50 protein-coding genes and 4 tRNA genes (2 of these 54 running past the window's edge) are annotated in these 57,671 nt (G+C 38.7%); 9 read left to right on the top strand and 45 right to left on the bottom strand.

Annotated elements, in window-relative coordinates:
• A protein-coding gene (locus tag QVL57_RS05095; protein WP_290076245.1) for a ComEC/Rec2 family competence protein crosses the window boundary here: on the bottom strand, positions 1-802 show its beginning. It extends 1,568 nt beyond the left edge of the window; the window shows 802 of its 2,370 coding nt (coding positions 1-802); its start codon is at positions 800-802; the stop codon falls past the left edge of the window.
• A gap of 61 nt (positions 803-863) precedes the next feature.
• Between QVL57_RS05095 and gltX the strand changes: the two genes are divergently transcribed.
• A complete protein-coding gene (gene gltX, locus QVL57_RS05090; protein ID WP_290076243.1) occupies positions 864-2,279 on the top strand; it encodes a glutamate--tRNA ligase in 1,416 nt (471 codons plus the stop codon).
• 75 nt (positions 2,280-2,354) lie between these two features.
• The gene (gene gltA, locus QVL57_RS05085; RefSeq protein WP_290076241.1) at positions 2,355-3,644 is read left to right on the top strand and encodes a citrate synthase; all 1,290 of its coding nucleotides are present in this window, start codon (positions 2,355-2,357) and stop codon (positions 3,642-3,644) included.
• A 15-nt stretch (positions 3,645-3,659) separates the two neighbouring features.
• Here the strand turns inward: gltA and lpxB are convergent, their stop codons facing one another.
• From lpxB to rpsB, 12 genes are all read right to left on the bottom strand, one after another.
• A complete protein-coding gene (gene lpxB, locus QVL57_RS05080; RefSeq protein ID WP_290076239.1) occupies positions 3,660-4,856 on the bottom strand; it encodes a lipid-A-disaccharide synthase in 1,197 nt (398 codons plus the stop codon).
• A gap of 8 nt (positions 4,857-4,864) precedes the next feature.
• Entirely contained in the window at positions 4,865-5,722 is an 858-nt protein-coding gene (gene lpxI / locus QVL57_RS05075; RefSeq protein WP_290076237.1) for a UDP-2,3-diacylglucosamine diphosphatase LpxI, read from the bottom strand.
• A gap of 8 nt (positions 5,723-5,730) precedes the next feature.
• The gene (lpxA, locus tag QVL57_RS05070) at positions 5,731-6,525 is read right to left on the bottom strand and encodes an acyl-ACP--UDP-N-acetylglucosamine O-acyltransferase (protein ID WP_290076235.1); all 795 of its coding nucleotides are present in this window, start codon (positions 6,523-6,525) and stop codon (positions 5,731-5,733) included.
• 41 nt (positions 6,526-6,566) lie between these two features.
• Positions 6,567-7,034 carry a 3-hydroxyacyl-ACP dehydratase FabZ gene (fabZ, locus tag QVL57_RS05065; RefSeq protein WP_290076233.1) on the bottom strand — a complete coding sequence of 156 codons (468 nt, stop codon included), beginning with the start codon at positions 7,032-7,034 and terminating at the stop codon, positions 6,567-6,569.
• 11 nt (positions 7,035-7,045) lie between these two features.
• Positions 7,046-8,080: a UDP-3-O-(3-hydroxymyristoyl)glucosamine N-acyltransferase gene (gene lpxD, locus QVL57_RS05060; protein ID WP_290076231.1), complete on the bottom strand. Its 1,035-nt coding sequence runs from the start codon at positions 8,078-8,080 to the stop codon at positions 7,046-7,048.
• A gap of 8 nt (positions 8,081-8,088) precedes the next feature.
• A complete protein-coding gene (gene bamA, locus QVL57_RS05055) occupies positions 8,089-10,497 on the bottom strand; it encodes an outer membrane protein assembly factor BamA (RefSeq protein ID WP_290076229.1) in 2,409 nt (802 codons plus the stop codon).
• A 142-nt stretch (positions 10,498-10,639) separates the two neighbouring features.
• Complete coding sequence (locus QVL57_RS05050) at positions 10,640-11,470, bottom strand: phosphatidate cytidylyltransferase (RefSeq protein WP_290076228.1); 831 nt, start codon at positions 11,468-11,470, stop codon at positions 10,640-10,642.
• Positions 11,471-11,497: 27 nt separating this feature from the next.
• Positions 11,498-12,190, bottom strand: coding sequence for a polyprenyl diphosphate synthase (gene uppS, locus QVL57_RS05045; protein WP_290076226.1), 693 nt, complete (start codon positions 12,188-12,190; stop codon positions 11,498-11,500).
• 22 nt (positions 12,191-12,212) lie between these two features.
• Positions 12,213-12,773: a ribosome recycling factor gene (gene frr, locus QVL57_RS05040; RefSeq protein WP_290076225.1), complete on the bottom strand. Its 561-nt coding sequence runs from the start codon at positions 12,771-12,773 to the stop codon at positions 12,213-12,215.
• Positions 12,774-12,811: 38 nt separating this feature from the next.
• Positions 12,812-13,528, bottom strand: a complete 717-nt coding sequence (gene pyrH, locus QVL57_RS05035; RefSeq protein WP_290076223.1) for a UMP kinase — start codon at positions 13,526-13,528, stop codon at positions 12,812-12,814.
• A 24-nt stretch (positions 13,529-13,552) separates the two neighbouring features.
• Entirely contained in the window at positions 13,553-14,476 is a 924-nt protein-coding gene (tsf, locus tag QVL57_RS05030; protein WP_290077405.1) for a translation elongation factor Ts, read from the bottom strand.
• Positions 14,477-14,536: 60 nt separating this feature from the next.
• On the bottom strand, positions 14,537-15,340 hold the full coding sequence (gene rpsB / locus QVL57_RS05025; protein ID WP_290076221.1) for a 30S ribosomal protein S2: 804 nt from the start codon (positions 15,338-15,340) through the stop codon (positions 14,537-14,539).
• 217 nt (positions 15,341-15,557) lie between these two features.
• On the opposite strand from rpsB, the gene QVL57_RS05020 reads away from it, so the two are divergent.
• From QVL57_RS05020 to QVL57_RS05010, 3 genes are all read left to right on the top strand, one after another.
• Positions 15,558-16,022 carry a RidA family protein gene (locus QVL57_RS05020; RefSeq protein ID WP_290076220.1) on the top strand — a complete coding sequence of 155 codons (465 nt, stop codon included), beginning with the start codon at positions 15,558-15,560 and terminating at the stop codon, positions 16,020-16,022.
• Between the two features lie 3 nt (positions 16,023-16,025).
• Entirely contained in the window at positions 16,026-16,457 is a 432-nt protein-coding gene (locus QVL57_RS05015) for an HIT domain-containing protein (RefSeq protein WP_290076218.1), read from the top strand.
• Between the two features lie 126 nt (positions 16,458-16,583).
• Entirely contained in the window at positions 16,584-17,822 is a 1,239-nt protein-coding gene (locus QVL57_RS05010; RefSeq protein WP_290076216.1) for a D-alanyl-D-alanine carboxypeptidase, read from the top strand.
• 315 nt (positions 17,823-18,137) lie between these two features.
• On the opposite strand, the gene QVL57_RS05005 is transcribed toward QVL57_RS05010, so the two are convergent.
• A complete protein-coding gene (locus QVL57_RS05005; protein ID WP_290076215.1) occupies positions 18,138-19,538 on the bottom strand; it encodes an L-serine ammonia-lyase in 1,401 nt (466 codons plus the stop codon).
• Between the two features lie 78 nt (positions 19,539-19,616).
• Between QVL57_RS05005 and QVL57_RS05000 the strand changes: the two genes are divergently transcribed.
• On the top strand, positions 19,617-20,531 hold the full coding sequence (locus QVL57_RS05000) for a heparan-alpha-glucosaminide N-acetyltransferase (RefSeq protein WP_290076213.1): 915 nt from the start codon (positions 19,617-19,619) through the stop codon (positions 20,529-20,531).
• A 102-nt stretch (positions 20,532-20,633) separates the two neighbouring features.
• Here the strand turns inward: QVL57_RS05000 and rpoC are convergent, their stop codons facing one another.
• The 12 genes from rpoC to QVL57_RS04940 form a co-directional block, all read right to left on the bottom strand.
• Positions 20,634-24,836 (bottom strand): DNA-directed RNA polymerase subunit beta', encoded by a 4,203-nt coding sequence (gene rpoC / locus QVL57_RS04995; RefSeq protein ID WP_290076212.1) that lies wholly within the window; start codon positions 24,834-24,836, stop codon positions 20,634-20,636.
• A 44-nt stretch (positions 24,837-24,880) separates the two neighbouring features.
• Positions 24,881-29,017 (bottom strand): DNA-directed RNA polymerase subunit beta, encoded by a 4,137-nt coding sequence (gene rpoB / locus QVL57_RS04990; RefSeq protein ID WP_290076210.1) that lies wholly within the window; start codon positions 29,015-29,017, stop codon positions 24,881-24,883.
• Between the two features lie 139 nt (positions 29,018-29,156).
• Positions 29,157-29,528, bottom strand: coding sequence for a 50S ribosomal protein L7/L12 (rplL, locus tag QVL57_RS04985; RefSeq protein WP_290076208.1), 372 nt, complete (start codon positions 29,526-29,528; stop codon positions 29,157-29,159).
• 57 nt (positions 29,529-29,585) lie between these two features.
• The gene (gene rplJ, locus QVL57_RS04980; RefSeq protein ID WP_290076207.1) at positions 29,586-30,098 is read right to left on the bottom strand and encodes a 50S ribosomal protein L10; all 513 of its coding nucleotides are present in this window, start codon (positions 30,096-30,098) and stop codon (positions 29,586-29,588) included.
• Positions 30,099-30,357: 259 nt separating this feature from the next.
• Positions 30,358-31,062, bottom strand: a complete 705-nt coding sequence (gene rplA, locus QVL57_RS04975) for a 50S ribosomal protein L1 (RefSeq protein WP_290076206.1) — start codon at positions 31,060-31,062, stop codon at positions 30,358-30,360.
• Position 31,063: 1 nt separating this feature from the next.
• Positions 31,064-31,495, bottom strand: coding sequence for a 50S ribosomal protein L11 (gene rplK / locus QVL57_RS04970; protein WP_290076204.1), 432 nt, complete (start codon positions 31,493-31,495; stop codon positions 31,064-31,066).
• Positions 31,496-31,697: 202 nt separating this feature from the next.
• Complete coding sequence (gene nusG / locus QVL57_RS04965; protein WP_290076195.1) at positions 31,698-32,228, bottom strand: transcription termination/antitermination protein NusG; 531 nt, start codon at positions 32,226-32,228, stop codon at positions 31,698-31,700.
• Between the two features lie 17 nt (positions 32,229-32,245).
• Positions 32,246-32,458, bottom strand: coding sequence for a preprotein translocase subunit SecE (secE, locus tag QVL57_RS04960; protein ID WP_290076193.1), 213 nt, complete (start codon positions 32,456-32,458; stop codon positions 32,246-32,248).
• A gap of 36 nt (positions 32,459-32,494) precedes the next feature.
• A tRNA-Trp gene (locus tag QVL57_RS04955) sits at positions 32,495-32,570 on the bottom strand.
• A 53-nt stretch (positions 32,571-32,623) separates the two neighbouring features.
• Positions 32,624-33,799: an elongation factor Tu gene (gene tuf, locus QVL57_RS04950; RefSeq protein ID WP_290076107.1), complete on the bottom strand. Its 1,176-nt coding sequence runs from the start codon at positions 33,797-33,799 to the stop codon at positions 32,624-32,626.
• 136 nt (positions 33,800-33,935) lie between these two features.
• Positions 33,936-34,009, bottom strand: a tRNA-Gly gene (locus QVL57_RS04945).
• A gap of 20 nt (positions 34,010-34,029) precedes the next feature.
• Positions 34,030-34,113, bottom strand: a tRNA-Tyr gene (locus QVL57_RS04940).
• Between the two features lie 137 nt (positions 34,114-34,250).
• Between QVL57_RS04940 and QVL57_RS04935 the strand changes: the two genes are divergently transcribed.
• On the top strand, positions 34,251-35,123 hold the full coding sequence (locus QVL57_RS04935; protein ID WP_290076191.1) for an RNA methyltransferase: 873 nt from the start codon (positions 34,251-34,253) through the stop codon (positions 35,121-35,123).
• On the opposite strand, the gene QVL57_RS04930 is transcribed toward QVL57_RS04935, so the two are convergent.
• The 17 genes from QVL57_RS04930 to ssb all read right to left on the bottom strand — a co-directional run bounded on the left by QVL57_RS04930 (position 35,090) and on the right by ssb (position 52,831).
• Entirely contained in the window at positions 35,090-35,488 is a 399-nt protein-coding gene (locus tag QVL57_RS04930; RefSeq protein WP_290076190.1) for a DUF2155 domain-containing protein, read from the bottom strand. The genes QVL57_RS04935 and QVL57_RS04930 overlap by 34 nt on opposite strands.
• Positions 35,489-35,497: 9 nt before the next feature.
• A complete protein-coding gene (locus tag QVL57_RS04925; protein ID WP_290076188.1) occupies positions 35,498-35,893 on the bottom strand; it encodes an NADH:ubiquinone oxidoreductase subunit NDUFA12 in 396 nt (131 codons plus the stop codon).
• 33 nt (positions 35,894-35,926) lie between these two features.
• Positions 35,927-37,426, bottom strand: a complete 1,500-nt coding sequence (gene gatB / locus QVL57_RS04920) for an Asp-tRNA(Asn)/Glu-tRNA(Gln) amidotransferase subunit GatB (RefSeq protein WP_290076186.1) — start codon at positions 37,424-37,426, stop codon at positions 35,927-35,929.
• Between the two features lie 37 nt (positions 37,427-37,463).
• Entirely contained in the window at positions 37,464-38,894 is a 1,431-nt protein-coding gene (gene tig / locus QVL57_RS04915) for a trigger factor (RefSeq protein ID WP_290076184.1), read from the bottom strand.
• Positions 38,895-39,046: 152 nt separating this feature from the next.
• Positions 39,047-39,129: transfer RNA gene (locus tag QVL57_RS04910), tRNA-Leu, on the bottom strand.
• A gap of 121 nt (positions 39,130-39,250) precedes the next feature.
• Positions 39,251-39,526, bottom strand: coding sequence for an HU family DNA-binding protein (locus QVL57_RS04905; RefSeq protein WP_290076183.1), 276 nt, complete (start codon positions 39,524-39,526; stop codon positions 39,251-39,253).
• Positions 39,527-39,625: 99 nt separating this feature from the next.
• Positions 39,626-42,052, bottom strand: a complete 2,427-nt coding sequence (gene lon / locus QVL57_RS04900; protein ID WP_290076182.1) for an endopeptidase La — start codon at positions 42,050-42,052, stop codon at positions 39,626-39,628.
• Between the two features lie 99 nt (positions 42,053-42,151).
• Entirely contained in the window at positions 42,152-43,456 is a 1,305-nt protein-coding gene (gene clpX / locus QVL57_RS04895) for an ATP-dependent Clp protease ATP-binding subunit ClpX (protein ID WP_290076181.1), read from the bottom strand.
• 88 nt (positions 43,457-43,544) lie between these two features.
• Entirely contained in the window at positions 43,545-44,171 is a 627-nt protein-coding gene (clpP, locus tag QVL57_RS04890; RefSeq protein ID WP_290076180.1) for an ATP-dependent Clp endopeptidase proteolytic subunit ClpP, read from the bottom strand.
• 128 nt (positions 44,172-44,299) lie between these two features.
• Positions 44,300-45,460, bottom strand: a complete 1,161-nt coding sequence (locus tag QVL57_RS04885) for an MFS transporter (protein WP_290076179.1) — start codon at positions 45,458-45,460, stop codon at positions 44,300-44,302.
• Between the two features lie 261 nt (positions 45,461-45,721).
• Entirely contained in the window at positions 45,722-46,852 is a 1,131-nt protein-coding gene (gene tgt / locus QVL57_RS04880; protein WP_290076177.1) for a tRNA guanosine(34) transglycosylase Tgt, read from the bottom strand.
• A complete protein-coding gene (gene queA / locus QVL57_RS04875; protein WP_290076175.1) occupies positions 46,845-47,897 on the bottom strand; it encodes a tRNA preQ1(34) S-adenosylmethionine ribosyltransferase-isomerase QueA in 1,053 nt (350 codons plus the stop codon). The genes tgt and queA overlap by 8 nt, the downstream gene beginning before the upstream one ends.
• A gap of 148 nt (positions 47,898-48,045) precedes the next feature.
• A complete protein-coding gene (locus QVL57_RS04870) occupies positions 48,046-48,534 on the bottom strand; it encodes a peptidylprolyl isomerase (RefSeq protein WP_290076173.1) in 489 nt (162 codons plus the stop codon).
• A gap of 13 nt (positions 48,535-48,547) precedes the next feature.
• Positions 48,548-49,132, bottom strand: coding sequence for a peptidylprolyl isomerase (locus tag QVL57_RS04865; RefSeq protein ID WP_290076171.1), 585 nt, complete (start codon positions 49,130-49,132; stop codon positions 48,548-48,550).
• A 2-nt stretch (positions 49,133-49,134) separates the two neighbouring features.
• The gene (coaD, locus tag QVL57_RS04860) at positions 49,135-49,638 is read right to left on the bottom strand and encodes a pantetheine-phosphate adenylyltransferase (RefSeq protein WP_290076170.1); all 504 of its coding nucleotides are present in this window, start codon (positions 49,636-49,638) and stop codon (positions 49,135-49,137) included.
• Positions 49,635-52,346 (bottom strand): DNA gyrase subunit A, encoded by a 2,712-nt coding sequence (gene gyrA / locus QVL57_RS04855; protein WP_290076168.1) that lies wholly within the window; start codon positions 52,344-52,346, stop codon positions 49,635-49,637. Before gyrA ends, coaD begins: the two co-directional genes overlap by 4 nt.
• A 26-nt stretch (positions 52,347-52,372) precedes the next feature.
• Entirely contained in the window at positions 52,373-52,831 is a 459-nt protein-coding gene (gene ssb, locus QVL57_RS04850) for a single-stranded DNA-binding protein (protein ID WP_290076167.1), read from the bottom strand.
• Positions 52,832-52,997: 166 nt separating this feature from the next.
• Here ssb and uvrA point away from each other — a divergent pair, with 166 nt between their 5' ends.
• Complete coding sequence (gene uvrA, locus QVL57_RS04845) at positions 52,998-55,856, top strand: excinuclease ABC subunit UvrA (protein ID WP_290076166.1); 2,859 nt, start codon at positions 52,998-53,000, stop codon at positions 55,854-55,856.
• Here uvrA and QVL57_RS04840 read toward each other — a convergent pair.
• Together QVL57_RS04840 and QVL57_RS04835 are read right to left on the bottom strand one after the other, a co-directional pair.
• A complete protein-coding gene (locus QVL57_RS04840) occupies positions 55,839-56,531 on the bottom strand; it encodes an ATP12 family protein (protein WP_290076164.1) in 693 nt (230 codons plus the stop codon). The two genes, uvrA and QVL57_RS04840, sit on opposite strands and share 18 nt — an antisense overlap.
• A 2-nt stretch (positions 56,532-56,533) precedes the next feature.
• On the bottom strand, positions 56,534-57,505 hold the full coding sequence (locus tag QVL57_RS04835) for an RluA family pseudouridine synthase (RefSeq protein WP_290076162.1): 972 nt from the start codon (positions 57,503-57,505) through the stop codon (positions 56,534-56,536).
• A gap of 62 nt (positions 57,506-57,567) precedes the next feature.
• Between QVL57_RS04835 and QVL57_RS04830 the strand changes: the two genes are divergently transcribed.
• Positions 57,568-57,671: the beginning of a glucan ABC transporter ATP-binding protein/ permease gene (locus tag QVL57_RS04830; RefSeq protein ID WP_290076161.1), read on the top strand. 1,672 nt of this gene lie beyond the right edge of the window; only the first 104 of its 1,776 coding nucleotides appear in the window; its start codon is at positions 57,568-57,570; its stop codon lies beyond the right edge, outside the window.

The raw sequence follows: 57,671 nt of genomic DNA, 5'->3' as shown, positions 1-57,671 counted from the left end.
AAAGCTGAGGCGCACGTAAAAAGAAGCCTTGCGCACCAATGCCTTGAAAATAATTATAAAACGCAAAATCATAATTATCTGGCCGTACTGGCCCAGACAAAGCACGCAAAAATACTCGACCCTCTATATTATCTCCAACACCCAAATCATTAGGTATTATACGCGCTGATAGCCTAATTATATCAGGAGCGCCGTCCAAATGCGGATGCTGTGTATCTAATAGTTTTAGCAACAAGCGATATTTATGTGCTTTTTGCTGCTCAAGGAATAAAACTTTTGCTTTTATGTAAGTTACAGTATCTTTTGGTAACATCTTAGTACTATAGCGCAAATCTTCCAATTTAGCAGCAGCTACCCCAGTCAACAAAGCTAATAATAGTAAAAATATAGAAGCAACTGGCTTTAAACGGCGAGATAAATAGGCTAAAGATAATGCTATGCCTGCTACAGCTAATATTGATTTAATAGCTATTTCGTAATCAAGCCAAAAATATATTACTGCTCCTACTACCGACAACAAGGAAGCGATTAAGAAAAATGCCCCATATCGCTTTTCTTCTTTTATGGCATTTATAAAGCTTTCTAAAAAACTATATCGCTTTAACAATACTTCGAGAAACGAAGCATATTTAGTTTTAGAATGAGCAACAGCATTTTTAATGCGCACAACGTTATAAATAGCTTCAGCTGGTGAAGTATAGGTTTTGGGAGGCAATTTTATAGGAACATAAACAACCGGACGTAGATTTTGCAGTGTTGCTTTTGGTTTAGCTTTGATAAACTTAAAGAATTTTCTTTGCATTTTATAATATGTTTATATATCCTGACACTAAATCGCTCTAAATTAAAAGATAGGAATAACCATGTCCAAACCTATTATAACACGTTTTGCGCCCTCACCTACTGGATTTCTACATATTGGCGGTGCACGCACAGCATTATTCAACTGGGCCTACGCAAAACACATGGGCGGCAAGATGCTATTACGTATTGAAGATACAGACTTAAAGAGGTCTACACAAGAAGCGGTGGATGCTATTATTTCTGGACTTAAGTGGTTAGGCATAGATTGGAGTGGCGAGCCGATTTCACAATTTTCAAGAAAATCAAGGCATCAAGAAATAGCAATAGAACTCGTAAAACAAGGTAGAGCTTATTATTGCTATGCAAGCAAAGAAGAAATTGCTGCTGTCAGGGCAGATACTACCACAAATCGCTATGCTAGCCCATGGCGCAATGAAACTAAGGCCCCAACACAGACAGATATTAAGCCAGTTATACGGATTAAAGCACCGCTTAGTGGCACTACTATAATCAAAGATTTAGTGCAAGGGGAAATTGCCTTTCAAAATAAAGACCTTGATGATTTTATAATTTTAAGATCAGACGGCACACCAACCTATATGCATGCTGTAGTTGTCGACGATCATGATATGGGGATTACGCATATCATAAGGGGTGATGATCATTTAACAAATACAGCCAGGCAAGCAATTATATATCAAGCTATGAAATGGGAAATGCCCCAAACAGCCCACATACCATTAATACACGGAGCAGACGGAGCAAAACTTTCAAAACGCCATGGAGCCTTAGGCGTAAATAATTATAAAGATATGGGTTATTTAGCGCCAGCCTTAATAAACTACCTAATGCGACTAGGCTGGAGCCATGGCGATGACGAAATTATGTCGTTAGAACAAATCGTAAAGTGGTTTGACATAGTAGATGTTAATAAAAGCGCTGCAAAATTTGATTTTCAAAAACTCAATCATATTAATGGTTATTACATAAAGCATAGCGAAAATGAACAACTACTGAAACTATTAATAGAAAATTTCCCAAGCCTCTTACCGCAGATCGGATTAGAGGCGACACATCAAATTAGCGAGCAACAAAAAACACAGCTTAAACAGGCCCTGCCTGTATTAAAGGATCGCGCAAAAACATTACTCGATTTACTACAAGATGCAGCGTTTATTCTTAAACAAAGACCTATAATTTTAGATGCACAAAGTTTATGCATATTAAACGCTGAAAACAAGCAATTACTTAAAAGCTTTTTGCCAATTTTGATAAGCTGCAATGATTGGTCAAAGGAAAATTTAAACAATCTAGTAAAAAATTTTGCTAAAGATAATAATGTCAAATTGCCAACCATCGCACAACCAATCAGAGCAGCGTTAACTGGCCAAGAAAAAGCGTTAGGCATCGGCGATCTTTTAACGATACTAACGAAAGAAGAAGCTATAGCACGCATCAAAGACCAATTAGAATAAAACAAATTTGACTTGCAAAAGCTATAAATTTGTTTTTTAATATGCTCATACTAATATCACAAAGGAAGGGATATAATGTCACAAGATACTGCAAAAATTAGCGTAGGGAACAAGACTGCTGAATTTGCTATAAAACAAGGCACTATTGGACCAGCTGTGATAGAAATAGCACCGCTTAATAAAGAGTTAGGTATGTTTACCTACGATCCAGGCTTTACTTCTACGGCCTCCTGCGAATCTAAGATAACATATATAGATGGCGAAGCAGGGATTTTACTTTATCGCGGCTATCCAATTGATGAGCTTGCCGAAGGTGGAGATTTTCTTGAATGCTGCTATCTATTATTGCATGGCGAGCTACCTAATAAAGCACAAAAAGCCGATTTTGATCAAAGAGTGCGTGAGCATACCATGGTACACGAACAATTTGCTAGGTTTTTTCATGGATTTCGAAGGGATTCACACCCAATGGCGGTGATGATAGGTTGCCTGGGAGCAATGTCTGCTTTCTACCATGACTCTATTGATATCACAGATCCACGTCAACGCATGATAGCTTCTATGCGCTTGATCGCCAAGGTGCCAACTTTAGCAGCAATGGCTTACAAATATAGTATTGGTCAACCATTTGTTTATCCACGAAATGATTTGGACTACGCTTCTAATTTTCTACACATGTGTTTTTCTGTTCCAACAGAAGAATATAAAATTAAACCAAAATTAGCTAGAGCTATGGATCGTATTTTTACGCTACACGCAGATCATGAACAAAATGCATCTACTTCTACGGTAAGATTAGCCGGATCTTCAGGGGCGAATCCTTTTGCTGCAATTGCTGCAGGCGTAGCCTGCCTATGGGGGCCTGCCCATGGCGGTGCAAATGAAGCATGCCTAAAAATGCTAGAAGAAATAGGTTCCGTAGAAAATATACCCACTTATATAGCTAAAGCAAAAGACAAAAACGATCCGTTCCGTTTAATGGGCTTTGGACATAGAGTATACAAAAATTATGATCCACGTGCTAAAATAATGCAAAAAACCTGCCATGAAGTACTAAGTGAGTTAGGGATTAAAGACGATCCACTACTCGATATAGCAATAGAACTTGAGCATATAGCCCTACATGATGAATATTTTGTTGAGAAAAAACTATATCCAAATGTAGACTTTTACTCAGGAATTACTTTAAAAGCACTGGGCTTTCCTACAGAAATGTTTACAGTGCTATTTGCATTGGCTAGAACCGTTGGCTGGGTAGCTCAATGGAAAGAAATGATAGAAGATCCAGCACAGAAAATTGGCCGACCTCGTCAGCTTTACACAGGGTCAACCAAGCGTAACTATGTTGATATAGAAAAACGTTAATTAACCAAGAGTAGCCTACGTTTTTTTAACAAGGCTACTCTCCAAGTTTTCACCACATATTTTTAAAAGAGCCTTGGCACCGGACACGCCAGCTGGTTCTGGTGTTTGCATAATTGTACGCATATCAGCAAAGCTGGCTAATTGAGCTTTTCTGGCATATTTATTTTCTAATAAATACTGCACTTGATGGGCCAAATTCTCCGCTCTAGCATAATCATTATAAAATTCTGGAATTATTGGTTTACCAGCAATGATATTTGGCAAAGCAGCGCTCCAAATCTTAATCTGCGGCTTAATAATCACCTTAGCAACTAAATCCATTTTATAAACAGAAATAGAGGGTACATCGCACAAAGCTAATTCAAGTAAAGCGGTCCCACTAGCTGCCAAAGCTATATCTGCCTGAGCTAGTGTTTTCCATTTTTCTGCCTCCGTATACTCTATAATAGGCTTAACTTGCCAATTTTTTGCTAATTTAGATATTTCTTCATATAAACGAGGTAAGGTTACAATCTTAATTTGAAGCAGAGGTACTTGGGTTAAAAGATTATCAATCATTTTCCCAAATAAAGGCATAAGCCTTTTTATCTCAAAGCGCCGCGACCCTGGTAATAACAGCAACGTCGGAAATGACAAAACGTCATAATGTTCCCTTGCGCCCCTACTTATAAGTACTTTTTTTATATCTTCGCTATAGAGTAATTTATGCCCTACATAAGTTGAATCTGGACCGTTAAGCTTTTTCATACATTCTACTTCGAAGGGCAAAATAACCAAGAGATGATCTATAAAGAATCGCATTTTTTGCGCTCTTTTTGCTCGCCAAGCCCAAACTGAAGGTGCAATATATTGGATTATCGGTAAAGTAGGGAGGATTCTTTTTATCTTTTTAGCAACACGATGAGTAAAATCTGGACTGTCTATTATTAATAAACAATCTAATTCTTGCTTAAGAAGATATTTTGTTAAGCGATTAATATAATATAACAGCTTAGGTAATTTAACTAATACTTCACCTATTCCCATCAAAGAAATCTCAGAAATGGGAAAAAAACTTTGTAAACCTTGTTTGGCTAAATGCTCTCCTCCAATACCAATCAATCGCAGCTCTAAATGTGGTGCTATTTTTTTTAAACAAGCAACTAAATCAGCGCCTAATAAATCTCCAGATTCTTCCCCTGCAATTATAGCTAAATTAAAAACTTTTCGCAAAGCTACTCCTAAAAACTGCTGATAAACATACCATATTCATTAGCCTGTTGGATAACTTGTGCTTTGTCTAAAATAAAACTACATCCAGCCTCTACGCCTATACCCTTTAAACCAGCTTGATAAGCGTTATATAGAGTATTCAGCCCGATAGTCGGCAAATCTATGCGCAATTCTTGATTTGGCTTAGCAGCTTTTACTAATACCCCACCATAATTTTCAATGCGTTTTTCACACCGTATTTGTTTGATACGTAATAGCATATTATCAGTCCCCTCAGCTCCCTCTACGGCTACAACACGTCCGCCAACAGCTACAACAGCCTGACCTATATCCAAAGCGCCTAGCACTTTTGCAGCTTCTATCGCTTTTGATAAATTACGTTTTTCATTTGTATTTGGGCAAGTTTTTGTTAAAGTAGCAGCTGGGGGAGCTAACAAATCCGGAACAATTTGTTGCGGCCCTAATATTGTAAAACCAAATTTTTCTAAAAATCTAATAAAACTACGTAATAAAGCATCATCACCGCTTTTAAAAGCTGGTAATAACTCTTTCAGAGCTAGTAAGTTAATCCAATCAAGTTTTATATCTTTAGCTCTCGGACGCGAGCTCACCCCACCAACTAATACTACCTTAAAGACATCGTGTTTTCGTAACGTATTTACGAACACAGAAAGTTCAGAGATTGATATCTCAACTACAGCGCAATGCTTAAGTATATATGGCTCATACAAGCTTTTATCTACATTACCACGCAGTAATACTATCAAGGGCTTATGCCCGTAACTCAATAAAGCCCGTATGACTGTTAACGGTAACAATCCATTACCACAGACAACAGCTATATTTTCAAATCCCGTTAATGTCATTTAAAAGGTCACACTAACGGAGTACAATAAGATCTTTTTGTTTTTATATTAAGAAAAGCTAGTAAATCTTGTACTGCAGGCGATCCCTCATAAAGACAACCCACATCAATAACTCGGTCACTTAACGTTTTTGTCCTATCAAATAACATCTCAACTGCATGCCGCACATTATGTATTTCGCTACGGGGCATATTTGCCCGCCTCATACCTATTAAATTAAGCCCCCCTAAATGTGCATTTACACCAATAGCTGAACCATATGGAATTAAATCGTTAACTAAAGCGGCCAGCCCGCCAACAAACGCATGATGGCCAACCCTTACAAATTGATGAACTGCACCACCGCCGCCTATAATTACACGATCACCAATTTCTACATGTCCACCTACCATAACATTATTAGCAAAAGTAACATTATTACCAATTATACAATCATGGGCCACATGAGCATAAGCTAAAAATAAGCAATTATCACCTATTACCGTAATACCTTTACTATCATCAGAGCCCCTATGCATGGTCACCCCTTCACGTATCGTACAATTACGACCAATTACCAAAGCAGTCTTACCCCCTCTATGGCGATTATTTTGTGGCTCACATCCCAGAACAGCATGCGGATATATCTTTGCACCAGCCCCTATTTTAACCGTACCAGTTATAACTACATGGCTCATTATTTCGCAATCGTCGCCAATTTCAACCTCTGGTCCAATATCAGTAAACGGACCAATTTTTACATTGCTTCCTAACCTTGCAGCAGGAGCGACAAAAGCCGTGCTATGTATATTTTGCGCGCACATAGAAATATCCTTTTTACCAGCTATACGCTTTGCCCCAAAGTTTAATTTTCTTCGCTTAAGCCTATCATTGCAGAAACCTCAGCTTCAGCAACTTTTTGGCCATCAACTTGAGCTATACATGCGTACTTTGAAACGCCAGCCCTATATTTTATTTTATGTACATGCAGCTCCAGCTGATCTCCTGGAACAACTGGTTTTCTAAATTTTGCTTTATCGATAGTTAGAAAATAAACGGTTCCCGGTTTGCTTTGCTCAAAATTTGCTAATAAAGAAATAGTCCCTGCCGTTTGAGCCATAGCCTCAATAATCAGCACACCAGGCATTATTGGCATCCCCGGAAAATGTCCTAAGAAATATGGCTCGTTAAAAGTAACATTTTTTATTCCTATAGCACTATTGTCCCCATCAATTGCTGTTATTTTATCAATCAATAAGAAAGGATAACGGTGCGGCAACACCGATAAAATTTTTAAAATATCTGCATGAGAAAGACGAGTTTTATCACTCATAAAAAAACCTATTATTTTCCTGAAATTCCCAAATTTCGTAAGGTGATAACTTCACGAAACCATTGTTTAACGGGTCTAGCTGGCACCCCGCCCCAAGTTTCACCGTCGGGGATATCATTCATTACGCCGCTCGCAGCAGCTATAGCCACTCTTGAACCAATTTTAATATGATCTTTTATACCTACATGTCCACCTAATAAAGTCTGATCGCCAACAGTAACACTACCAGAAATACCGCAATGGCCAGCAATAACACAAAACCTACCTAAACGAACATTATGTGCAATTTGCACTAAATTATCAATCTTTGTTCCTTCTCCAATTATCGTATCATCAAGACTACCGCGATCAATAGTAGAATTGGCACCAATTTCTACATTATCTTGTATAATTACACGACCCAATTGAGGTATTTTCGTAATACCATCGCTAGCTGGTAAATAACCAAACCCATCCTGCCCAACACGAGCTCCAGGATGCAGAATTACCTTATCCCCTAACATAGCAAATTGCAAGGTGACCCCATATCCTATTAAACAATCTCTTCCTACAGTGCAATTAGGACCAATAGTAGCCAAAGCTTTGATTATAGTATTCTTACCTATTTGAACATGCGCGCCAATATGTGCACCAGCTTCAATTATCACATTTTCTTCTAGAATCGCCGTTTTATCGACATAGCTATTAGGAAAATTGCTATCTAAGTGGCTGTTGTCGCTAGTTAATGGAACTTGGTACAAGAAATTTGCTATAATACAAAAACTATAATAAGGTCGCTTTGCTACTAAAACAGCTATATGAGAAGGTATCGCCTCAGCTATTTCAGCAGTACACAACACAGCCGCAACACTAAGATTTTTAATATTTAAAAGATATTTTTTATTCTCAATAAATATCAAAGAATCTTTCGAGGCCTTTTCACAGGAAGAAAGATTCTTTATAAGCCGCTCGCTATAACCTTCATTCAACAGCTTAGCGCCGCTAAGCTCAACAGCTTCACCCAAAGTTATGGGTGAAGCTAAATTATAAAAGCGGGGAGAGCTCACAAGGCACCTCAGAATTTACTCGAAACACCAAAGTTAAAGGCCTCAATCAAATCTCCCTTATCTTTTCTAATTGGAACGGCGTAGTCAAACCGCAACGGCCCTATAGGAGAAGCCCACATCAAACTTACACCAACGGAAGAGCGTAAAAACATTTTATTATTCGTTACACCAGGCTCGCAGCTCTTAGGGGTGTTTGGAGCACTACAAGGAGTGGTAGGCAAGTAAGGATTGTCGTATACAGTACCAGCATCAGCAAACACAGCTCCCCTCATTCCTAAACTATCCGTTAACACAGGAATAGCATATTGTAACTCCGCTGTAGCGTTCATATATTTAGAACCACCGATAAAATAAGTAGAGCCACCAAGTGATTTCTGTCTTGGGCCCATACCATTATATTTAAATCCACGTACCATATCATTATCATTCTTAAACATATCAAATACACGAGCCCCACCTGCATCGCTTTGATGCATAAAGCCCGCTCCAGCAGAAAGAAGTCCGATAATATCATGCTGGTCAGACAAAGTAGTATAAGACATCACCTTACCATAAGTCTTCAAATATTTGGCCTCACCGCCCAAGCCAGCAAATTCTTGAGCAACTTTAATATACAAACCGCTTCTAGGAATGCGCATGTTATCTAAGCTATTATAGACTAAACCATACGCTAATGATGAGCGTAACCAAGGTTTCTCAGCCGCTTTGGCAATGGCACCAGCATACTGTTGCTTAAGAGCTTCTGGTTTTATTCCAGCGCCCAAACTATAGCGCTCCTTTACTAGATTATAAGATAGATTAGCAGCTAAATTTTCTGATAGAGGAATAACAATCCTAGGACTTCCCCCCATTTCCATAACACCATAATCATTATCCATACGATAAGTAGTACGAAACAAGTCTATACCTACTGGCAAGCGATGGCCAAAAAAGTAAGGCTCAGTAAAAGAAAAATTGAAGTTACGAGCAGAATCACGGCCTGCGCCTGCGCCCACACGGATATATTGACCTCTACCTAAAAAGTTATTTTCAGCAACAGACAAATCCAATGAAGCCCCTGGGCTAACACCACCAGTGGTATAACCACCACCTACGGAAAACTCTCCGGTAGCGTTTTCTACCACATTTACTACTAGCACTACCTGATCTGGAGCATCCCCAGGTTTAGTCGTTATATCAACAGATTGGAAAAACCCTAATGCTTCCAATCTACGCTTTGCCCGCCTGATTAGAGTAGCGTTAAGTGCATCACCTTCACTTAAATCAAATTCTCTACGAACAACATAATCTTTAGTTTTACTATTCCCGGAAACTTCTATTCTCTCAATATAAGCCCTTTCACCACGATTAATACTATATATCATAGAAATAGTCTTGTTATTAAAATCATGATCTGTATGAGCATCGACTTTTGCAAAAGCATAACCAGAATTAACAATGGCATCGTTTATAGCACTCAGGCTGTCCTCTACTTTATCGCTATTATATTCGTGCCCTGTACGAGTTTTTACGACATTATACAGTGGCTTAACGGCGACTTGATCTACCGTACTTTCAATTTTTATATTACCAAATTTATATTTAGGGCCTTCTGAAAGCACAAAAGTAACAGTATAACTATTAGTTTGAGGATCCAAAACGGCCTTTGCAGAAACTACATTAAAATCAGCATAACCATGCGTAAAATAAAAATGCCTGAGCGCTTCCTCATCAACTGCTAATCTATCTTGATTATACACATCGGCATGCGTTAACCAAGTAAACAATCCTGTAGACTGCATATGTATAACTTCACCCAAGCGCCTTGGCGAAAACTTATTATTACCTACAAAGATAATTTTTTTAATTTTTAGTTCTTTTGTCTCATCTATATGAAACACTACATTAACACTACCACCACCTACATTCATAGTGCGCGTAGTTACATTCACATTATCAAGACCAGCTGCTTTATAAGCATCCTTTATAGTCTTTACATCCGCCGCCAAGTTTGACGAATTAAAAGACTGCCTAGGCTTAATTAACAAGAGTGACTGTAAATTCTTAGAAGGAATTTTTTTATTACCTTCAAAAAAAACTCCGTTAACTAAATTATATTCTTTAACTGAAACTATAAGTCTGTCGCCAACTTGATTAACATGTACATCCGAAAAAAAGCCAAGAGCAAATAAATTCTTCACAGCAGTATCAATAGCGGTACTAGAAAAATCTTGATTAATACTAATTCCTAAATGATCTATAATTTCTTGCTGGCTTATTTTATTATTCCCATGCACAAAAATATTATGCACAACAGCAGCATTAGAAGAAACTGAAGCAGAAAAATATACAGCGCCTGCGAGTAATGCTATCCTTGAGATAACAGCCAGATCACATCTAGCTTTTTTACCTGTAATACTAGTTCTCTTTGCAAGCATATTCTAGCTCCTACCCCTACTATATTTATTTAATCACAAGCGTGATTTGCATCAAATCCATTATCTAGATAACCTAAATATGCTTATTATGCAAGAAATTTTTTCTATAAGTTTAATACCTACTCAGGCCTTGGTTAGCAAACTAAAATAGCTCCATTAGGTCCTTAGTAAATAAAAGGAGCACCGACCAAGCAACAACAGCAAATAACAACCCGTCTACTCTGTCTAAAACTCCACCATGACCAGGCAAAATGCTACCAGAATCCTTTACAGAAAATCTTCGTTTGATCATAGATTCAAATAAATCGCCTAACTGTGCAAAGCTGGCCAGCAATAAAGCAGGCCAAATAAAAGTAAAGCTAAGTTTTTTTATAAAAATCCCTAATAGTCCTACAAAAATTATAGCAAAAAAACCACCAAAAAATGCTCCAGCCCAGGTTTTATTTGGCGATATACTGGGGGCTAATTTAACGCCGCCTATTAATTTGCCTCCAACATACCCACCTATATCACTACCCCATACAGCAGCAAATAAATAGAAAACAATAACATCACCAAAAACAACGGTTGTTCTTAAATAACTTAAACACAACAAAGGTAGAACAGTATATAAAAAACCAAAAAATGGCCAAAAAATATTTTCAATACTTATTTTTTTTCTTACCGCTATAAAAAAAGAATCATAATAAGCTAAAATCCCAGTCAAAACAGACAAAAACGCTATCAATTGTAGCACAACATATATTGAAATATTTGCTAATATTAAAATTGCAACTATTGCATAAAAAAACCAAGCACATGACTTTAATAAAAGCGAATAATAAGTATTAGCTATAGTTTGATATTCAAAATAAACTAATCCACATAACAAGATTATAAAAAGATTAAACCATACTCCACCAAAGTAGGTCAATAAACCCGCAAAAAAAGCTAAAATAAACCCCGTAACTAGGCGTAATAATAAATTATGCATAATTAATCCAAATAAATAAAATAAGTACTAGTTAGAATTACTAAGCCGCCCAAAAGTACGCTTTCGTTTTTTATATTCTTTTATCGCCGCATCGAAATGCTTTACACCAAAGTCAGGCCAATAACAATCGCAAAAATATAGTTCAGAATAAGCCGCTTGCCAAAGCAAAAAATTTGATAAACGCATTTCACCACTAGTCCGAATTATAAGGTCAGGGTCACCAAATATTGAAGTATCCAAGTAGGTTGCAAATTTTTCCTCTGTTACTTCCAAATCATCGGCTAGAATCAATTTATTTACAGCACGTATAATATCATCACGCCCACTATAATTAAAAGCTATATTCAACATAAGACCAGTATTTTCACTCGTTTTAGATTCAGCCTGGTCAAACAAAGCTACCAACGAATCATCAAGATTATCTCTTCTACCAAGAATCTTTAACCTAACATTTTTTTCGTGCAGAGTTTGTAGATCATGTGAAATAAAGCGCTTTATTAATTCTAGAATATTCGACACTTCATCTTCTGGCCGCGTCCAATTCTCACACGAAAAAGCAAAAAGAGTTAAGCAAGGCAAACCAATTTTCAAGGCTCGCTCAATTATACGTGGAACGATTTTGACACCTTCCGCGTGACCTAGCTTGCGTGAAGAAAATTTACGCTCTGCCCATCTGCCATTACCGTCCATTATAATAGCTATATGGCGTAACTCTGTCATAAAAAATCCTTATGCAGCCAAATTATACCTGCATTATTTCCGCTTCTTTTTTTTCTAATAATACATCCACTTGCTTTACCATATTATCTGTTAAAGATTGCACTTGCTCAGAAAAAATGCGGCTATCGTCTTTGCTAATTGCACTATCCTTTTCTAATTTTTTAATATGCTCCATCCCATCCCTACGCACATGCCGTATAGCTATACGCGCTTGCTCTGCATATTGTTGTGCAATCTTTACTAATTCTCTACGTCGTTCCTCATTCAAATCAGCCAGAGGGATACGCAATAAGGTACCATCTATGATAGGATTCAAATTAAGCCTAGACTCTCTAATAGCACGATCTACGGCCGAAACTTGCGTTTTATCCCAAACAGCAACACAAATCATACGGGGTTCAGGCACGGTAATATTTGCTACTTGATTAAGCGAAACTTGCGATCCATAGGATTCAACTTTTATAGGGTCTAGTAAATTTGCCGAGGCACGCCCTGTACGCAAACCAGATAGCTCGTGTGAAAGCGCCGAAAGGGCACCCTCCATACGGCGTTTTAAATCTACAGTAGTAAAAACATCACTCATTGTTAATCTCTCTTTGTCTTAAATGGCAAAATTTAATGTTAACTAATTATGGAAAAATTACCCGAGCCAGATAATATTTTTTCTAATCCACCCACCTCTATTATAGAATATATAATTATTGGAATGCTATTTTCTTTAGCCAACGATATAGCCGTCATATCCATTACAGAAAAATTATGCTTTAACACTTCATCATAGCTTACAGCAGCAATTTTTTTAGCATCCTTATATAATTTGGGATCAGCATCATAAATACCGTCCACCTGTGTTGCCTTAATAAGCACATCAGCACCTATCTCTGCCGCTCGCAAAGCAGCAGCAGTATCTGTGGTAAAAAACGGGTTTCCAGTGCCAGCAGCGAATATCACTACTTTGCCAGCATCTAAATTTTTTAAAACTCGCTGTTGGCTAAATGCCTCACAAATTTGAGGCATAGATATAGCAGATAAAATCATCGCATCAACCTGCAAGCGCATCAATGCACTGCGTAAAGCTAAAGCATTTATAACAGTTGCAAGCATCCCCATATGATCGCCAGTAACGCGCTCTTGTTTATTTGCGGCCAAAGTTACACCGCGAGCTATATTGCCACCACCAATTACGATAGCAATACAAACTCCCATCGCTCGCATTTTAGCTATATCTGCAGCTATACGGTCAACAACGTCAACATCAATACCAAATCCCTTTTCGCCCATAAGAGCTTCGCCAGAAACTTTAAGTAACACACGTTTATAGGTTGTATCTATTGACACAGCGAGGTCTCCAAAAATAATAGACTAAGCTTTTGCTGCGGCAGCGACCTCTTCGGCAAAATCCGTCTCTACTTTTTCAATACCCTCACCTAAAGCAAAACGAACAAAAGATTTAATAACCATTGGAGCCCCAACAGTTTTCTCAGCTTCTTTTAAAGCTTCGCTCACAGTTAAATCAGGATTAACCACAAAAGGTTGTGAAAGCAAAACCACTTCTTCATAAAATTTACGAATACGACCTTCGACCATTTTTTCAATAATATTTTCTGGTTTGCCAGACGCCCTAGCTTGCTCAGAAAATATAGCTCTTTCTCTGGCTATAACCTCTGCATCTAGCTCATTTTGATTAAGCGCCAACGGATTTATTGCTGCAATATGCATAGCGACTTGGCGCCCAAAATTAACCGCAGCGGCTTTGTCGCCACTTGTTTCAATTGCAACAAGTACTCCAATTTTTCCTAAACCTTCAGCAACACTATTATGCACATAAGTCGCCACAAGCCCTTTATCTACTTGCAAGCGCACATTACGACGCAAAGAAATCTTTTCACCTATGGTAGCGACAGCATCACGCATAGCCTCATCAACAGTTTTTCCATCAGCATCATATTTAGCCTTGCCCAAATCCTCATATGGCCTATCTGACTGAAGCGCAGCATGCATAACATTCCGAACTAGATTCTGGAAATCCCCATTACGAGCTACAAAATCTGTTTCGGAATTTATTTCAACCATTATAGCTGTATTTTCATGGCTAGCTACTCCAACCAAACCTTCTGCAGCAGTTCTGTCTGCTTTTTTATCCGCCTTAGCTATACCTTTTTTACGCAACCAATCAATTGCAGCTTCTATGTCACCAGCACTTTCTTTCAAAGCAGCTTTGCAATCCATTAAACCAGCACCAGTTAAACTACGCAGTTCTTTAACCTGTTCTGCAGTTATCATTATCTATACCCTTCTAAAATAAGTCATGTGCTATAAAAATACTATCAATCAAATTACAAAATGCTACCCAGCCAAATTGGAATCTGTTTTATTTTCATCCATATTTTCAAGCTTTTCTGCTACAAGAGCCTCTTGCAAAGGCAACTCTTGGGCGCCTAAATCTGTTCCTAAGTTTCTCTGCTGCCGTTCAATTCCATCAATAGCCGCTCTAGCTACAAGCTCGCAATAAAGCGCTATAGATCGAGAAGCGTCATCATTGCCAGGGATAGGATAGTCAATGCCATCAGGATTGGAATTACTATCTATAACCGCTACCACTGGTATCCCAAGTTTTTTAGCCTCTTGCACGGCAATTGCTTCTTTATTAGTATCGATTATAAACATAAGGTCGGGCAAGGAGCCCATATCTTTAATACCACCCAAGGCTCTCGTTAATTTTTCACGCTCTCTTTCTATATTTAAGCGTTCTTTTTTAGTAAAGCCCTGCTGTTCAGACACCAAAAGCTCTTCTAATTTACGCAAACGCTTAATAGAGTTAGAGATAGTGCCCCAGTTAGTTAGCATACCTCCTAACCAACGTGAATTAACATAATACTGAGCACAGTTGGTTGCCGACTCCGCTATAATATCTGATGATTGTCTTTTTGTTCCAACAAATAAAACTCTACCGCCATTAGCAACAGTATCAGACACCTTTTTTAAAGCAGTGTGAAGCAAAGGTACTGTTTGCGATAAATCAATGATATGTAAATTATTTCTAACCCCAAAAAGATAAGGAGCCATTTTAGGATTCCAACGATGTTGTTGGTGACCAAAGTGAATGCCAGCCTCCAAAAGCTGACGCATAGTAAAATCAGGCAATGCCATTTTTAGTAGATCCTTTCCGGTTTTATCCTCCACTTAAAATAGGAGCAAGCTCCACCGGTGGACAGCTAAACTCTTAGCCACCCTGTTTTAAGTGTGCGGTATAGTACAAGCAATTAGCAAATTTTTTACTTAAATACAAGCCTTTTCTAATTTACATACCAAAAAGATTTGGATAACATACGCTAGGCAAAATTATATTAATTAAGGGTTAAATAACATGTTAATCGAAGATAAATTGAAAAACCTAGGCTTAACACTGCCCGTAGCTCCTTCTGCTTTAGCTACTTACGTAGCAGTACAACGCAGTAACAACTTATTATTTGTGTCAGGTCAATTACCATTTGAAGAAGGAAAGCTAAATCCTATAGGAAAAGTTGGCACCGATGTAAGTATCGAAGAAGCTATAATTGGCGCTCAAAACTGCGCCTTAAATAGCATAGCTCAGCTCAAAGAATATATAAAAGATTTAAGCCTGATAGGTGGGGTAGTAAAGCTTACTGTATTTGTTGCAGTAGCCAATAATTTTTATGATATAGCAAAAGTTGCTAACGGCGCTTCAGATTTATTCGTACAGCTTTGGGAAGAAAAAGGAAAGCACGCTAGATCTGCGGTTGGCGTAGCAGCACTGCCATTAAATGCCGCTGTAGAGGTAGAAACAATTTTCAACATAAAGGAAAAATAAATAATGACTGCACATATTTATGACGAGAATAATATTTTTGCTAAAATCTTACGAGGCGAGCTTGATAGCATAAAGTTTTATGAAGACCAACAGGCCTTAGGAATAATGGACATTATGCCAGAATCTAATGGACATTGTTTAATTTTGCCCAAAGCAAAAGCAAGAAATATTTTAGACGTTTCACCAGAAGTGTTACGAACAATAATCCTGTTAATACAAAAAACAAGCCGCGCGTGTATGAAAACCTTTAAAGCTGATGGCATATCTATAATGCAATATAATGAAAAAGCTGGGGGACAAACTATTTTTCATTTGCATTTTCACATTATCCCTCGCTTTAATAATAAAACCTTAAATTTACACAACTCCAAGGCCGTAGATTTAAATTTATTAAACGCACAAGCGAAATCTTTAAAAGCTATATTAGAAGCCTAATAAATTAATTTAAATCATTACTGAGAATATTTTATTAACCAACAGCCTTTAATGATGAAGACTGTAACCTACATAGAATATTAAATAAGCAAATATTATAAAATTTTTAACTCGGTAATGACTTCAATGCAGCTAAATCTCTATCTTCTAAGCAAAATCTATCAGCCTACAAAGCAGCTAAGAAAATTAATAAGCCTATATCTAATTTTCACTCTGCCTCTAATAAATTACGTCACTGCAGCGCCAAAAAGCGCTTTCGCAGACCGATATGCAGAAATAGTTATAGATGCTAATAGTGGTAAAACATTATTTTTTGCTAATGAGAACGCACGCCGTTATCCAGCTTCACTTACTAAAATGATGACGCTTTACTTATTATTTAACGCCTTACAAGCTGGCCGTCTTTCACCAAATACCCCTATCCCAATTTCGCATTTTGCGGCCACCCGCCCACCTACAAAGATTGGATTTACCCCCGGCCAAACTATTACGGTACAAGACGCCGCAGAAGCTATTATCATTAAATCAGCCAATGATGTAGCTGTTGGAGTTGCAGAATATCTAGGTGGAGATGAAAAAAATTTCGCAGAAATGATGACCTCTGAAGCTCATAAATTAGGTATGATGAACACACATTTTAATAACGCATCCGGGTTACCAGACATAAATAATTATACTACAGCGCGCGATTTAGCTACGTTAGCTCTTAGCTTACGTAGGCATTTTCCTAAATTTTATTACTTATTTAAAATAACCAGCTTTGGTATAAAAGGCAAAATAATACATGGACACAACAAATTGATAAAAACTATGCAAGGCGTGGATGGTATTAAAACTGGCTATACACAAATGTCTGGCTATAATTTAGCAACTTCTTACTATGCACATGGAAAAAATGTAGTTGCCGTAATAATGGGCGCTCGTTCTCCCTTATTAAGAGATGCTAGAATGGCCACTTTGCTCCATAAATTTGTTCCACAAGCTAAAACGTTATTATCATCAGAGAATCAGCTGGCAATTGCGGAGCAAATACCAACGCCAAGTTTAAAAAAGGCCCAACCTTTAGCCTTGGTTAGCGCTTTGCAGGCGTCACAAGAATCTGCAGACGCAGCAAAAAGCAATCATACTTATGCTATTCAAATTGGTGCCACAACGAGCTTAGCAAGTGCTAAGGCTATTTATCGCAAGGCCATCAAGCACCATAAAAACTTATTTGCTAACACAAAGCAGCAAATTTCAAGCATAACAAAAAACAAAAGAAAATATTACCGTGTAAGAATAACCAATTTTTCTAGCCAAGATGCTGGGCTATCTGCATGTCAAATATTAAAAAAAGAAAAATTTAATTGTTATGTAATCCAATAAGCTGACCGTATAACCATTCTTTAATAAACTTTTGTTTTAATATAATTATGTTTTACCGTCCAGATAATAACAAAAAGCTCAGCCCAGCTTCGCCGAGAGTGCATAAAAAAATAGCACTCTCGTTTGCGAATGCTATAGCAAAATTAAGCAAGCGCAAAAAAACTATAAATAAACTAAAAGTTCACGATTTATTTGCCTTATTAAGCTGTCAAATAAAAAGAAATAAAAGACGAGCATTCCCAGTATCCAAAATTCATTTACGAATCGGTATGGCAAAAAATTCTTACCCTATAAAGATGCTACAAAAAAAAGCTGCTAACAATTAATAACATTAACAGCCAACCCGCCCTGGCTAGTCTCTTTGTATTTGGTAGACATATCCATGCCCGTTTGCTTCATGGTAGCAATGCAGGCATCTAAAGATACAAAATGATCGCCATTTCCTAATAAAGCCAACGAGGTTGCCGCAACAGCCTTAACAGCACCTATAGCGTTGCGCTCAATGCATGGAACCTGAACTAATCCACCTACAGGATCACAAGTAAGGCCCAAATGGTGCTCTAAAGCAATTTCTGCGGCGTTTTCTATTTGCTGCGGAGTACCGCCTAGTACACAAGCCAGCCCAGCAGCAGCCATAGCAGCAGCGGAGCCAACTTCTCCTTGGCATCCAACCTCAGCTCCAGAGATAGAAGCGTTGTGTTTTAACAACCCGCCTATAGCAGCGGCAGTCAACAAAAACTCTCGTATAGATTCTATCTTAGTAGGCGCATAAAATTTTATATAATATTTTATAACAGCTGGAATTACACCAGCAGCACCATTGGTAGGGGCAGTAACTATGCGCCCTCCCGCTGCATTTTCTTCATTTACTGCGATAGCAAAAAGCGATAAATAATCACTGGCATTAAATGGTCCTTGCTTTTTCTTTGAACGATTATCGAGATGAGATTTTAAAACTTTTGCTCTACGCTTAAGGTTCAACCCGCCCTCCAATACGCCGTCCATCTTTAAGCCGCGTTCAATACAGTCATCCATAGTTTTCCAAATCTTATCTAAACGATCATCTAAATCAGTATCGGGCATAAAGCACTGTTCATTAAGACGCTTCATTTCTGCAATTGTTAAACCACTGCTATTAGCCATTTCTAGCATTTCCGCAGCTGTAGCAAATGGATAAGGCACCTTTAATGATTCTGCCATATCAGCACTGGAGTCTATATTTTCAGTTTCTAAAAGTTCTTCCTCTGTAACTACAAATCCACCGCCTACGGAATAATAGACCTGCGTTATTACTGTTTCATCTTCAGCAGTAAGTCCTTCAAAGCGAAGCCCATTTGGATGTCCTGGTAATTCATTTTTGTAATCAAACATTAAATCTTTTGTCGGATCAAATCTATAAGCTTTATAACCGTCTGGCTCAATAATTTTTTGAATGTATACTCTCTTCAATTGATCAGCGCTTGCATCCAAATCTATAGTTGCGGGATGTTCACCGCATAAGCCCAAAATAACAGCAACGTCTGTAGCATGGCCCTTACCAGTAAAAGCTAAGGAACCATGTAAGGAAACCTTCACAGATACAATAATAGTATTTGTTTCTAAAGCATAAGCTTTAAGTTTATCCAAAAACATATTAGATGCAACCATAGGGCCCATAGTATGAGAGCTAGACGGGCCTATGCCTATCTTAAAAAGATCAAAAACGGATAAGAACATATACACCTCCAACTTTACATTTTTAGACTACAATATATATGATAATATAGGAATTATTTTTTAAGCGCAACTAATAATATGATAAGAGCTAAATCAACTACCAACTGCCATCGCCTATATTGGTTAGATCTTATTCGTGCTGGCCTTGTTTTAGCCATGATTGGCTATCATTTTTATTGGGATCTAGTTTATTTTCAGATAATACATGAAACTGCGCATCAAACATACTTAAGTCGCGTATTTGCGCATACTATTGCAGTAGGTTTTCTATTTGTTGCTGGATTTAGCATTGTTATCTCATCGCAAAAAAATAACTTCGTTAAAAAATTTTTATGGCGATTGGGAAAAATTTTATCTGCAGCATTTGCCATAAGTTACATGACTTATATAATTTTTCCACAAGATTTTATTTATTTTGGCATATTACATGAAATCGCTATATCTTCATTACTCATAGCCTGCCTATTGCGAGCCAATTTTGTAATAGATTTTTTGATAGCTGCAGCAATTATTATCCTCAGCTATAGGCTGCAAGATACGAATCCAGCTAATAACGTCTTACCCTATTTAGGACTCGCGAAAAATGTAAAATCTTCGGTAGATTTTGTTCCAATTTTTCCCTGGTCAGCTTTTGCTGTACTAGGTAGTGCAGTGGCTAAGCTATATTTGAAAAACAATCTAACCAGCACCAATAACCCAAAAAAACGCTATCTTGGAAAAAAAATAATACTAATATTAAGTGAGTACAGCCTACTTATCTATCTTGTGCATCAACCAATATTATTCGGTGCCTTATATTTCAATAAAAATATGATTTACATGCAGAACAAAATCGATTTTATACAAAACTGCATAACGAAATGCAGCGAAAATAATAACCAAAAAATATGTCCAACCTACTGTAAATGCATGCAAAATAAATTAAAAACCACGCAAGCTCTATCTCCGATAGAACAAGCTGTAAAATTATGCAAAAGTAAGTTTAATCAATAAATCAGCCGCGTTTATGCCAAACTTTAAACATGGTTTTAAAAAAAAGGCAGCACCCATGCATATTGCAGAGCCGCTGCCCTTTACTTAAAAAATTATTATCAATTAAACGGCAGTCGCATTACGAAAATCAGTTAATAAAGATGCTTCATCATTAATAGCAGAACCATCCTTAAAGCTATCGACTATAGTCTTATCTCTATTATAAGCAATAGTACGAACTTGCCTCATAGCACCACCAGTACCTGCGGGAATCAATCTACCAACAATAACATTTTCTTTTAGGCCTTGCAAAGCATCAATTTTGCCAGCTACGGCAGCATCAGTTAACACGCGAGTAGTCTCTTGGAAAGAAGCAGCAGAAATAAACGAAGGCGTCTGTAAAGAAGCTTTAGTAATACCCAATAAAACTGGCGTACCAACTGCAATTTTTTTACCCGCTGATAGCAATTTTTCATTTATTTCTTCAAGCTCTATCCGATCAACATGATCCCCTATTATATAACTAGAATCCCCTGTATCTATAATTTCTACTTTTTGCAACATTTGCCGCACAATAACCTCTATGTGCTTGTCGTTAATAAGCACACCCTGTAACCTATATACTTCTTGTATTTCATTTACCAAATAAGAGGCCAATGCTTCAACGCCTTTTATTGCCAAAATATCATGCGGTGCTGGATTACCATCTAGAAGGTAATCGCCACGTTCTATGTAGTCACCATCTTGCCAGTGGAAAGCACGATTTTTAGGTAATAAATATTCAATAGGCTCCAGAGCTTTATCACTAGGTTCTATAAGTATTCTAAGTTTATTTTTATAATCCTTACCGAATCTTATAACCCCATCAATTTCAGCTATTATAGCATGATCCTTTGGCCGCCTAGCTTCAAATAACTCGGCAACCCGAGGCAAGCCTCCCGTAATATCTTTCGTTTTTGCACTTTCTAAGGAACTACGGGCAATTACATCCCCAGCATTCACATAAGATTCTGGCTCAACTGAAAGTATCGTATCAACAGACAGCGGGAAGCGCGCATCAGAACCTTTAGGCAATTTTAAAATATTACCTTCCTTGTCAGTTACTACAATAGCTGGCTTAAGATCGCTACCCCTAGGATTTAAGCGCCAATCAATAATTTGACGCTTAATTATACCTGTAGCTTCATCCGCAATTTCAGAAATTGATACACCAGGAACCAAATCCTCAAAACCAATATATCCATCTATTTCAGTCATAATAGGTCTAGCATATGGATCCCACTCAGCCAGACGTTGCCCTTGCCGAACCGCATCACCATCATCAACGAAAAGTCGCGCGCCATAATTTATTCTCTGTGAGAAACGGTCTTTACCACTCTCATCCTTAATGACCACCACCATATTACGACCCATGACAACATAAATGCCGTCAGAATTTCGAATAACATTACGGTTTCTTATCTCAATCAAACCATCGTAAGAAGCCTCAAGATAAGAGGTATCTACTACCTGAGCAGTTCCTCCAAGGTGAAATGTACGCATAGTAAGCTGAGTTCCTGGCTCTCCTATAGATTGCGCAGCAATCACACCAACTGCCTCTCCCTGATTAACTATTGTGCCACGAGCAAGATCACGACCATAACATTTTGCGCAAACACCAAAACGAGTTTCACATGTCAAAGGCGATCTAATATATATAGATTGAATCGAAGCAGCTTCTATCGCAGAAACATCCGATTCCTCTAGCATACGTCCACCTTCAACAATCACTTCCTTAGTTGTAGGATGGTAAACATCATGTAGCACTGTACGACCTAATATGCGCTGACCCAAAGATGCCACCACTTGCCCAGAATCTACTATAGCTTGCATCATTAAACCTTTATCGGTCCCACAATCAAGTTGCGAAATTATAGCATCTTGAGCAACATCCACTAACCGACGCGTAAGATATCCAGAATTAGCAGTTTTTAATGCTGTATCGGCCAACCCTTTTCTTGCACCGTGCGTAGAGTTAAAATACTCATTAACCGTTAGACCTTCTTTAAAATTCGAAATAATAGGAGTTTCAATAATTTCGCCAGAAGGCTTAGCCATCAATCCCCGCATGCCAGCCAATTGTCGCATTTGATTCGCAGAGCCACGAGCGCCAGAATGAGACATCATATATATAGAGTTCATTTGTTTACGACGGCCTGTGGCTTTATCAAACTCTACATGCTGAATAGCCTGCATCATCTCATCTGCCACTTTATCCGTACATTTACCCCAAGCATCGACAACCTTATTATATTTTTCCCCATAGGTAATTAACCCATCATTATATTGCTGCTCATATTCTTTGGCTAAATTTTCGGTTTCCTCCACTAATTTTGATTTCATAGCAGGTATAACCATATCATCTTTACCAAAAGATATACCGGCACGACAAGCATGAGAAAAACCCAACTGCATGATTCGATCACAAAAAATAACAGCTTCCTTTTGTCCGCAATGCCTGTAAACCTTATCAATCATTTTTGAAATGTTCTTTTTAGTCATTTCTTGATTTACAATATCAAAAGAAAGATCAGCATTCTTTGGCAAAAGCTCACTTATCAACAAGCGACCTGGGGAAGTTTCATATAATTTAGATTTCATATTTCCTTTTTCATCTAAATTAAAATATCGACCCTTTATCTTTGAATGCAAAGTTACTACTTTAGTTTCCAACGCATGCTGCAACTCAGCCATATCGCTAAACACCATACCTTCACCTGGCTCATTGTCATATAACAAAGAAAGATAATATAAGCCAAGCACCATATCTTGTGAAGGAACAATAACAGGAGCACCGTTAGCAGGATGCAGCACATTATTAGTCGACATCATAAGTACACGAGCTTCTAGCTGAGCTTCTAACGATAATGGCACATGAACAGCCATCTGATCTCCGTCAAAATCTGCATTAAATGCTGTACAAACCAAGGGATGCAAATGTATAGCTTTTCCCTCAATCAATATTGGTTCAAACGCTTGAATTCCTAAGCGGTGCAGGGTCGGTGCTCTATTAAGCAATACTGGATGCTCGCGGATAACCTCATCTAATATATCCCAAACTTCTGGCTTTTCTTTTTCTACCAGTTTTTTAGCTTGCTTTACTGTAGATGCATATCCCTTAGCATCAAGTCGCGCATAGATAAAAGGCTTAAACAATTCCAACGCCATCTTTTTCGGCAACCCGCATTGATGAAGTTTAAGTTCTGGCCCTGTAACAATAACAGAGCGGCCGGAATAATCCACACGCTTACCTAATAAATTCTGACGAAAACGCCCTTGCTTCCCCTTCAACATATCAGCCAAAGATTTAAGCGGACGCCTGTTAGCACCAGTAATTACTCTGCCTCTGCGCCCGTTATCAAACAACGCATCAACCGCCTCTTGTAACATACGTTTTTCGTTGCGAACAATAATGCCAGGAGCTCTTAGCTCCAACAAACGTTTCAAGCGATTATTTCTATTTATAACACGGCGATACAAATCATTTAAATCCGAAGTAGCAAATCTGCCACCATCCAGAGGAACTAAAGGCCTTAAATCTGGTGGTATAACTGGTACTACCTTTAAAACCATCCACTCCGGCTTATTACCAGATTCAATAAAATTTTCAACGAGCTTTATGCGCTTCATTAATTTTGCTTGCTTAAGCTCAGTGGTAGTAACAGCTAGCTCTTCATGCAACCGCTCAGCCAAATTAGCTAAATCTAAAGTAGACAAAATTTCATAAACAGCTTCAGCGCCTATCATTGCTGTAAAACTGTCTTTACCATACTCAGCAGCACATTTTATATATTCATCCTCACTAAGCAATTGATGCATTTTTAAAGCAGTCAATCCAGGCTCAGTCACCATATAATTTTCAAAATATAATACCCTTTCAATGTCTTTAAGAGGTATATCTAATAGTGTAGCAATACGGCTTGGTAAAGATTTCAAAAACCAAACATGGGCAACTGGAGCGGCTAACTCAATATGCCCCATCCTATCACGTCGAACTTTGGCTAGAGTAACCTCAACACCACATTTTTCACAAATAACCCCTTTATATTTCATACGCTTATATTTGCCACACAAACACTCATAGTCCTTCACAGGACCAAAAATACGCGCGCAAAAAAGCCCATCACGCTCTGGCTTAAAGGTTCTATAATTAATAGTTTCTGGCTTTTTTATTTCACCAAAAGACCATGAGCGTATCTTTTCAGGACTGGCTATGGAAATTTTTATAGAATCAAATGTGGGCACGGAAGAGTTCGAATTAAAAAGATTCATAACTTCTTGACTCATGCTTATCTCCTAATCATGTTAAGTAAAACGTAGTAAAATAGCACTTAGCTATTATCCTCTATTATTTGCTGTTGCAATGTTAGTTTATTTATATCATCCAATTCAACATTTAAGCCAAGAGAGCGCATCTCTTTTACCAAAACATTAAAGCTTTCAGGAATTCCTGTCTCAAAAGTATCGTCGCCACGAACTATAGCTTCATAAACCTTAGTTCTTCCGGCTACATCATCAGACTTTACCGTTAACATTTCCTGCAAAGTATAAGCAGCCCCATAAGCTTCTAAAGCCCATACTTCCATTTCACCAAATCGTTGGCCACCAAATTGCGCTTTACCGCCCAATGGCTGCTGTGTCACAAGCGAATAAGGTCCAATGGAGCGAGCATGAATTTTATCATCCACAAGATGGTGTAATTTCAACATATAAATATAACCAACGGTTACGGGTCTATCAAATGCTTCGCCTGTACGACCATCGTATAAAGTTACCTGCCCGGATGTATTTAACCCCGCCTCACTAAGCATATCATTAATATCTGCTTCATGAGCTCCGTCAAAAACCGGAGTTGCAATAGAAACGCCGTCCTTCATTTGTTCTGCTAAACGAACAATTGAATCATCATCATATTCATCAACAGCTACATTACGTCCATTTTCAGGCAAAATATGTGTGAGTTTTGAGCGCAACTCGTCAATGCTATTAGAGACGCGATACTGACTAAGCAAAACATCGATTTGCTTTCCTAAACCCTTACAAGCCCAGCCCAAATGTGTTTCCAAAATTTGCCCCACATTCATACGACTAGGCACACCTAAAGGATTTAGAACTATATCAGCGTGCGTACCATCCTCAAGATAAGGCATATCCTCCACGGGTAAAATGCGAGAAACTACCCCCTTATTACCGTGGCGGCCAGCCATTTTATCACCAGGTTGAATTTTTCGCTTAACCGCTACGAAAACTTTTACCATTTTCATAACACCAGGCAGCATATCATCACCCTTGCGAATTTTCTCAACCTTATCCTCGAAACGCTGCGTCAATAATGACTTAGATTCATCATATTGCTTGCGTATAGCCTCAATTTCACCTTGAAATTTTTCTTGTTCAAAAGCAAACAGCCACCATTGGGACCTTGGTATACTCTGTAGCAAACTGCTCGTCAGCTTAGAGCCCTCCTTAAAACCAGCAGGTCCTTTAATAGCTTTTTTGTTAAGGATCATATCATAAAGTTGCTTATAGATGTTCCTATCCAAAATTGCTCGTTCATCATCACGATCTTTAACCAAGGTTTCTATTTGTTGATGCTCTAAAGCCAATGCACGCTCATCTTTTTCAACGCCGTGTCTATTAAAAACGCGCACTTCTACAACTGTTCCAAAGTTTCCGGGAGGCATACGCATAGAAGTATCACGGACATCAGAAGCTTTTTCACCAAAAATGGCACGCAGCAATTTTTCTTCTGGCGTCATAGGACTTTCGCCCTTTGGAGTAATCTTGCCAACTAAGATATCTCCAGGATGAACTTCAGCCCCTACATGCACTATACCAGCTTCATCCAAATTGCGCAAAGCTTCCTCAGAAACATTAGGTATATCACGAGTAATTTCTTCTGCACCAAGCTTCGTGTCTCTAGCCACAACCTCAAATTCTTCTATATGTATAGAAGTGAAGACATCATCAGCCACAATTTTTTCGGATAACAATATAGAATCTTCATAATTGTAACCATTCCATGGCATAAAGGCTACTAAAACGTTCCGCCCCAATGCTAAATCACCCAAATCGGTGGAAGGACCATCAGCAATAATATCGCCCTTTTTAACAATATCACCAACTTTAACAATAGGCTTTTGATTTATACAGGTAGACTGATTTGAGCGTTGAAATTTTTGCAAACGATAAATATCCACTAAAGAATGCGATAGATCAACAGCCTCTGTTGCTCTAATAACTATTCTATTTGCATCAACCATATCAACTACACCATCTCGCTTCGCAGAGATAGCTGCGCCAGAATCCTTAGCCACAATAGCTTCCATACCTGTACCCACAAACGGCGCCTCCGAACGCAAAAGTGGCACGGCCTGCCGTTGCATATTGGACCCCATAAGAGCACGGTTTGCATCATCATTTTCCAAAAACGGAATAAGCGCCGCCGCTGCAGACACAACTTGTTTCGGGGATACATCCATAAGATCAATATTCTCCCGTGGAGACATCAAAACTTCACCTGCATGTCGACAAACTACAAAATCATCAGACAAAGAATTATCTTCCGCAATTGTAGAATTAGCCTGAGCTATATAATATTTTGCCTCTTGCATTGCAGAAAGATACACAACTTCATTAGTAACCTTGCCATTAATAATCTTACGATAAGGACTTTCTATAAAGCCATATTTATTAACTCTAGCAAAAGTTGCTAATGAATTAATCAAGCCTATATTTGGTCCCTCCGGCGTCTCAATAGGACATATGCGGCCATAATGCGTCGGATGCACATCGCGTACTTCAAATCCAGCTCTATCTCTAGTTAATCCACCTGGCCCCAAAGCAGAAACACGCCTTTTATGCGTAATTTCCGAAAGAGGATTTGTTTGATCCATAAACTGTGAAAGCTGAGAAGAACCAAAAAACTCTCTAATCGCTGCAGTAGAAGGCTTTGCATTAACTAGATCTTGCGGCATAACAGTGTCAATTTCTACCGAAGACATCCGTTCTTTAATTGCACGTTCCATACGCACCAAACCAAGACGATATTGATTTTCTATCAACTCACCAACCGAGCGAACGCGCCTATTTCCCAAATTGTCAATATCATCTACTAAGCCTTCTCCATCACGAAGAGCTATAAGCGTTTGCAAAACTGCAATAATATCTTCTTTGCGCAACGTTCGAACATCATCTGGACATTCTAAGCCTAAGCGCATATTCATTTTAACACGACCTACCGCCGAAAGATCATACCTTTCAGGGTCAAAAAATAATGACCGAAACAGAAGCTCAGCGCCCTCTAGCGTAGGAGGCTCGCCTGGACGCATAACACGATAAATATCAAACAAAGCTTCTTGATATGAAGAGTTTTTATCTGCAACTAATGTATTACGTAAATAAGCACCAACATTAACATGATCGATATCTAAAACATTAACTTTTTTTATTCCAAGCTCATGCAATGAATCGACAATTTTTGCATCTAACTCTTCACCAGCCTCTAAATAAATCTCACCCGTTTTTGCATTAACTAAATCCTCAGAAAGATAAGCACCATAAAGTTCTTCTGCTGGCACTATTATAGAGCCTAAACCATTTTCAGCTAACTGCTTTGCCATACGAGCTGTTAATTTTTCTCCCACGGAAGCAACAACTTCACCTGTTTTTGCATTAATTAGATCATAAGTAAGCTTGGTGCCCTTAAATTTATTAGCAACATAGGGCATAACCCATTGCCCTTTAGAATAAGAAAACGTAACAACCTTATAAAATACAGAAAAAATCTCTTGTGCGTCCATGCCCAAAGCCATAAGCAAGGTAGTAACAGGAAGTTTACGACGACGATCAATCCGAACATAAATAAGATCCTTGGGATCAAATTCTATATCCAGCCAAGATCCACGATACGGTATAACACGCGAGGCAAACAAAACCTTACCAGAACCATGAGTTTTCCCTTTATCATGATCAAAGAAAACACCAGGCGACCTATGCATCTGAGATACAATAACACGCTCAGTACCATTAACAATGAAAGTGCCCTTCTCCGTCATAAGAGGCATATCGCCAAGATAAACGTCCTGCTCCTTAATATCTTTAATAGAACGCGACTTAACATCATCCTCTACATCAAAAACTATCAAACGCAAGGTAACACGAAGCGGAGCAGCGTAAGTTAAATCGCGCTGCTGACACTCTTCAACATCATATTTTGGCTTATCAAATGCATATTTAACAAATTCCAAGCGAGCCGTCCCAGAAAAATCTTCTACAGGAAAAATAGAGCTCAAAACGGATTGTAAACCCTCATCCGGCCTAGCTGTTTCAGGCTCGTGCATCATCAAAAATTTTTCATAAGACGTTTTTTGAATCTCAATAAGATTCGGCATCTTAGCTACTTCAGGAATTTTACCAAAAATTTTACGGATACGTTCGCGACCATGAAATGATAGGCTATACGCCATGCCTGCCCCTCGATTTTGATTTATTAATATTAACAAAATTTATATTATAAGCTAAAGACTATAAAAAATAAATTGAACAAAAAGAGTTGGCAATAAATTATCGCCAACTCGTAGATTTTATACAGAATACTGAACTAGATTATTTGAGTTCAATTTTTGCGCCAGCAGCTTCAAGTTGGGCCTTAAGTTTTTCTGCTTCATCCTTAGAAACACCTTCTTTGACTGGCTTAGGAGCACCCTCTACAAGATCCTTAGCCTCTTTTAATCCAAGACCCGTTACACCACGGACCTCTTTAATAACATTTATTTTCTGCGCTCCGGCATCTAATAAAATAACATCAAATTCAGTTTTTTCTTCAACAGGTGCCGCCGATCCACCAGAAGCAGAAGCTACAGCAACAGGAGCTGCAGCAGAAACACCCCAAGCTTCTTCTAGAGCCTTTGAAAGCTCAGCCGCTTCTAAAACAGTAAGAGTTGACAATTCTTCAACAAGTTTTGCTATATCAGCCATAATTAATTATATCCTCAATTAATATTATATTTTGTAATTAAATAAATTCACTCAGTTTCAAGCTGCCTTTTCAGCATAAGCAGAAAAAACCCGAGCTAATTTAGAAGCAGGTGCATTTGTGATCCTAGCAAGATTTGCAGCAGGAGCAACACAAACACCAACGATTTTTGCCCGCAATTCATCCAATGAAGGAAGAGCAGCCAAGACTCCAACATCTTCAGCCTTAAGAGCCTTGCTACCCATGCCACCCCCAAGGATAACCAAGTTAGGATTATCCTTAGCAAAGTTTACCAAAATTTTGGGGGCAACCATAGGATCATCAGCGTATCCAATAAGAGTTTGACCAGTAAAAAAATCAATTAATCCCTCTGAATCCGTACCTTGAAGCGCGATTCTAGCCAAACGATTTTTTGCTACCTTAACGCCCCCCCCAGCTTCACGCATCTTAGATCTAAGACTATAAAGATGGCTAACCGTAAGACCAGAATAATGAGCTACAACAACTGAGCCAGATTTAAGAAAAACATCATTTAGCCAAGCTACGAATATTCGTTTTTCCTCTTTATTCAACTTTTTCTCCACATATAACGGTTAAAAAACCTATTAAACAAAAGTTGCCGGGCACAAAACCAACTAACAACAGCGAAATATCTGCCCGCTCATGAATAATCAAAAGCGCTATGGACAACACTTCGCCAAAAAAAATGCAAAGTATTCATCCGTCTCGTATAGGCATAAATTAAGATTAAACATCACCCATACTCTTGGACAGAACGCACCAAACGGTGCCCTCAGGCTAACGCCCAAAGCTGATTAACAAAAACACCTCTTATAAATTCGAAACACGAAGCTCTGACGGATCCACCTTAATTCCAACCCCCATAGTAGAAGAAAGTGAAACTCGACGAATATATTCTCCCTTAGCCCCCACAGGCTTAGACCTAATAATAGCGGAAACAAAAGCAGATATATTTTCTATAAGTTTATCAGAAGAAAAAGAGGCTTTTCCTACACCAGCATGAACAATACCCGCTTTTTCAACCTTAAATTCTACTGCTCCACCCTTAGAAGCCTTCACAGCCGCAGCCACATCAGTAGTCACTGTACCAACCTTAGGATTTGGCATCAAATTACGAGGCCCAAGAATTTTTCCCAAACGCCCAACAAGCGGCATCATATCAGGAGTTGCTATACAACGGTCAAATTCAATTTTACCACTCGCTATAGACTCCACCAAATCTTCAGCGCCAACAATATCAGCGCCAGCCTCCTTAGCCTCATCAGCCTTATCAGCCCGAGCAAAAACCGCAACACGTACAGTCCTACCTGTACCATTAGGCAAATTAGCAACACCACGCACCATTTGATCAGCATGACGAGGATCTACACCCAAATTAACAGCAACCTCAATAGTCTCATCAAATTTAGCCACAGCGCGTTCTTTAACCAAAGCGACAGCATCAGTCAAAGGATAAAATTTATCCTTATTCACGTCCGCTGATATTTTTTGAATTCTTTTTGTAAGCTTAACCATATTAGTCTACCACCTCTATCCCCAGAGAATAAGCTGACCCTTCTATTATACGAGCGGCAGCATCTAAATCATTAGCGTTAAGATCCTTCATCTTAATTTCTGCAATATTTCTTATCTGCTCACGAGAAAGCTTAGCAACAAAAGACTTTCCAGGTTCTTTAGAACCAGAAGAAATACCAGCTTCTTTTTTCAGAAAATAAGAGACTGGCGGAGTTTTCATCAAAAAACTAAAAGATTTATCATGATAATAAGTAATTACCACAGGCACAGGCACACCTTTATCAACAACATCTTGTGAAGAAGCATTAAAAGCCTTACAAAACTCCATAATATTAAGCCCACGCTGACCCAAGGCTGGACCTATTGGAGGAGAAGGATTCGCGGTCCCAGCAGGAACATGCAACCTCAATTGACCTATAACTTTTTTAGCCATACAAACTGCCTCTTAAACTATATTTCGCTACAATTAACCGGCAAAAATCACATACGCAATTTAAGTCCAGCAGCATTAAGGTGGTTCGAATAATTTGAGTGGCTACAATCAAAATCATCTCCCACCATAAACTAACATTAGTCTAGTACAAAATAATAAAAAAAACAATAGCGTTATAGCATAATTGTTAATTTTATTTACCTCAGCCCTTTTCGACCTGCGAGTAATCTAAATCAACCGGAGTAGCTCTGCCAAAAATAGACACTTCAACCTTCAATCGAGATCTTTCGGCTTCTACTTCCTGTACTATTCCGGTAAAACTAACAAAAGGACCATCTATCACACGCACGGATTCACCAATTTCATAGATAACGGAAGAAACTGGTTTTTGCTGTTCTTCATGCATTTTACCCATAATATAGTCGGCTTCGCTATCCGAAATAGGCGTAGGTGTAGTTTCTGAACCCAAAAATCCACTAACACGCGGCGTAGTTTTAATTAAGTGAAAAACTTCATCAACTAAATCAACACGAATCAAAACATAACCTGGAAAAAATTTACGCTCTGTATTTATTTTTTTTCCACGTCGTACTTCCACAACCTTTTCAACAGGAATCAAAATCTTCTCTATATAGCTATCTAACCCCTTACGCTTAGCCTCACGCTCTATAGACTCAGCAACTTTTTTTTCAAAATTTGCATAAGCTTGAATAATATACCAATTCATAGCCATAGCTTATACCCCTCAAGCTAACCAAAGATAGCTTCTAATAATCCAATAAACCGCCATACAGAAAACTCTATAAGTCGATCCATCAAAAACAAAACAATAGAAGACACAAAAACCATCATACAAACAGATATCATCGAAATTGTCGCTTCACGACGACTTGGCCAAACAATTTTTTTTGCTTCAGATTTCACCTGCTTAATAAACAAACCAGGCTTTATATTCATTTTCATATAGCTTGTATTTTCCCATAATAAAATAGCATCAAATGGCAGGGGCAGCAGGATTCGAACCCGCGACCTACGGTTTTGGAGACCGCCGCTCTACCAACTGAGCTATACCCCTAAATTTTATAAAAGCTCTAAAAACCTATTCTATTGAAAAGTTCCTATATACTCTTACTCTATTATCTTTGCCACTATTCCAGCCCCGACGGTCCGACCACCTTCACGTATAGCAAAACGTAATTTTTCTTCCATTGCTATTGGAACAATCAACGAAACATCTACAGCAACATTATCACCTGGCATCACCATTTCCACATCAGCCGGAAGGCTAACTATACCAGTGACATCTGTAGTCCTAAAATAAAATTGCGGACGATAATTTGTAAAAAATGGAGTATGGCGACCACCTTCATCTTTTGTCAAAATATAAGCCTCTGCCTGAAATTTCGTATGTGGAGTAACTGTTCCGGGCTTTGCTAAAACCTGCCCACGTTCAACACCTTCTCTGTCAACCCCGCGCAACAAAGCCCCAATATTATCACCAGCTTCACCTTGATCTAGAAGCTTGCGGAACATTTCTACACCAGTTACTGTAGTTTTTGAAGTAGGTTTAATACCCACAATTTCAATTTCTTCGCCAACTTTCACCACGCCACGCTCAACACGCCCTGTAACAACAGTACCACGACCAGAAATAGAAAAAACATCCTCGATTGGCATCAAAAACGGCTGATCAATCGGGCGCTGAGGAGTTGGAATATATTTATCAACTTCGGCCATTAATTGTCTAACAGCATCTTCTCCAATAGTTTTATCACTGTCCTCTAACGCAGCTAAAGCAGAACCCTTCACAACAGGTATGTCATCGCCGGGAAAGTCGTATTTAGATAATAGCTCACGAACTTCTAGCTCAACTAATTCCAGAAGCTCTGCGTCATCAACTTGATCTACCTTATTCAGAAAAACCACTATAGCAGGAACCCCAACTTGTCGAGCAAGCAAAATATGCTCACGCGTTTGCGGCATAGGGCCATCAGCTGCAGAAACAACCAATATCGCTCCATCCATCTGAGCCGCACCAGTAATCATATTTTTTACATAATCGGCATGTCCAGGGCAATCCACATGCGCATAATGGCGCTGTTCTGTTTCATACTCCACATGAGCCGTAGAAATAGTTATACCGCGAGCTCTTTCTTCTGGAGCTGCATCGATTTGATCATAAGCGCGAAACTCACCGAAATATTTCGTAATTGCCGCCGTCAATGAGGTCTTTCCATGATCAACATGCCCTATCGTACCTATATTAACATGCGGCTTATTACGTTCAAACTTACTTTTTGCCATTATGCAGACCCCTTAAAGATTGCGAAAATTAATTTACAAATCCTAAAAAATTCAATAACACAGCCTTACCATTAACACAATAATAGAAAAGCTAATGCTGTTCCGATATAATTTACCGTTTATACCATAAACCTATTGGAGCGGGTAGCGGGAATCGAACCCGCATATTCAGCTTGGAAGGCTGCTGCTCTACCACTGAGCTATACCCGCAAACAACGAAGTAAATTACATGGTGGAGGGGGTTGGATTCGAACCAACGTAGCATACGCAACGGATTTACAGTCCGCCCCCTTTAACCACTCGGGCACCCCTCCACATTAAAACCTAAATACAATAATATATAGATTTTACATGAACGACATCATTAATATAGCAATCTCAAAATTATAGCAAGAGTATATTTAAAAAAATTCTTGCCAAGACATAAAAATAAATATACAAAGCTTCAATCATGAATACTAAAAAAGACTCTCACTATGCAAGGCTACGCCGATCCTACAGAGAAACAAGCTTCGCTAAAAAAAATAATTCCGCTATAATAACAGATAAACTTGCTATTAACCACAATTATACAGCTAAAGATTCTATATATTTGTATGGAATACATACTGTTTTAGCTGCCTTGGCAAACAAAAGCAGAAAAATATATAAACTGTTACTAACTAAAAATGCATTAGAAAAAATAAAACCATATGATTCTCTCAATGAGGTTGAGACAGAAATTGTAAATACTCATGCACTAAACAAAATTTTTAACCATATCGTGATTCACCAAGGCATTATTGCCATAGCAAGTCCGCTAGAAAAAAAACGAATATGTGATCTCAAAAATGCTCACTGCGTTGTTTTGTTAGATCAAATAACAGATCCTCATAACATCGGAGCAATAATGCGTAGCTGCGTAGCTTTTGATGTAGATGCAATAATAACAACATCACGACACAGCCCTAGTGAAACTAGCGTGCTTGCCAAAACAGCTTCTGGTGCGCTTGATATGCTGGATTATATCATCATACCAAACCTATGCAACGCCCTAAATGATTTACATCAGCTAGGGTTTACAAGCATTGGCTTGGATTCAGAGGGGCCAACAAATTTAGAAACAACGCTGCTACAAAAGCCTATCTCTAAAATTGCTATCGTATTAGGAGCTGAAGGTAAAGGCCTACGGGAACGCACACGAATTACAGTTAATTATTTAGCAAAACTACACATACCAGGGAGAATAAAATCTCTAAATGTTTCTAATGCCGCAGCTATAGCTCTACATATTGCAACCAACAAACTTACTTATAGTCGACATGAAGCAAGCCAGAAATCATAAATAGAGTGATCCAACGCATTCAAGCCAGGGCTATTAGCAAACATCCAACCGCTAAACAAATGTTTAATTTGATTGTTTGGCATAATCTCATCAACGTCCAGGAAACTATCGGTGAGCTCTGATTCACCTATATCCCCTGTATAACAAACACGAGGAGTTATACGCAGTGAACCAAAACTATAGGTCTCCCCAATTTTTATTTTAAACCCGGTAATACGCCCAGTAATTTTATCTAAACCAACAAAAGAAGCTTCCGTGCCTTGCAAATGAGCCGAAGAAGCTGAGGCAAATGGTAAATCAAAAAGGATTAACGCCCCCACAGTTAAAAAAATTAATAACTTTGCAAAACTGCAGATTGAATCCATAACTATCTCTTATTTAGGGCGCCAGGAGCGATAATCACTAGAAACCGCATCGCGGTTACCTTTAACATTTATAGAACCCTTAGGAAAATAAGCAAATTGTGAACCAGTTAAATTAGGTTGATGAGCTTTTTCCCAATCATAAGCGCGATAAATTTCATCTACAGGAGGTGTATTAACACGATGATGGATCCAACCATGCCAACCAGCAGGTATCAAAGAAGCCTCAGAATAATTTTTATAAATCACCCAGCGACGAGGATAGCCATCTTTGTGCAATCCACCTTCGTAATAGGTATTACCTAAAAAATCAGTACCGATTTTTTTTCCTGCACGCCAGGTAAAAAAACGAGTATTTATTGTGTTGCCACCCCACCAAATAAAAATCTGCTTAAAAAATTTTAACATTAATTATACATCCATTAAAATATTAGCTACATGTTAAATAGCGATTTTCCTTTTTAGCAAATCATTAACAACTTGTGGATTAGCGCGCCCATCACTAAGTTTCATAACTTGCCCGACGAACCACCCTACTAAAGATGGCTTTGTTTTAAGCTGCAAAACCTTTTCAGGATTAGCAGCAATGACATCATCTATAATCTTTTCAATACTAGCTATATCAGTAATTTGAATTAATCCATGTTGCTCAACTATTTGGGCTGGGCACCCACCATCACGCCATAAAATATCAAAAACCGTTTTTGCAATCTTGCCGGAAATAGCACCAGTTTTTATGAGATCAACTAATTCCCCAAGCTGCTCTGGAGATACAGGTGAGCCCGTAATATCAAGACCTTCTTTGTTCAAGGCACCTAATAAATCATTAATTATCCAATTAGCAATTAATTTAGCATCATGGTTTTTTGCTGCTTTATAAAAAAAATCGACAATTTGTCTTTCAGAAATCAATATGGAAGCATCGTAAGCGCTTAATCCCAGAGAATAAATTAATTCATTTTTTATAGTATCCGGCAATTTTGGCAAATCAGCTTTTATTGCGTCAACATAGTCTTTAGATAAACTTAAGCAAGGAAGGTCAGGTTCAGGAAAATATCTATAATCTTGAGCATCCTCTTTGCTACGCATAGAGCGCGTCTCGCCCTTAATAGGGTCAAATAGACGTGTTTCTTGCAAAACAATATTACCAGATTCTAACACATCAATTTGCCGACGCGCTTCATAATTTATGGCTTGGCCCACAAATTTTATAGAATTAACATTTTTAATTTCACATCTTTCGCCAAGTTTTCCTCCAGGTTTACGAACAGATACATTTACATCTGCCCGCATAGAGCCTTCATCCATATTACCATCACAGGTATCTAAATAACGCATTATTGTGCGAAGCTTTGTCAAATAAGCTTTCGCCTGCTCTGCTGATCTAAGATCTGGCTTCGATACAATTTCCATTAACGCCACACCACACCGGTTAAGGTCAACATATGACATAGTAGGATGCTGATCATGCATAGATTTACCAGCATCCTGTTCTAAATGTAATCTTTCTATACCTATTTCTATATCTTCAAAAGCACCGTTTTTATCTGGCCCAACATTTATAGTTATCTTTCCCTCTCCAACTATCGGAGAATAAAACTGAGAAATTTGATAACCTTGCGGAAGATCTGGGTAAAAATAATTCTTACGGTCAAACGAAGATAGTAGATTAATTTCAGCATGCAACCCAAGCCCTGTTTTAATGGCTTGTTTTACACAAAATTCATTTATTACCGGCAACATGCCAGGCATACCCGCATCCACCAAGGAAACATTAGCATTTGGGCTAGCCCCAAAATTTGCCGCAGCGCCAGAAAAAAGCTTTGACTTAGACTTAACTTGAGCATGAACCTCTAAACCTATAACTATTTCCCAATCACCGCTAACGCCAGAGAGAAAATTTTTGGTGGTATTTGAAAAAGAATCCAACTCAGCTACCATAATCACTTAGCCTTTACTATCTTGCCAATTATTTATGCTATTTCTTATTTTTTGCTACAGACACATCATCACGCGCAACCTTCTTAGTCGACGCCTTTTTCTTAGCTTTCGGTTTAATCTCAAGTTCTTCATCATTATGCATTAATTTTTCAGGGCTAATTGATATATCATTAACTTTAACACTAGCTAAAATATGATCAATTACCTTATCTTCAAATATGGGAGCTTTTAAATTTTCTACGAAGGTGGGATTATTTTGGAAAAGATTCAGCAACTCTTTCTCTTGACCTGGAAAATACTGCAATTGTTGAAATAAAGCGCGCTGCAACTCTTCTTGGCCCACTTGAACATTTGCAGATGCTCCTATGCTGGCTAATACGAGACCTAATTTTACACGCCGTTTGGCCAGAGATTCCCACTCATCAGATTGCAAATTATGCTCAGTACAATTATGCTCGTTACAATCATGATCATGGTCTTTAGCGCTATCACCTTGCACTTGCGCCTCTATATTTTTAATTTCCATATCTACTAAAGATCCTGGCAACATAAAATCATATTCTGAATCTAGGAAATCCAAAATTTGACGTTTAACTTTTTGACGCGTTATAGCTCCATATTTGCTTTCTAACTGGCTATCTACATACTGCTTCAGTTGCTCTACCGATTCAGCCCCTAGTTTTTTAGCCGATTCATCATCAATAATAAATTCACCAGCTTTTTCCACTTTTTTCACTTTTATTTCGAAAGTAGCATCCTTTCCTGCTAGCGACTTAGCTCCATAATCCTCTGGAAAGGTTACTGCTATAACTTTTTCAGCACCAGCTTTGAGCCCAACCAATTGCTCTTCAAATCCAGGAATAAATTTATTGGCACCTAAGACAAGCTGCACATCCTTATCTGCACCACCTTCAAAAACCTTATCAGCAATTTTGCCTAAATAATCTATGGTGATCCTATCGCCCAAAACAGCAGCTGATTTTTTTTCTTTAAATTCCCGAACCTGTGAAAAAATTTCTTCAAGCTGTTTATCTTTTTCAGCCTGCGATATATCTGCAACCAGCCTATTAACTTCTAATTTTGAAAAATCCTTAATATCAATATTTGGCAAAATTTCATATTTTAAAAGAACTTTTGCGTCTTCCTTGTTATTTAAAATACGCTCGATAAAAGCCTCATCATCCCCTAGAGAAATTTCAGGTCGCAAAGCAGGCTTTTCGCCCCTATCATTTAACAAAGTTGCAGGCAATGAGGAAAGTTTTTCATTAATAATTTCAGCCATAAAAGACTTACCATAATTTTTACGCAAATAAGAAGCTGGAACTTTACCAACCCTAAATCCCTTTAAGCTCACGGTAGATTTTGCTTGCTCAATTTTATCATCAAGCTCTTTAAAAAGATCAGAAGCAAAAAAAACTACCTCTAATTCACGTTTCAAACCTTCATTTAACTTTTCAACAACTTGCATATTTTATGCCTTTATATATCATAATTTACATAGAGCGCTGTAACAATAAGCGACATATTTACTAGTATAATCTCTGTACATCCAGCAAATTAAGAGCAGAAACATGCATCAAAGCAAACAACTACAAATGAAATAAGTGTGTAAAGAAATTATGGTGCGGATGGAGGGACTCGAACCCCCACGGTCACCCGCCAGAACCTAAATCTGGTGCGTCTACCAATTTCGCCACATCCGCGATATTATCTATATGTGCATACATAAAATATGCTAAACCATCAGACCAGATAAACATAACGAGAACTATAAATCAAGTCAAGTATTTTTTAGTGGGCTAGATTCTAATGGTTACATATAGCTTACTTATTTACTACTTCTTTAAAAGTTTTACCAGCAGAAAATTTTGGCAATTTACGAGCCGGTATAACAATCTCAACACCAGTAGAAGGATTGCGTCCTTTTGTCGCTGACCGATGCGAAACCTCAAAAGTACCGAATCCAGGCAACCTAACAGCGTCTCCAGCTGCTAATGTCTCAACAACAGTGGTCAAAACTGCCTCTAACGCAACAGTAGCGTTAGCCTTACTCATATTTGCTTTTTGTGCTATAGTGTTGATAAAATCTGATTTATTCATGCCAGTGCAATCCATATTTAAATTAGTCTAAATACTCTTACGAGTTGATGATAAACTATACTAAAATACATTTTTATAAAATAATCAACAAGAAAATGCTTAATTAACAGCTAAACTACTATCTTTTTTTGCAGGAGCCGCCCACATGGAATTGGCTACTTGATTTTCTAATATTGGCAAAGACGTCACCAAAGCATGCTCAAGCACTTGAGTTAACGAATATACTGGAATAATTTCGATATCTTCTTTAATAGAAGGCGGCATTTCAGCCAAGTCTTTAACATTATCCTCGGGAATCAAAACTTTTTTTATTCCACCACGCTTTGCCGCTAATAATTTTTCTTTAAGCCCACCTATAGCTAAAACACGCCCGCTAAGCGTAATTTCTCCAGTCATAGCTACATCCTTATGAACGGCAATCCCTGTAAGAACAGAAACCATCGAGGTAACCATAGCAACACCTGCAGATGGCCCGTCTTTGGGAGTAGCAGCCTCAGGAACATGGACATGTATATCCCGCTTATCGAATAAATCTGGATCGATACCAAAACTAATCGCATTTGAACGCACATAAGAAGAAGCAGCGCTTATAGATTCTTTCATAACATCTTTAAGATTACCAGTAATTAACATTTTACCTTTGCCTGGCATAACCACACCCTCAATAGTCAGCAATTCACCTCCGACTTGAGTCCAAGCTAGACCAGTAGTAACCCCTATTTGATGTTCTCCATGTATTTGTCCATATTTATATCGCTTAGCACCAAGATATTCCTCTATATTATCCCTATTTATAGCGACAGCATCTACTTTTTCTTTCGTAAGTTTAATAACAGCCTTGCGCGCCAATTTCATAAGTTCACGCTCTAATGCACGCACTCCGGCTTCTCGCGTATAATATTGAATTATATAACGGATAGCCTCTTCATCCAAAGAAAACTCTTTGCCAGTTAAAGCATGCTCTCGCAATACCTTTTTTAGCAAATGCTGCTTTGCTATCTCTAACTTTTCCTCTTCACTATAACCAGCTATACGAATAATTTCCATGCGATCTAACAAAGGCATTGGAATATCCAAACTATTTGCAGTGGTGATGAACATAACATCAGAAAGATTGTATTCAACATCCAAATAGTGGTCAACAAAAGCTGCATTTTGCTCTGGATCCAAAACCTCCAAAAGAGCAGAAGATGGATCGCCTCTAAAATCTCTACCCATTTTATCTATTTCATCTAACAAAAATAATGGGTTTGATTTTTTAGCTTTCTTCATAGACTGTATAATTTTGCCTGGCATAGAACCTATATAAGTACGGCGATGTCCACGTATTTCAGCCTCATCGCGCATTCCACCAAGAGCCATTTTTACATATACTCGACCAGTTGCTTGCGCAATACTTTTTGCCAAAGAGGTCTTGCCAACCCCCGGGGGTCCTACCAAACAAATTATAGAGCCCTTAACTTTTTTAGCTCTATTTTGTACTGCTAAATATTCTATAATTCGCTCTTTAACATCTTTTAAACCAAAATGAGCCTCATCAAGGATTTTTTGCGCATTTGCTAAATCAAAGCTAACTCTAGATTTTTGCCCCCAAGGCAAACTTAACAACCATTCAAGATAGTTCCGTATTACACCAGCTTCTGGAGCCATAGAGGAAGCAGAACGCAATTTTTTTAATTCACTTTGAGCTTTGGTAGCTGCTTCTTTACTAAGCTTTACAGTCTGCAGCCTTTTTTCAAACTCTGCAATCTCATCACCTTGCTCAGAACCCTCGCCCAATTCTTTTTGAATCGCTTTAATCTGTTCATGCAGATAGTACTCACGCTGAGTTTTTTCCATTTGCCGCTTAACGCGAGAGCGTATGCGTTTTTCCATATTTATTATAGAGGTCTCACCTTCTAAAAAAGACAACGCTCGCTGAAGGCGCTTCTTAACCGAAAGCATCTCAAACATTTCTTGTTTATCGGTTAACTTTATATCCAAATTGGCAATGATCGTATCACATAACCTAGATGGATCATACGTATGAGCTAAAGAATGAACAAGTTCTACTGGGATCCTTCGATTAATTTTAACATAATTCTCAAAATCATATAATAAAGATCTAGCCAAAGCCTCTATCTCAGTTGCATCTTCTACGGGTTCAGTTAAAATTTCAATACGCGCTTCATAAAAAGATTTTTCGTCAATAAATTTCTTTATTCTTATCCTTTTAAACCCCTCCATAAGCACTTTTACAGTGCCATCTGGTAATTTTAAAAACTGCAAAATGCTGGCCAACGTACCATATTCAAACAGATCGCTCGGTATTGGATCATCTTTAAGGGCATCTTTTTGCGTTAACAATACTACATGGCTACGATTTCTATCCGCCTCTACTAAAGCAGAGACAGATTTTTCCCTACCAACAAAAACCGGAACGACCATACTAGGAAACACTACTATATCGCGTAACGGCACTACAGGAAAAATCATATCATCATGCAACACCAACGGCTCTGAAGAATTCAGAAACTCTTCAATCATACCTAGATCCTTTCGCCTAGCAAGCTATTATATATAAACAAAACCAAACACAACGGCAGACCATAAGCTAATCTGTTGGCTATACCGATATTTTGTAATTTAAGCTGGAATATCTTCAATTTCTTTCTGTGTTGTCCAATTTTTTTTACCAGAATCTGGCTTATCGGCATAAATTAACAAAGGCGAAGATTTAGACTCCACCGTCTCTTTCGTAACTTTAACTTCTACAACACCTTGCAAGGAAGGCAAATCGAACATTGTATCCATCAGAATTTGTTCCATTATTGAACGAAGACCACGGGCTCCAGTTTTACGATCCACAGCCTTTTGCGCTATAGCCGCCAAACCATCTTCTGTAAATAGTAATTTCACATCCTCCATTTCAAAAAGACGCTGATACTGCTTTATAAGAGCGTTTTTTGGCTCAGACAAAATTCTGACAAGAGCTGACACATCTAAATCTTCTAGCGTTGCAATAACTGGCAATCTACCTATAAACTCAGGAATCAAACCGAATTTAATTAAATCTTCAGATTCCATAGTCTGATATATTTCTCCCAGAGTACGCTCTTCCGCTGCCTTAATATTAGCCCCAAATCCTATAGAGGTCTTTCTACCCCGAGAAGATATTATCTTTTCTAGTCCAGCAAACGCACCGCCACAAATAAAGAGAATATTTGTAGTATCAACTTGCAAAAATTCCTGCTGAGGATGCTTGCGACCACCCTGTGGCGGAACTGATGCTACGGTACCTTCCATAATTTTTAACAAGGCTTGCTGCACACCTTCGCCAGAAACGTCCCGAGTAATAGAAGGATTATCAGATTTACGAGTGATCTTATCTACCTCATCTATATAAACTATGCCTCTTTGAGCCCGCTCTACATTATAATCAGCAGCCTGCAATAATTTTAAAATAATATTTTCTACATCTTCCCCAACATACCCAGCCTCGGTCAAGGTTGTAGCATCAGCCATGGTAAAAGGCACATCAATAATTTTTGCTAAAGTTTGTGCAAGATAAGTCTTTCCGCAACCAGTAGGCCCTACTAATAAAATATTAGATTTTGCAAGCTCTAACTCACCTGGCTTCGCGCAATGAGATAAACGTTTATAATGATTATGGACTGCAACAGATAAGATTTTTTTCGCTTGCTTCTGACCTATTACATAATCATCTAAAAATTTCATAATCTCATGCGGTGTAGGGGCTCCTTGACTTGCCTTCGCACCTTCGATTTTATTATCTTCAGTTATAATTTCTGTACACAGGCCAACGCATTCATCGCAGATGAAAACGGTAGGACCGGCGATAAGCTTATACACCTCATGTTGACTTTTACCGCAAAATGAACAATAAAGCGCATGTTTTGCCTCTTCGTTATTGTCACCGTTCTTGCCCATGCCTTCACACCCCCCAATAGTATATTATGCTATATAAATAAGCATAGTTATAACATTTTGCAAATAAATCTATTTTGCAAAAAGATCTCTATTCTTTATTAGTTAACTCAAGAGGTCGCGTTAAAACCTCATCTACCAGCCCAAAAATCTGGGCTTCTTCAGCAGTCATGAAGTGATCGCGATCTAAAGTTTTCTCTATAATTTCATAGTCTTGGCCAGTATGCTTTACATAAATTTCATTTAATCGACGTTTCATTTTGATAATGTCTTGAGCATGTCGCTCTATATCGGATGCCTGACCTTGGAACCCACCAGATGGCTGGTGTACCATTACGCGAGCGTTTGGTAAAACGAATCTACGCCCTTTAGCACCAGCAGCCAACAGAAGCGACCCCATCGAAGCCGCCTGCCCCATGCATAAAGTAGAAACTTGAGGACGAATAAATTGCATAGTATCATAAATTGCCATTCCAGCAGTGACAACACCGCCAGGAGAATTTATATACAAACTTATTTCTTTTTTCGGGTCCTCAGATTCTAAAAATAACAGCTGCGCGCAGATAAGCATCGACATATTGTCTTCTACTGGGCCATTTACAAACACGATACGTTCTTTCAATAAACGTGAAAAAATATCAAAAGCGCGCTCACCACGGCTAGTCTGCTCTACTACCATTGGCACGAGATTAAGCGCTGTATTAATTGAATTGTTCATTTTTTACCTTTTAAACTTCCTTTAAAATAGACAAAATAAATATAACTTATGAATATTCTTTTAATAACAGGTGCGAATCTGTATTAATAAAGAATACTAAAAATACAATTCACAGCACCACGACGCCATCATACAGCTGGGTTTTGGATTAAGCTCCATAAGAATAATAACAACCCTAATAAAGTAGTAACCATAGCAACAATTGCTGTATAGCGAAAGGGGTAACCACTTGCAATCAAAACTCCACCCCCCCAAGCTCCTAAAGCATTTGCAACATTGTAAGCCGCTTGTATTAAGGCACCAGCCAACATAGGGGCTTTGCTAGAAATACTAACAATTCGCACCTGAATCGAAGGCATACTAGCAAAAGATAAACCTATAGCAAAACAAGCCAAAGCAGCAAAAAAACGCTGTTGACAAAAAAACATAAAAACACCGTAAGCAAAGGCACTATATAACATAGAGTAAATTATTGTACGCTCTACCCCGATATAACTGGCTAAACGCGGTCCTAAAATATTTCCAGCAACCATGCCTAAGCCAAGAATAGGCATAATAAAAGGAACCTGCCATAATGCATAGCCAGCTTCTATCTGAAGAATCGGTTTAATATAGCTAAAAATACAAAATAATCCAGATGCACCAACACAAACAACCATTAACATGTACCATAATTGTGGTTTTTTTAACGCTTGCAGTTCAATTCGCGCAGAAGATGTGGCAAATACAATCGAATCGGGTAACAATTTCGCTATCAAAAAAGCTGTCACCCAAGCAATTAAGGCAACTAATACAAAAACAAAGCGCCATCCCACAACTTGTCCCGCATAAGTAGCCAAAGGCGCTCCAAAAACTGTAGCTATGGTTAACCCAAGCATGACATTACCCACTGCCTTCGACTTCTGCGCGTGAGCCGCCAACTCTGCGGCAACAAATGTTGCTGTACCAAAATAAACGCCATGCGGCAAGCCAGCTATAAAGCGCGAAAAAAGCAACCAACCATAACTACTGCAACAAGCACTAAAAAGATTCGCAATCCCATAAAACAACATGAGACAAATAAGCAACAATTTACGCTGCATTTGCGCACTTAATACAGCCAAAATTGGAGCACCTACAACAACCCCCATAGCATAAAAGGCTATATACTGACCTGCTACTGCTATAGAAACCTGTGTCGCTTGAGCCATTTCCGGAAGTATGCCCATAGCTACAAATTCGCTAGTACCTATAGCAAAACCGCCCAAAGCCATAGCCATATGCATGTTATTTTTTATTTTTTTTTGCAATTTAGCAACCTTTTTTTAATAGAAACGTATTTATCATATGCCTAGCGGCGTGGTTGGCAACTTTCGCGCAAGCTACAGTTGGTATATTTCGGATTGGGTGCTAGCGATACGGCTAGATTCTCCGGATCAGGTAGTCGCGTACCGGGACCCATGGCCTACTATATTAGCTTTAGTAATTCACAGGTGTAATTTGTGCAGTAAAGCGTAAGTAGAGTAAAGAATGGCAGCGCCAGAAAGCTTTGGCGCTGCTTTTTTCTTACTTTAAAGCATATTGATATCGCCTTTACTCCAATTCTCAATTGTCTTAGCCATAAAATCCTTATAACAGCCAAAACCAATAGCAGACCTTATGTCTTGCATCAACTGCTGATAATAACTAAGGTTATGCCAGCTAAGCAACATCGCCCCTAAAGATTCGTTACATTTAATCAAATGATGCAAATAAGCACGGCTATAATCGGAACTCGCCGGACAGGATGATTCTTCATCCAAAGGCCTAGGGTCTTCAGCGTGGCGAGCATTACGCAAATTTACCTTGCCGAACCTAGTAAAAGCCAAGCCGTGTCTACCAGCACGTGTAGGCATAACACAATCAAACATATCAACTCCCTTTTCTACCGCTTTTAAAATATCATCTGGAGTGCCTACCCCCATTAAATATCGCGGCTTTTCACATGGTAAAATATTATTAACTATCTCTATCATATCCAACATTACCTGCTGCGGCTCACCCACTGCTAGGCCGCCAATACTGTACCCTTTTAGGTTCATGGCCTTTAATGCTAATGCAGAACGCTCGCGCAATTGTTTGTTATCACCACCTTGGACAATACCAAACATTGCTTTGTTCGGTTGGACACCAAATGCATCAGAACAACGCTGCGCCCAACGTAAAGAAAGCTCCATAGCATTCTCTAAATCCCCATAAGATGCTGGCAATTTGACACACTGATCCAACTGCATAAGAATATCTGAATCCAATAAACTCTGTATTTCAATAGAGCGTTCCGGCGTCATTTCATATCGCTTGCCATCGATATGAGAACTGAAAACAACACCATGCTCGCTTAGCTTGGCCAAGTTAGATAAGGACATAACTTGAAATCCACCAGAATCTGTTAAAATTGGACCAGACCATTTAATAAATTCGTGCAATCCCCCCAGTCGCGCTACTCTTTCTGCGCCTGGGCGCAGCATCAAATGATAGGTATTACCTAAAATAATATCCGCTCCTAGCTCTTTCACCTGATTCATATACATCGCCTTAACGGTACCGGCTGTGCCCACTGGCATAAAAGCAGGAGTACGAATTTCGCCACGAGGCATTGCTATACAGCCCAAGCGTGCATTTTTGTCTACTGCTAGCAATTGAAAAGAAAATTTATTATCCATGAGTTAACTCGAGAAAGCTTGCATCGCCGTAAGAATAGAATCTATAAGCGTTAGCTATAGCATGGCTATACGCATTTTTCATCTGTTCTAATCCGCTAAACGCACATACCAGCATAAATAAAGTAGATTTCGGTAAATGAAAATTGGTTATAAGACAATCCACAAAGCGAAAATTATAACCAGGAGTAATAAAGATATCCGTTGGGCCAGACCACTCATGCAGCTCAGAGTTACTGTCACTCGCACTTTCTAACAACCGCAAAGCCGTAGTACCTACTGCTATTATACGACGCCCCTGTTTCTTTGCAAGATTTAATTGCTCAACTGTTTGCGAGTTAATGCAACCAATTTCGCTATGCATTTTATGATCTTCGGTATCGTTTACTTTTACAGGCAAAAAAGTGCCCGCCCCTACATGTAAAGTTAAATAATGTTGCTCTATACCAGCCTTTTTTAACTCTAATAAAAAAGAGGAAGTAAAGTGCAAACCTGCTGTAGGTGCAGCTACTGCTCCTTCATGCTTAGCAAAAACAGTTTGATAATCTAACTTATCTTGCTCATCCAGCGAACGACGCCGTGCAATATATGGCGGCAATGGCATCTGGCCCAAACTAAAAATTGTTGCGTTTAAAGCACTTCCTGCTTTATTAAAACGCAATAAAATTTCTCCACTCGTTTGTATTTGTAAAATCTCAGCCTGCAATTCTGGAGAAAAAATAAGCGTTTCTCCCAATTTAAGCCGCTTTAAAGGCCTAGCAAAAGCGCACCAAACATCTGCATCCACACGCATATGCAAATTAATATTTATATTTGCTATAGCGTCACCACGAACGCGTTGTGCCAAAAGGCAAGCAGGAAGGACTTTTGTATCATTAAAAACCAAAACATCGCCAGCTCGCAGCAGGTGCTTCAGATTACCTATATTGTAATCTGTTAACCCGCCCTGCGCATCCACATGCAACAATTTAGCTGCCTCACGGTCAACCAACGGGCGCAAGGCTATACAAGCTTCTGGCAAATAAAAGTCAAATAATTCAACTTTCATCTATTAATTCCACTATTTAATAGCAACATCATAGCTAATACATTTTTATGCAAATAAACAAGCCAGCATGGCTTTTTACGAAGCATTAAGGCCACACCAGCTTGTCATATAGACTTATTACGGTAAATGAAAACCAAAGATTAAAGTGCTACTCCGCTTCGATAGTAGCAATTTCAATGATATCAGGATCGGAAACAGGCTCACCACGTTTTATTTTATCTACATTTTCCATACCTTCAACAACTTGCCCCCAAACACTATATTGTTTGTCCAACCAAGGAGCGTCCTCAAAACAAATAAAAAATTGAGAATTTGCAGAATTTTGATCCGCACTGCGCGCCATAGATGCTGTACCACGCCTATGTGGTGTCGTAGAAAACTCAGCTTTCAAATTGGGCTTATCTGAACCGCCAGCACCAGCCATGCCAGGTTTATAGCTACCGCTTAACTTATTACCATACTTCACATCACCAGTTTGCGCCATAAACCCATCAATAACTCTGTGGAAAACTACACCATTATACGCCCCCTCTTGTGCCAACTCTTTTATACGTTGTACATGATTTGGAGCAATATCACTCAACAGTTCAATTTTTATAGTACCGCAACTCGTCTTTAAAATCAAAAATTCCTTCATAATTCTGGGCCTTCTATTCTATGCTAGCTTTAATAATAATATCAGGGTCTTTTACAGCGCCACTAGCATCATTACCCTTTTTTATTTTATCAACAGCGTCCATGCCATTTACTACCTGTCCTATAACGGTATATTGACCATTGAGAAAATTAGCGTCTTTAAAACATATGAAAAATTGTGAATTCGCAGAATCTTGGGCAGCAGAACGAGCCATACCAACTACCCCACGCAAAAATGGCTCTTTAGAAAGTTCAGCCACCAAATTAGGATATTTTGAACTACCAGTGCCAACTAATGCACTATTATAAGAAGGCGAGCCCTTTTGACCATATTTCACATCACCAGTTTGTGCCATAAACCCATCAATAACTCTGTGAAAAACTACGTTATTATAAGCACCATCTGCTACTAATTGTTTGATTCTAGCAACATGCTTTGGCGCCAAATCGGGACGCAGTTTAATGGAAACATCACCAGTTTTTAGTTTTAGTACCAAGATATTTTTAGACTCCATTTGCCCTTTTTCTGCAGAATCGGCTAGAACTACGCTAGTACCAATCATACAACAAATTATTACAGCCATTACCCTTTTAAACATTGTTATCTCCTATTTATAAATTTGCGCCTAAACGCTTCTTGAACATTTACAGGAATCCATGCCTGTAAATCTCCACCAAATCGAGCTATTTCTTTAACTATGCTAGAAGAAATAGCTCGATATTTCATTTCTGCAGGCAGAAAAACAGTACGAACAGTCCCATGTGATAAATGCGAGTTTATATCTAACATGCGCCATTCATATTCAAAATCTTTAGCATCACGCACACCGCGAATCAACCAAACTATATTTAATTTCTTGGCCAAATCGGCCAACAATGTCTCAAAGCTCACTATATTAATTCGAAAAGCATCATTAGGAAACTCTGTCTCTATAGCCTGTCTTACCAAATCCAAACGCTCTTGCTGTGTAAAAAAATAGGCTTTTTCCGCATGCAAACCTATAGCAATTGTTAAAGTCTCAACAATCTCTAGTGCTTTTGTTATTATATTCAAATGGCCGTAAGTTATCGGATCAAAAGACCCAGCATAAATCGCCTGCTTCATGCTGTCCCCGCATATTCTTGCTCTTCACTAGAATCGGCGCTAGATACTATTTCAACTGAAGCCACTTTTTCTTCAGCTAAAGTTTTTACTATCGTTACACCCTTCGCAGCTCGATTAAATAAACTTATATCAGAAACTGGAATACGTATAATTTGACCGCCCGAGGTGCCTACCATAATTTGGTCTTTTTCTTCTACTACAAAAGCGCCGACTAAGTAACCCGTTTGTTCAGACCTAGCACTATTTATGGCTTTTACACCTTGCGTGCCCCTATTAGTTACAGAAAAATCATAAGAAGAGACCAATTTACCATAACCATATTCACTAATGATTAGCAATTTTTGCTCAGCTTGCGCTAAATTTAAAAATTCTTCATTACTAAGCTCCATCTCTGGAATTTCAGAATCAATTACAGCTTCATCTGACCTACGCAGATTAAGGCTACGCTTTAAATAAGCTGCTCGCTTTATAGCGCTTGCCTCAACATGTTTTAATATAGCCATAGAGATAAGTGCATCTTCTTTTTTTAAATTTATACCACGCACCCCTATAGAATTACGTCCCTTTGACACGCGCAATTTTGATACAGGAAAACGTACGCATTGTCCATGAGCAGAAATCAGCAAAACATCATTATCCGGCGCACAAGGAGCAACAGCAACTATTTCTTCATCCTCATTTAGCTTCATTGCTCTTTTGCCGCTTCGCATAGACGGAACCACATCTGCCAAATTATTACGACGTACCGTAGCTTTATTGCTAGCAAATATCACATCAAACTCAGACCAACTAGCTTCGTCCTCTGACAGCGGCATGATAAACGTTATGAGTTCCCCTTGAGAAAGAGGCAAAAGATTTATCAATGCCTTACCACGAGACTGCAAATTACTAATCGGCAAGCGCCAAACTTTTTCTTTATAAACCATTCCATGAGAAGAAAAGAATAGCAACCAGCTATGGGTAGTAGCCATAAATAATTTAGATACATAATCATCTTCTTTGGTTGACATCCCTATACGCCCACGCCCGCCACGATGCTGGGCTCTATAACTATCCAAGGGAACGCGCTTTATGTAACCTTCGTGACTTACCGTGACGACCATATCTTCTTTTGCAATAAGATCTTCATCTTCCATAGAAGATTCGTCAGCAGAAAAGCTTGTACGCCTGGGCGTTGCTAACTCATCGCGTATAGCAGCCAACTCCTCTTTTACAAGAGCTAAAATACGCAAATTCGAGCTCAAAATTGCTAAATATTCTTTAATTTCTGCGCCTATAGAATTAAGCTCATCGGCAACTTCTTCTCGTCCCAAAGCCGTTAACCTTTGAAGCCGCAATTCTAATATTGCTTTAGCCTGAGCTGCAGAAAGATTATAGGTTTCATCTGAATGAATAATATGCCGTGGATCGTCAACTAATTTTATCAAACCAGCGACATCACGGGCAGGCCAACGCCGTTGCATCAACTGCTCCCGCGCAATTTGTGGATCGGCCGCGCGACGAATAAGCTCAATTATCTCGTCAATATTAGCAACAGAAATAGCCAAACCTACTAAAACATGTGCCCGCTCACGGGCTTTTTCTAATAAATGTTTAGTACGACGACAAACCACCTCTTCTCTAAAGGATACGAAAGCTCGTAAAATTTCCAATAGATTCATTTGCTCAGGACGACCGCCATTAAGCGCAACCATATTACAACTAAAATTAGCTTGTAAAGGCGCATATTTATAAAGTTGATTCAAGACCACTTCGGCAAAAGCATCACGCTTAAGCTCAATAACCACACGGTAGCCATCACGATCAGACTCATCGCGCACAGCAGAAATGCCCTCAATCCTCTTATCCCGCACTAGCTCACTTATTTTCTCAATCATTGTGCGCTTATTTACCTGATATGGCATTTCAGAAACAATAATTGCCTGGCGGCCTTCTCGAATTTCTTCAGTCGTAACTTTCGCGCGCATAGTAATAGAACCGCGCCCCGTCTGATAAGCACTTCGCACTCCAGCGCGGCCTAGAATCACAGCACCAGTCGGAAAATCTGGCCCCTGTATAATTTCCATCAACTCTTCTAGCGTAATCTCTTGATTCTCAATTAAAGCTATACACCCATTAATCACCTCACCCAAATTATGCGGAGGAATATTTGTTGCCATACCCACAGCAATACCGCCAGAGCCATTAACTAGCAAATTCGGGAAGCGAGCGGGTAAAACCGTGGGTTCCAATTCGCGGCCATCATAATTTTCTTGAAAATCTACAGTCGCCTGGTCAATATCCAACAGCAACATTTGCGATATTTTTTCTAAGCGGCACTCAGTATAGCGCATTGCGGCTGGCGGATCAGCATCAATAGATCCGTAATTCCCCTGTCCGTCGATTAAAGGATCGCGCAAAGAGAAATCCTGCGCCATACGCACTAAAGCATCATAAATAGAAGCATCACCATGCGGGTGATATTTACCCATAACCTCACCGATAACCGCAGCAGATTTTCGGTAATTTCTATTATACAGCAACCCCATCTCATTCATTGCATATAAAATACGACGATGCACAGGCTTAAGTCCATCCCGTACATCTGGTAAGGCCCTTGATACGATAACGCTCATAGCATAATCCAAATAGGAGCGTGTCATTTCCTGTTTTATGCTAACAGCTTGTATATCCTGCGTTATAGTGGATATAGGCTCTTCATTTTTCATTTAAGCAATAACTCTTTCAAAATCGGTTAAAATGGAATGTCATCTTCTAATCCCGAGGGGTAATGGGAGCTGTTTTGTTCTGAAGTAGGTGAATTAGAAGTTTCATAATCACTAGTCATTCCACGCCCCTCTGTCTTGGCATCTAGCATATGCAAATCCCCACGATATTTTTGCAACACAATTTCTGTGGTATATCTATCATTACCATCCTTATCTTGCCATTTTCGCGTCTGCAATTGACCTTCTACATAAATTTTATTGCCTTTTTTAACATACTGCTCAACCACCTTAGCAATATTTTCATTAAAAATCACTACATTATGCCATTCCGTTCTTTCTTTGCGCTCACCACTATTGCGATCGCGCCAAGCTTCCGAGGTAGCAATACGCAAGCTCACCACAGGATCCCCAGAGTTAGTGCGGCGTACCTCTGGCACATTGCCTACATTGCCTACTAAAATAACTTTATTAACACTACCAGCCATTCATAAAACTCCAAAATAACATTTCTGGCGTGATTATAGCCATAAACTTCTTTATCTTCAATGATATTAATAAATTATTAAGAAAAAATATGCGGGCGCATTTAAAACATGCCATATATAATATATACTCAGCTCAAAATTAGCATTTACTTAAATTATGGTTATTATGACAAAGCAAGACTTCATCTGCCTACGCGGCGCACGCGAACATAATCTAAAAAATATAGATATAGACATACCGCGTAATAAACTAGTGATAATCACTGGGCTTTCCGGATCTGGCAAATCTAGCTTAGCTTTTGATACTATCTACGCTGAAGGGCAACGAAGATATGTTGAAAGCCTCTCTGCCTATGCTAGACAATTTTTAGAAATGATGCAAAAACCAGATTATGACAGGTTAGATGGTTTATCTCCAGCCATCTCTATTGAGCAAAAAACTACTAGCAAAAATCCCCGCTCAACTGTTGGCACCATAACAGAAATTTATGACTATATGCGGCTGCTTTTTGCGCGTATAGGCGTGCCATACTCACCAGCGACTGGCCTGCCAATAAAAAGCCAAACCATAAGCCAAATGGTCGATCGATTATTAAAGTTAGAAAATGGTACACGCTTATATCTACTAGCACCATTAATACAAGGGAGAAAAGGCGAATATAAAAAGGAACTAGCCGAGCTACAAAAACAAGGATTTCAACGCGTAAAATTAGATGGAGAATTTTATGAAATCTCAGACTTGCCTAACATCGATAAAAAATACAAGCATTATATAGATGTAGTAGTTGACCGTATAGCCCTACGCCCAGATTTAGCAGCAAGGATGGCCGATAGTTTAGAAACATGCTTAAAGCTTTCTGGCGGATTAGCAATAGCGGAGTTAGCCGACAAAAAAGCAAACAATACAACTGGCGTACAGAAAAATAAAAATGATACTCACGAACGCATATTATTTTCAGAAAAATTCGCATGCCCCGTTTCTGGCTTTACCATTAGCGAAATAGAACCTCGTATCTTTTCCTTTAACAACCCGTATGGCGCTTGCCCAAATTGCAATGGTCTTGGCTTTACCAAAACCCTAACAGAAGAGCTAATAGTACCAGATATGGATTTGCCACTAAATAAAGGCGCTATAGTACCGTTACAAAACTCCCAATTTGACTATTATGAAAAAATAATGACCAAGTTAGCTCGCTATTATCAATTTACTACTAAAACTAAATGGCGTGAAGTTCCTGTTGAAGCACGTAATATCTTTTTACATGCCAACGACATTCCAGCGGACTTAAAGAAAGATCTAGCAAGCTATAAAGGGCTACTGCCAAATATGCTAAGACGCTGGAAAGAAACCAGCTCTAACCTTGTACGCGAAGACATAGAAAAATATATGACTGAATTAGCTTGCGAGGATTGCCATGGCTATAGGTTAAAACCAGAATCACTTGCTATAAAAATTGAAGGCAACCATATCGGTGAAATTAGCAAAATGTCTATAAGTAAAGCCAGCGATTGGTTTACATCATTACCAAAAAAATTAGAAGAAAAAGAAAACACAATTGCTACTCCAATTTTAAAAGAAATTATTGAAAGATTGAATTTTCTAAATAATGTTGGCTTAAGCTACCTAACGCTTTCACGCAATTCTGGTACATTATCGGGCGGAGAAAGCCAACGTATTAGATTAGCATCTCAAATTGGCTCGGGACTTACTGGCGTATTATATATCTTAGACGAACCCTCCATAGGCTTACATCAACGTGATAACTACCGCTTGCTTGAAACTCTACGCAACCTCAGAGATTTAGGCAATAGCGTTATAGTTGTTGAACATGACGAGGATGCAATGCTCTCTAGCGATTATATTATCGATATTGGTCCTGCTGCTGGCGTACATGGCGGAAAGATAGTAGCCAAAGGCACCCCACAAGAAATCATGCAAAATCCAAATTCGTTAACAGGTCAATATTTAAGCGGCAAATTATCTATAAAAATGCCTTTACAGCGTCGAAAAATTAATAAAAAGCGTGTATTGCAAATTACCGGTGCAACCGGTAATAATTTAAAAAATGTTACAGCTACCATACCGCTTGGCTTATTTACCTGCATCACTGGTGTTTCCGGGGGAGGAAAGTCTACGCTATTGTTACAGACCTTATTCAAAGCAGCATCCAAGGAAATTATGGGCGCGCGTACTCAACCTGCCCCATATAATAAACTGACAGGCTTAGAACACATCGACAAAGTAATAGATATAGACCAAGCGCCTATAGGCAGGACACCACGATCTAATCCAGCTACGTATATAGGCTTATTCACCTATATACGCGACTGGTTTGCGAATTTGCCGGAGGCAAAAGCACGAGGCTATGGCCCAGGTAGATTTTCTTTTAATGTCAAAGGAGGAAGGTGTGAGGCCTGCCAGGGCGATGGCGTTACTAAAATAGAAATGCATTTTTTACCAGATATTTACGTTACTTGCGATGTTTGCGCTGGCAAACGCTATAACCGAGAAACCCTGCAGGTAACATACAGGGATAAATCCATCTCCGATATTTTGGATATGACAATAGAAGAAGGAGTAGAATTTTTTTCCGCTGTGCCTAGCATACATAATAAATTATTAACTTTACAAAAAGTCGGACTGGGCTACGTAAAAATTGGGCAGCAGGCAACAACTCTATCTGGTGGTGAAGCACAAAGGGTAAAGCTAGCCAAAGAGCTCTCCCGCAAGGCAACAGGCAATACATTATACATATTAGACGAACCTACAACTGGACTGCATTTTCACGATATTGCAAAATTATTAGACATACTACAAGATCTTGTAGATAAAGGTAATAGCGTAGTTGTTATAGAGCATAATTTAGAAGTAATCAAAACAGCAGACTGGGTAATAGATTTTGGACCAGAAGGTGGTGACGGAGGCGGTAAAATAATAGCGGTTGGTCAACCAGAAGATATTGTAAAAATAGAAGAATCATATACCGGAAAATTTTTAAACCCTATTTTAAAGCGCATGAAATAAGTCATAGGCCGCCTTAACTTGCTCAAAATCCTGCAATCTAGCTTTTACAATTTCATCGTCGCTACCCCAAGATTCTATACACCAATTCTGCTCAATATTGGCGGCTTCCCATGCTTGATGCAATGATAACTCCTTTGCAGAAATTAATAAAGCTATTAACGCAGAACTCATTAAACTCGACATAACATGCAACGCACCAAGGGCAAACGGTGTATTAAAACGCCGAAGAAACATCCCAAGTAGTTTTATTGATTCGCTAGGCTGCACTATATGTGTAAGCTCATAGGTAAGATTAAAATGCGCACCAGTTAATTCATAAATTTTATCTAACAAGTTATCCCAACATTCTCCTTGGAGTTTCGCCAAGGCCTGCGGCTCTTGAACCCTATAAAATAATAAATCATGCGCTGCCATACGCAAAATATCTTCTATAATTGCTTGTGGGTCACTCACTATACCGTCCAACACGGTATTTGCAATACGTGTTACTGGCATAGAGGAAGGCATTATTACATCATTTTGCGCCATAAATTCTTTTGCAATAAATTGCGCAACCTGAAAAGAAGGTAGTAAAAGCTGATTACCTGCAGGCGTTTTTACAATTTTATTATCTAGCAAAACAGCATAGCCTTTATCTTTAAAATCTACTTTTGCTAGTTTATAAAAACGCTTCATAATTATGCAAAAGCCGTCTTATCAAAACCTAAAAGATTAAAACTTTGTACCATATGCGCAGGTAAATCCGCTGTTACATCTAATTTTCCGCCACTAGGATGTGGCATAATTAAACGCCTAGCATGTAAGTGTAACCGATTTTGAATTCCACCAGGAAAACACCAATTAGTATCAGCACAGAAATATTTAGGGTCCCCTATAATTGGATGATTAATAAACGCTGCATGTACACGCAGCTGATGCGTACGACCAGTAAATGGCTGCATTTCCAGCCAACTTAAATTTTGCCCGGCCGTTTCTAATAATTTGTAATACGACACAGCATGATCTGCTCCAACTTGGCCATGTTTACAAACTCGCACCTTATCGCCATGCTCGGTAGCCTCTTTAACTAGCCAAGTAGAAATCTTGCCTTCATGCGGTTTCGGTGTACCACGAACTAGACTCCAATAGATTTTTTTTGCCTCACGACCTCTAAAAGCAGCTGCCAAAAAACTTGCCGCACTTCGCGTTTTTGCCACAACCAAAACACCAGACGTATCTTTGTCCAACCTATGTACTAACCGCGGCTTTTCACCTTTTTTATTGCGCAAAGCTTCTAGCATAGAATCCACATGCCGCTCTATACCAGAGCCGCCTTGAACAGCCAGACCATATGGCTTATTTAATACCAACAATTTTTCATCCTCATACAAGGTCATTTTACGCAGCGCCTCCTGCTCCTTGCTGAGAGTTAAAATTTTAGGTGATTCTAATAAGTTTTGCATTAAATTGGGCGGCACACGTATTTCTTGACCAATTGTTAAATTAACATTTGCTTTTGCTCGTTTACCATCTAATCTTATCTGCCCACTGCGTAATAATTTTTGCAACATAACATAACTTAATTGCGGATGGTGTATCTTAAACCATCTGTCAAGGCGCATTGTTTGCTCTTCTTGCGATACAATATTTACATTTTTTATTATAGTCATAACTTCTATATAACATAATACTATGATAAATTGGTAGCATAATACTTTCAGGGGCGCTATATATGGAGCTTTTAAAAATCTATTTCAAAGTGTTGTCTTATCTTGGCGCTGAGAAAAAAGCTGCAATATTAATCTGCATGGCAAACATAGTGCTAGCTCTTATTAC

Origin of the sequence: Bartonella sp. TP (genome assembly GCF_030406085.1) — a bacterium.
Taxonomy (GTDB): Bacteria; Pseudomonadota; Alphaproteobacteria; order Rhizobiales; family Rhizobiaceae; genus CALTWN01.
The sequence above is the reverse complement of the archived record's forward strand: the minus strand, read 5'-3'. Positions and strand labels throughout refer to the sequence as shown.

What these genes read in the sequence shown, in the direction of transcription:
- rpoB (WP_290076210.1), bottom strand. Translation starts at nt 29,017, where the DNA reads ATGGCGTATAGCCTATCATTTCATGGTCGCGAACGTATCCGTAAAATT.
- gatB (WP_290076186.1), bottom strand. Translation starts at nt 37,426, where the DNA reads ATGGTAGCTGAGTTGGATTCTTTTTCAAATACCACCAAAAATTTTCTC.
- QVL57_RS05000 (WP_290076213.1), top strand. Translation starts at nt 19,617, where the DNA reads ATGATAAGAGCTAAATCAACTACCAACTGCCATCGCCTATATTGGTTA.
- clpP (WP_290076180.1), bottom strand. Translation starts at nt 44,171, where the DNA reads ATGAACAATTCAATTAATACAGCGCTTAATCTCGTGCCAATGGTAGTA.
- QVL57_RS05005 (WP_290076215.1), bottom strand. Translation starts at nt 19,538, where the DNA reads ATGTTCTTATCCGTTTTTGATCTTTTTAAGATAGGCATAGGCCCGTCT.
- clpX (WP_290076181.1), bottom strand. Translation starts at nt 43,456, where the DNA reads ATGGGCAAGAACGGTGACAATAACGAAGAGGCAAAACATGCGCTTTAT.
- tig (WP_290076184.1), bottom strand. Translation starts at nt 38,894, where the DNA reads ATGCAAGTTGTTGAAAAGTTAAATGAAGGTTTGAAACGTGAATTAGAG.
- lon (WP_290076182.1), bottom strand. Translation starts at nt 42,052, where the DNA reads ATGATTGAAGAGTTTCTGAATTCTTCAGAGCCGTTGGTGTTGCATGAT.
- coaD (WP_290076170.1), bottom strand. Translation starts at nt 49,638, where the DNA reads ATGAAGCAGGCGATTTATGCTGGGTCTTTTGATCCGATAACTTACGGC.
- rplA (WP_290076206.1), bottom strand. Translation starts at nt 31,062, where the DNA reads ATGGTTAAGCTTACAAAAAGAATTCAAAAAATATCAGCGGACGTGAAT.
- QVL57_RS04935 (WP_290076191.1), top strand. Translation starts at nt 34,251, where the DNA reads ATGAATACTAAAAAAGACTCTCACTATGCAAGGCTACGCCGATCCTAC.
- secE (WP_290076193.1), bottom strand. Translation starts at nt 32,458, where the DNA reads ATGAAAATGAATATAAAGCCTGGTTTGTTTATTAAGCAGGTGAAATCT.
- lpxI (WP_290076237.1), bottom strand. Translation starts at nt 5,722, where the DNA reads ATGACATTAACGGGATTTGAAAATATAGCTGTTGTCTGTGGTAATGGA.
- gyrA (WP_290076168.1), bottom strand. Translation starts at nt 52,346, where the DNA reads ATGAAAAATGAAGAGCCTATATCCACTATAACGCAGGATATACAAGCT.
- QVL57_RS04835 (WP_290076162.1), bottom strand. Translation starts at nt 57,505, where the DNA reads ATGACTATAATAAAAAATGTAAATATTGTATCGCAAGAAGAGCAAACA.
- tgt (WP_290076177.1), bottom strand. Translation starts at nt 46,852, where the DNA reads ATGGATAATAAATTTTCTTTTCAATTGCTAGCAGTAGACAAAAATGCA.
- uvrA (WP_290076166.1), top strand. Translation starts at nt 52,998, where the DNA reads ATGACAAAGCAAGACTTCATCTGCCTACGCGGCGCACGCGAACATAAT.
- bamA (WP_290076229.1), bottom strand. Translation starts at nt 10,497, where the DNA reads ATGCTTGCAAAGAGAACTAGTATTACAGGTAAAAAAGCTAGATGTGAT.
- gltA (WP_290076241.1), top strand. Translation starts at nt 2,355, where the DNA reads ATGTCACAAGATACTGCAAAAATTAGCGTAGGGAACAAGACTGCTGAA.
- uppS (WP_290076226.1), bottom strand. Translation starts at nt 12,190, where the DNA reads ATGACAGAGTTACGCCATATAGCTATTATAATGGACGGTAATGGCAGA.
- QVL57_RS04840 (WP_290076164.1), bottom strand. Translation starts at nt 56,531, where the DNA reads ATGAAGCGTTTTTATAAACTAGCAAAAGTAGATTTTAAAGATAAAGGC.
- gltX (WP_290076243.1), top strand. Translation starts at nt 864, where the DNA reads ATGTCCAAACCTATTATAACACGTTTTGCGCCCTCACCTACTGGATTT.
- queA (WP_290076175.1), bottom strand. Translation starts at nt 47,897, where the DNA reads ATGAAAGTTGAATTATTTGACTTTTATTTGCCAGAAGCTTGTATAGCC.
- QVL57_RS05020 (WP_290076220.1), top strand. Translation starts at nt 15,558, where the DNA reads ATGTTAATCGAAGATAAATTGAAAAACCTAGGCTTAACACTGCCCGTA.
- QVL57_RS04905 (WP_290076183.1), bottom strand. Translation starts at nt 39,526, where the DNA reads ATGAATAAATCAGATTTTATCAACACTATAGCACAAAAAGCAAATATG.
- QVL57_RS04925 (WP_290076188.1), bottom strand. Translation starts at nt 35,893, where the DNA reads ATGTTAAAATTTTTTAAGCAGATTTTTATTTGGTGGGGTGGCAACACA.
- ssb (WP_290076167.1), bottom strand. Translation starts at nt 52,831, where the DNA reads ATGGCTGGTAGTGTTAATAAAGTTATTTTAGTAGGCAATGTAGGCAAT.
- rplL (WP_290076208.1), bottom strand. Translation starts at nt 29,528, where the DNA reads ATGGCTGATATAGCAAAACTTGTTGAAGAATTGTCAACTCTTACTGTT.
- nusG (WP_290076195.1), bottom strand. Translation starts at nt 32,228, where the DNA reads ATGGCTATGAATTGGTATATTATTCAAGCTTATGCAAATTTTGAAAAA.
- rpsB (WP_290076221.1), bottom strand. Translation starts at nt 15,340, where the DNA reads ATGGCATTGCCTGATTTTACTATGCGTCAGCTTTTGGAGGCTGGCATT.
- lpxA (WP_290076235.1), bottom strand. Translation starts at nt 6,525, where the DNA reads ATGTGCGCGCAAAATATACATAGCACGGCTTTTGTCGCTCCTGCTGCA.
- QVL57_RS05050 (WP_290076228.1), bottom strand. Translation starts at nt 11,470, where the DNA reads ATGCATAATTTATTATTACGCCTAGTTACGGGGTTTATTTTAGCTTTT.
- frr (WP_290076225.1), bottom strand. Translation starts at nt 12,773, where the DNA reads ATGAGTGATGTTTTTACTACTGTAGATTTAAAACGCCGTATGGAGGGT.
- QVL57_RS04930 (WP_290076190.1), bottom strand. Translation starts at nt 35,488, where the DNA reads ATGGATTCAATCTGCAGTTTTGCAAAGTTATTAATTTTTTTAACTGTG.
- rpoC (WP_290076212.1), bottom strand. Translation starts at nt 24,836, where the DNA reads ATGAGTCAAGAAGTTATGAATCTTTTTAATTCGAACTCTTCCGTGCCC.
- QVL57_RS04865 (WP_290076171.1), bottom strand. Translation starts at nt 49,132, where the DNA reads ATGTTTAAAAGGGTAATGGCTGTAATAATTTGTTGTATGATTGGTACT.
- QVL57_RS04870 (WP_290076173.1), bottom strand. Translation starts at nt 48,534, where the DNA reads ATGAAGGAATTTTTGATTTTAAAGACGAGTTGCGGTACTATAAAAATT.
- tuf (WP_290076107.1), bottom strand. Translation starts at nt 33,799, where the DNA reads ATGGCAAAAAGTAAGTTTGAACGTAATAAGCCGCATGTTAATATAGGT.
- fabZ (WP_290076233.1), bottom strand. Translation starts at nt 7,034, where the DNA reads ATGAGTGATAAAACTCGTCTTTCTCATGCAGATATTTTAAAAATTTTA.
- QVL57_RS05010 (WP_290076216.1), top strand. Translation starts at nt 16,584, where the DNA reads ATGCAGCTAAATCTCTATCTTCTAAGCAAAATCTATCAGCCTACAAAG.
- QVL57_RS05015 (WP_290076218.1), top strand. Translation starts at nt 16,026, where the DNA reads ATGACTGCACATATTTATGACGAGAATAATATTTTTGCTAAAATCTTA.
- rplK (WP_290076204.1), bottom strand. Translation starts at nt 31,495, where the DNA reads ATGGCTAAAAAAGTTATAGGTCAATTGAGGTTGCATGTTCCTGCTGGG.